A 56143-nucleotide genomic window follows, 5' to 3' on the forward strand; every position below is an offset into this window, starting at 1 on the left:
GCGGGACGGCGATCGTCCAGAACGCGCGCCATGGCGACGCCCGCAGCGTGGCGGCTGCTTCCAGGGGCTTCTCGCCCATCGCTTCGAAGGCGTTGCGGATCGGCTGCACGACAAACGGCATCGAGAACAGCACCGAGCCGATCACGAGGCCCGGAAAAGTGAAGGCCAGGGTGCGCGCGCCCCACAAGGAAGCGAGCGCCCCGCCCGGACCGCTCGGGCCGAGCGCGACCAGCAGGTAGAAGCCGAGCACGGTCGGCGGAAGCACCAGCGGAATCGCCACCAGCGCTGCGACCGCCTCCTTCCACCACGCCTGCGACCGCGCCAGCCACCATGCGATCGGTGTTCCCAAGATCATCAGAATGACGGTCGTGATCGCCGCCAATTCGAGGGTCAGGCTGACCGGTTGCCAGATGTCGGCTGGGACGTGGAGGTTCATTCCTGGAGGTTCGTCGATAAGGGCTCAGCTGCCGGATTTCGGATCCAGAGCATAGCCGAACTTCTCGATGACCGCACGGGCTTCCGGAGTCCTAAGAAAGGTCAGGAACGCGGTCGCCGCCTCGTTGCCGGCGGATGACTTCAACAGCACGGCATCCTGACGGATCTCGCTGTAGAGGGTCTGCGGCACCAGCCAGCGCGAGCCGCCCGCATTCGGCATCAGCTGCGACAGCGCGACGAAGCCGACCTCGGCATTGCCGGTATCGACGAACTGGAACGCCTGCGAGATCGTGTTGCCCTGGACGATCTTGGGCTGGATCGTCTCATAGAGCTTGAGCGCCTTCAGCGTCTCGATCGCGGCGGCGCCATAGGGCGCGGCCGTGGGATTGGCGATCGACAGCTTGTTGAACGCGTTCGCCTTCAGCGTTTCCTCGCCTTTCACCGCGTTCGGGTCCTTGCTCCACAGCACGAGCTTGCCGATCGCATAGGTGAAGCGGCTCTCGGCGACGCCGAGGCCCTCGTCGACAAGCTTCTTCGGCCGTTCGTCGTCGGCGGAGAGCAGGATCGCGAACGGCGCGTTCTCCTTGATCTGGGTGTAGAACTGCCCGGACGAGCCGAAGCTCAGCACCAGCTCGTGGCCCGTCTTGGCCTTGAACAGGCCCGCGATCTCCTTGGCCGGCTCGGTGAAATTGGCGGCGACGGCGATGTTGGCGCTGCCGGCAAAGGCGTTCGCGCCGGTCAAGAGGGCAACGACGGCGCAGAGGGCGGCGGTAGCGAAGCGCATCGATCTCATCACAATTGTCCCTTTGTATTCACCGAACCGGGGTCGTGTCGGTGAATTGCAAGTCCCGTTCCGTCGCACCGGGCGGATCCGATGCCATGCTATATCCATTCGTATATATCAGAATAGACAGCTCGGCCGGTTCCCGTCAACACGAGGGCTGCCTCGTGCCGGCGCGATGCGCGTCAATGTTCGGGTTTCGACAATGGATGCGGGCGCCGTGTCGCAAACACGACCGGCCCGGGGATCACGATCCCCGGGCCCTTGGCAGGACTAGGCCATCCGGTCCCAGAGCTGCCGCACCAGCATGCCCGCGCGCTTCTCGATTGCCGCAGCGGCATCGAGGGCGAGGTCCTCGCGATAGCGGCCGGCGATCAGCTGCACGCCGATCGGCTGGCCATTGTCGACCGTGACCGGCACCACTGCGCCGGGCAGACCGAGCACGTTGATCGCCGAGATGAAGCGGATCTCGTTGAAGAAGATCTCGCGCACGCGCTCCGGGCTGACGGTGTCGTCGCGCGGACCGGGCGTCGGCTTCACCGTGGTCGGTGCCAGGACCACCGGATAATCCTCGAAGAACATCTGCCAGGCCCGGATATGAGTCGAGCGTTGCGCCGTCGCATTCATCCATCCTGCGAGGTCGAGGATCTCGGCCTTGGCCCGCATTCCGCCCCACGCCTTGTGGAAGTCCTCCGAGGTGACGGCAAGCATCTTGGCTTCCTGCATCACCACCACCTCGGTGGTGATGACGTCGCACCAGGTCTGCCAGACACCAGAGATGTCGGGGACCTCGACCTCGCTGACCCGGTAGCCGGACCGCTCCAGATGATCCGCGGCCTGCCGGAGCGCGGCCTGCACCGACGGATCGACGTCCATGTCATCAGGGATCTTGGCGAGCGCGACCTTGATCGGCCGCTTGGGCTTCTCGCCCTCGAGCGGGGCCGGCACCCACCACGGATCGCGCGGATCGCGCCGGCTCATCACGTCGAGCGCCAGTCTCACATCGGCGACGCTGCGCGCCAGCGGACCCTGCGACGACATCAGATGCGACAGCATCGGCCGCTCGGACGCGGCGCTCTCGTTGTAGGCCGGGATGCGGCCCTGCGTCGGCTTGATCGTGACCACGCCGTTGCAATGCGCCGGCCAGCGTAGCGAGCCACCGATGTCGTTGCCATGCGCGATGGTGCCGATGCCGGCGGCGACCGCAGCTCCGGCGCCGCCCGAGGAGCCGCCGCAGGTGATCTCTGGATCCCACGGATTGAGCGTCAGGCCATGCAGCGGATTGTCGGTGAAGCCGCGGAACGAGAATTCCGGCGTGTTGGTGAGGCCGAGCACGATCGCGCCGGCCTTCTTGAGGTTGCGCACGACCGGCGCATCCGACGGCGCAATGATGCCCATCTGCGCCGGAACGCCGTTCGGATTTGGCCGCCCCTCGTAGTCGACGTTCTCCTTGATCGTGACCGGCACGCCGTGCAGCAGGCCGCTCTTGTCGCGCGCCTTGTCGGCCGCACGCGCAGCCTTCAGGGCGTCTTCCGACAGATCCACGACGACCGCATTGAGCCTCGGGTTGACCTCGTGCATCCGCGCGATGTGCGCCTCGGTCACCTCGACCGAGGAGACGGCCCCGGATCGGATCGCGGCGACGGTGTCGACCGCCGACCACTGCCAGACCGGCCCCTTCGGCAGCCGCGGCTTCGGCGCGGCGGCCTTCGCCGGCGGCTTGGGTGGTGTCTTGGCCTTGGTTGTGGTCTTGGCCTTGGCCGCAGGCTTCGTCTTGGTCGCGGCGCGCGCGGCCGCGCGTTTCGGCGCCGGCCGGACGGTCTTCGCCGCCGGCTTCTTTGCTGTCTTTGCCATGCTATTCCCCCCAGTTCTGGCTTCAGGCCACCGACATCGTCAGCGGCGGCTCGACATCGGCAGGCAGCGGGCTGACATAGGGCGTGCGCGTCGTCCGCTTCGTGAGATCGGCCTTGGCGGCGGCGATCAGAGCGGGCTCATTGAGCGCCTTGATGCCGAGCCCGGCCATCGCCTTGGCGGCCTGCACCATCGCCTTGTGGGCGGCCGGCGTCTTGCCTTGCGCGACCACCTGCCAGGTGTGGAACGGCGTACCGATCGCCACCGTCGGCGCATGCACCTGCACGGTCGGCACCACCCAGCTGACGTCGCCGACATCGGTCGAGCCGATCTGCGGATTGCGCTTCGTGTTGAGCGGCACGAGGAAGTCGGCCAGCGGCTTGTCGGCCGGTTCCATGCCGATGCTGTAATAGACCGACTCGATGTCCTTGTCGGTCAAGGTCGCCTGGATCTGCCCGGCGAAGTCGCGGTCGCTGTCGTCGAAATGCGGCGGCCCGAGCTCCTGCATGACCTCGTACAGCGCCTCTTCGAGCGGCGTGTTCGGCAGGATGTTGGAGACCGCGGAGATGATCTTCATCTCGACCTTGGTCTCGGTCATCATCGCCGCGCCCTGCGCGATCTTGTGGACGCGCCCGACCAACTCGTTCATGCCGGGCAGGTCACGGGCGCGAATCGAATAGCGCACGCGCGCATGTGCCTGCACGACGTTGGGAGCGATGCCGCCGGTGTCGAGCAGCGCGTAGTGCACGCGAGCGTCGCTCGGCATGTGCTCGCGCATGTAGTTGACGCCGACATTCATCAGCTCCACCGCGTCGAGCGCGCTGCGGCCGAGATGCGGCGAGGCTGCCGCATGCGAGGTGCGCCCGGTGAAGATGAAGTCCGCCCGCGTATTGGCGAGCGATGGCGTCATTACCACCTCCCAGAAGCTCGACGGATGCCAGGTGATGGCAATGTCGGCATCCTCGAACGCGCCCGAGCGCACCATGAACGCCTTCGCCGCTCCACCTTCCTCGGCGGGGCAGCCATAATAACGGACGCGGCCCGGAACCTTGTTGGCCGCCAGCCAGTCCTTCACCGCGGTGGCCGCGAGCAGCGCGGCGGAGCCGAGCAGATTGTGGCCGCAGCCGTGCCCATGGCCTCCGGTCTCGACCGGACGGTGCTCGGCGACTCCCGCCTCCTGGCTGAGCCCGGGCAGGGCGTCGTATTCGCCCATGAAGGCGATGACCGGACCGCCTTCGCCCCATTCGCCCATCAGCGCGGTCGGAATGCCCGCCACCTTTTCGGTGATGCGAAAACCCTGGTGCTTCAGCTCGGCGAGATGTTCGGCAGACGAGCGGGCCTCGGTGTAGCAGACCTCGGGCATGCTCCACACCCGGTCGCTGAGCTCAATGAAACGGGTCTTGATCGCGTCGACGCCGCGCCAGATCTCGCTGCGGTTGTCCATCTCCGGTCTTGTCCTCTTTAGCCGATACGAAGCAGGTATGGTTATCAGCTAAGTTCCCGGACGCCTAGCGATCCACCGCGAGAGCAGCCATGCGGCACGCGCCAACGCGCGGACGAGCGCGTCATCCCATGAGCAGATGATGCTGCGATTGGATGCAGCGCGATGCTTTCGGCAGCGCAGCGTGACGACGCCGGGGCGCGGCGTTCCCACATTTCGGAACTGCCGCTGTGCGCCGTTACCGCAACCGTCCAGGAACGATCGTGGTCGCTTCCTGTTCTCGTGACAGGAGTCGACCGCCATGCGTGCAGGACCGATCGCCATTATCGTCGCATTGCTACTGATTCTCGCAGCCGCCAGCGTATTCGCCTATCAGGGAATGACCCTGCCCGGCGATCCGATGCCGACCGAGGGCTGGATCGCACTCACGCTCGGCGTGGTGTTTTCGCTCATCGTGGGGATCGGGCTGATGGTTCTGTTGTTCTACAGCAGCCGCAAGGGATACGACGAGCCATCACAGTTCGGGGCTGATGATCATCGCGACTGAGACCGCTCAAGCCGGATGCGGCGGATGCTGTGTCCGCGGATGCCGGTCGTGAAGCAGCTTGGCGAGTTCGTGCCTCAGATCGTCGTGACCGCGCATCGCCGTCTCGAACAGCGCTTCCTGGATGTCGCGCGGCATGTCGCCCCAGACGCCGATGGCGGCGTTGCCGAGCAGCTCTGCGAACCGGTTGTCGTCCATGCGGCACCTCCGGACGATCTGACGCCCGAGGCCGGCAAAGGTTCCAGGCCAGGTTATTGGGTGGTGAACAGGACAACCGCAATCGCAACGGAGAGCGCGATCGCGGACACGGTCCCCGTGGTCGACAACACGCCCATGCGCCGCAGCGCTGCTGCAAACACGATGATGATCGGGGTGGCGGTGACGAGGCCGAACTGCGCTTCGGTCATGGACGTGCTCCTGATGGCGCCGATCCCGTAGCGCGTCCCGGCGCCGCGCTGTTTGTGCGCCGACAAAGAGCATGTCTGCTGCCCCGATTAGCTTCGCCGACATCTGATCGGAGATGACCGTGTCGGCACTCGCATATGAACCGGAAACGACGGAGCGCTGGGGCCTGCTCGACGGGCTGCCGGGCGACCCCATGATGTGGGTCCTGATCCTCAGCGAGCTTGTTGCCTTCGGCCTGCTGCTCGGCGCCTTCGTCGTGGCGCGAACGGTCAATCCAGTCGTGTTTGCAGCCGGGCAGGCCATGCTGGACGGCCCTCTCGCGGCATTGAACACGGTCGTGCTGGTCACGAGCGGGTGGGCTGCGGCGCGCGGGGCGGCCGCCGCCAGAGGCGCGTCACCCGCTGTCGCACGGCGCTGGATCGCGCTGGCGATCCTGCTCGGCGCGGCCTTCATTGCCGTCAAGCTGACCGAGTATGGCAGGGAGATTGCCGCCGGCGCAGGCCTGGAGACGTCGCCGTTCTTCACGCTCTATTTTCTGCTCACGGGCTTCCATCTGCTTCACGTCGTGCTCGGGATGGTCATCCTCGGAATCGTCGGTCGTCATTCCGCGCCCACCAGCGTCGAGACCGGGACGGCGTTCTGGCACATGGTCGACCTGGTCTGGATCGTGATGTTCCCGATCCTCTATCTGGTGGGATGAGCCATGGTCCGCGATCGCCTCACGCTCGCTTGGCTCAACCTGCTGAGCCTCGCCATCGCCACGCTCGCGGCCTCGCTGCTGCCGAATCGCTGGCTCGCCGATGCGCTGGTGCTCTCGCTGGCATTGGCCAAGGGCAGGGTGATCGTGCTGGATTTTCTCGGCCTGCGCCATGCGCCCGCATTGTGGCGTGGCCTGCTCACATCGTGGCTTGCGGGTCTTGTCGCGCTCGCCGGGCTCGCAGTGGCGCTCCGCGCGCTGGTCTGACGGGCGATCGCCGTGCTGCTTGCGCCGCGACAAAGAGAGCCCCGGCAGTGTCGTTAGATTGCTTTCACCATCGACCTTCACCAACCGGAAAGGACGTGTCATGGCGGAACGCCTGACCAAGTCGGCCGCACGGAACGTCTTCTACGGCGGTTCGGCCTTCTTCTTTGCGATCTTCCTCGGGCTGACCGCGCACAGCCACTACTACATGGTCACGACCTCGACCAACGCCGCCACGCTCTCGGACGGCGTCGCGCGCGGCAAGCATGTCTGGGAGAAGAACTCCTGCATCAACTGCCACACGCTACTCGGCGAGGGCGCCTATTTCGCGCCGGAGGTCGGCAATGTGTGGGACCGCTGGGGCGGCAGGCAGGATCCGGCCGCGGCCCGCGAGATGCTGAAATCCTGGATGCAGTCGCAGCCCTCGGGCGCGCCGGGACGGCGGCAGATGCCGCAGTTCAATCTGTCCGACCAGGAGCTCAACGACCTCGCCGACTTCCTGCAATGGACCGACACCATCAAGCGCCAGGACTGGCCGCCGAACAAGGCCGGCTGAGCCGGCATCCCGTCCCCGTCATGAGAGAGATCCGCGATGAGATATGAGACCCAGAAGGTCGCGATGCTGTATTTCTACGGCGCGCTGACGCTCTTCCTCGCCCAGGTCATCTTCGGCCTGCTCGCCGGCACGATCTATGTGCTGCCGAACACGCTGTCGGTCCTGCTGCCCTTCAACATCGTCCGCATGATCCACACCAACGCGCTGATCGTGTGGTCGCTGATCGGCTTCATGGGCGCGACCTACTTTCTGCTCCCGGAGGAGACCGAGACCGAGCTCTACAGCCCGCTGCTCGCCAAGGTCCAGTTCTGGATGTTCTTTGGTGCGGCAGGCGCGGCCGTGGTCGGCTATCTCTTCCACTATCATGAAGGGCGCGAATTCCTCGAGCAACCCTTCATCATCAAGGTCGGCATCGTCGTGGTCTGCCTGATGTTCCTGTTCAACGTCACGATGACGGCGCTCAAAGGCCGCAAGACCACGGTGACCAACATCCTGCTGTTCGGGCTGTGGGGCGTCGCGATCTTCTTCCTGTTCGCCTTCTACAATCCGGCCAACCTCGCCGTGGACAAGATGTACTGGTGGTACATCGTCCATCTCTGGGTCGAGGGTGTCTGGGAGCTGATCATGGCCTCCATCCTGGCCTTCCTGATGATCAAGCTCAATGGCATCGACCGAGAGGTGGTCGAGAAGTGGCTCTACGTGATCATCGGCCTCGCGCTGTTCTCCGGCATCCTCGGCACCGGCCACCACTTCTACTGGATCGGCGCTCCCGGCTACTGGCAGTGGATCGGCTCGCTGTTCTCGACGCTGGAGGTCGCGCCGTTTTTCACCATGGTGATCTTCACGGTGCAGATGACCTTGAAGGCCGGCCGCAAGCATCCGAACCGTGCCGCGCTGCTGTGGTCCGTCGGCTGCTCGGTGATGGCGTTCCTCGGTGCCGGCGTGTGGGGCTTCCTGCATACGCTGTCGAGCGTGAATTACTACACCCACGGCACCCAGGTGACAGCCGCACACGGCCATCTCGCTTTCTTCGGCGCCTATGTGATGCTGAACCTCGCCGTGATGGCTTACGCGGTGCCGCAGCTGCGCCAGCGCGCGCCCTACAATCAGTGGCTCTCGATGGCGAGCTTCTGGATCATGTGCACGGCGATGATGGTGATGACCTTCGCGCTGACCTTCGCGGGGGTCCTTCAGGTGCACCTGCAGCGCGTGCTCGGCCAGAGCTACATGGACGTTCAAGACCAGCTCGCGATGTTCTACTGGGTGCGGCTCGGCTCCGGTGTGTTCGTTGCGATCTCGGCGCTGATGTTCGTCTGGGCCGTGCTGGTGCCCGGCCGCGCGAAGCAGGCCGTGATCCCCGGCGCCCTGCAGCCCGCGGAGTGAATGCCGGCAGGCGGCGGCCCGGCGGTCGCCGCCTGCATTCCCCGATTTTGGAGAGAGATCATGAAAGCCGCCGCGCTGCACGCGATCGACACCGTTTCCTCGTTTCCGCCGTACACGCCGACCGCCAACGAGTGCGCGTTGTTCGAGCATGCCTTTCGGCATCGCCTGCCGGTGCTGCTGAAAGGTCCGACCGGCTGCGGCAAGACCCGCTTCGTGGCGCACATGGCAGCGCGACTCGGCCTGCCGCTGCACACGGTCGCCTGTCACGACGATCTCACCGCCGCCGATCTCACCGGGCGCTATCTGCTCAAGGGCGGCGACACCATATGGACCGACGGTCCGCTGACCCGCGCGGTGCGTGACGGCGGCATCTGCTATCTCGATGAAGTGGTCGAGGCACGCAAGGACGTGACCGTCGTGCTGCATCCTCTCACGGACGACCGGCGCATTCTGCCGCTGGAGCGCACCGGAGAGGAACTGGTCGCGCCCGACGACTTCATGCTGGTCGTGTCCTACAACCCCGGCTACCAGTCGCTGCACAAGGCGCTGAAGCCATCGACACGTCAGCGCTTCATCGCCATCGAGTTCGGCTTCCTGCCGGTCGAGCAGGAGATCGCGGTGGTCGCGGCCGAGAGCGGGCTGTCGCCCGAGCGGGTGCGGCCGCTGGTGGGGCTGGCGCATCGCCTGCGCGCGCTGCAGGGCCACGACCTCGAGGAGGGGGTCTCGACACGGCTCCTGGTCTATTGCGCGACGCTGGTTGCGGCCGGCACGCCGGTCGCCGATGCCGTGCTCGCCGCCATGATCGAGCCGCTCACCGACGATGCCGACGTCAAGGACGCGTTGCGCGAGGTCGCGCACATCGTGATCGGGTGAGCCATGCTCGACTTCCTGGAACTGGAGGAGACCGTTGGCCGCGCCTGGCATCGCCTGGTCGGCACGACGTCGAGCTACCCGGTCCATCCGGATCATGCCGTCGCCATGACCGAGATCAGCGGGCGCATTGCCGTGATGTTCCGTGCGCTCGGTGGCGAGACCTGTGTGCAGATCGCGAGTAGCAAGGCGCGCAAGTCGGGCCACCGGCTCGGCTGGCGCCAGCGCATCGGGCTCGGAGACGAATGCCTCGACCAAGCCGGGCGCGATGGTGCCACATTGTTCCTTCCCGAGACCATCGCGCTGTTGCCGGATCGCGCGCTCAACGCGCAGCTCTACCGATGGCTTGCCGCGTGGTTTGCGACCATGTCGGTCGAGCCGGTCGCGGAGGCGGATCCGCTGCGCCGGGATCTCCTGACGCTGCGGCGTGCCGGCGAGACGACGGCGCTGGTGCTCGCGCGCTTTCCCGGGCTCACCGCTCCTCATGCACAACTCGCCCAAGCGCTTGCCGCGGCTCGGCCGCGACGGCCGCTGCCGCGGCTGGAGCAGCAGGTCGAGTCCGTCGTCATGGCGCTGCTGGGCGCTGGAGCGCCCCTCCGGAATGGGTTGTGGGCCGCCGTCGCCGCCGAGGGCGCTCTCCCGGACACGGCGCCGCCTGGCTACCGGCCGATGCTGCCATGCCCCTTGTGGGGGGATTGCTGGAGCCGCGACGCCATCGCCGCCGGCTGTGATGACGAGGAGAGTGAGACGCCGGCGCAGGACGCAACCGCGCCCGACAGCCGCAAGCGCTTCGCGCAACGCGAGCGTGACGAGAGAACCCAGCGCGATCCGTTCATCCTCAACCGCTTCGAGAAGATTCTCGCCATGGCGGAGATGGTGAACGTCGATCGGCCCTCTGACGACACGGATGATGACGACGCCCGCAAGGCGGCCGATGATCTCGACGATCTCGCGATCAGCAGGCGCAAGGGCAGGCCGGCGAGCAAGCTGAAGTTCGATCTCGATCTGCCCCCCGAGGCGGTCGACAGTGCGCGCCTCGACAGTGGTCGGCTCTACCCCGAATGGAATTATCGCAGCAGCGCTTATCTGCCCGACCATTGCCGCGTGGTGACGAGCGTCGCCACCGAGACCGGGGAGAGCTGGGCTCCGGATGACGCGATGCGCCGTCGCATCCGCGGCGTGCGGCGCCGCTTCGAGACCCTGCGGCCACGCCACGACGTGATGCGCGCGCAGGCCGACGGCCACGACCTCGACATCGACGCGCTGGTCCGCCGGCGCAGCGACCTCAACGCCGGTCACGGCGGGCTCGATCGCGTGCACCTCGCGATGCGTCCGCTCGCGCATGATCTAGCGGTGACCCTGCTGGTCGATGTCTCGCTGTCGACGGACGCGTGGGTCGACGGCGTGCGCGTCCTCGACGTCGAGAAGGAGGCGCTGCTGGTGCTGGCGCACGGCTTGTCCGCCTGCGGCGACAGCCACAGCATTCTCACCTTCACGTCGCGACGCAATTCCTGGGTTCGCCTGGAGACCGTGAAGGCGTTCGGCGAGCCGATGAGCGGGCAGGTCGAGCGACGCATTGGTGCGCTCAGGCCGGGCTACTACACGCGCATCGGCACGGCCGTCCGTCATGCGGCCGGCGAGCTTGCGGAGCGTCCGGAGCGCAAGCGCCTCTTGCTGGTGCTGACCGACGGCAAGCCGAACGACGTCGATCACTATGAGGGACGGTTCGCGATCGAGGACACCCGCAAGGCCGTGCAGGAGTCCAGGCGTGCAGGCGTTGCGGTGTTCGGAGTCACCATCGATGGCTCAGCGCAATCCTACTTTCCAACCTTGTTCGGCCGCGGCGGCTACGCCATCGTCGGCAATATCCGTCGCCTGCCCGCGGCGCTGCCGGCGCTGTACCGGCAGCTGGCGCATTGAATTTGGGAAGCGGGCGCACGCCTCACGTCGCCGGCTCGCGCAGGTTTCGCAGCGGCACCGGCAGGTGCCCCATCAGCTTGTCGAACTCGCCCGGGTCCAGCTTCTCCCAGAGGATTTCGAAGATGCCGCGCGCGGCCTTGAGTGGATCGATCGGGAACTGCGGCGGCAGCTGGCGGAAGATGTCGTCGACGAATTCCTCCAGATGCCGGTCTTTCGTCGGTGTGGCCGCGTGCTGCCAGCTTTCATAGTAGATGCCGCGGATGAGCAGGGGCAGCTGGGCGCCGAAGTTCGCAGCGGTGGCCAGCGGCAGACGGTCGCGCAACACGTGCAACACGGCTCGCAGCGCGTTGTAGGCCTGCTGGCGGCTCGCCAGCCCGAGCCTCTGCTCGATCGCCTTCAGCCAGATGTTGGTTTCCTGGACGGTATGGTCGAGTGCGGTCACGCCGATCTCGCTCATGTGATTCTCCATGACGATGCATAGGGATCGTTGGCGGAACGCCGAACGAGGGAACCGCAACGAGTGATTCGCTTGGACGCCGTGCCAGTAGGCGGCGTGTTCGAAGCGAGAATGTTGACATGCATCAATCTCACGATGTCGTGGTCGATCCTGAGGTAAACGAAGGGTCAACCGGCCCCTGCGGCCACGACGATTGCGCGACGAGCAGGGAGCCGGTTGCTGGAGAATACCAGCCTGTCGCGGCCGCCTATCCAGCATCCCGAGGTCGGCGCCGACCCTCGGTGCGCCATCAGGTTGAACCGTAATCGTCCTGCTTGTGCAGAACGCGTCTTCGCTTGCTCATCGCGACAGACTCACCTTACATCGAGGTCGTTCGAGGCGCGGCCATCTGCGCACTCGACGCCCCCTCAACTCACGAAACGACGTCGGCTCGCAATGCTCAAGTCTGCCCAAGAGAAGTCTGTTTCCAACAAGCCTGCTCAAGACAAATCCGGCAAAGACCTGCCGCTGAGCGGTTATGCCGTCGTGGTCGATGGTCAGATCAAGACGGAGTTCAAGACCAAGGAGGGTGCGCATAACGGTGCACATGATCTGAAGCGTCGGTTCCCGATGTTGCAGATCAAGGTGTACGACGCCGAGACGAAGCAGACGCACGATATCGAGCTGGCGCGCGCGTGATATGCTGGGTCGTGGATGGGTCGGCGATGCCCTCGCCTGCAAGCGGCGAGGGCGTGGTATCCTCCAGTTTTGCTGCTAATCCCATTGCGTCGTGACCATCCGCGAGACGACGGCTCGCATTTCTGACCTCGCTGCGAAACGTCTTTGCCAGATTCGACAGCGGCCTTGCCTCCGACCACAGCACGTAAGCCGAGACGGTCGTGCTCGGCGTAAATGGCCGTACCACGAGATCGTGGCCGCCCTGGTGTGGTGAGAACGGATCGACCACGGCGATACCGACGCCGGCCGCCGCGAGCACGCAGGCCGTGTTGCAATAGCGTACCTCGACGGTCGGCTGGAAATCCGCATCGAGCTGCCGAAAGCTCTCGCGCACGGCCTCGCCGAGGCGGGTGCCGCGCTCCAGCCCGATGAGCGGAAAACCGCCAAGATCCCGCGCGGAAACCACATCGCGCTCCGCAAGCGGATGCTCCGGCGGCATCACGCAGACCATCTCGCCGGTGTGCACGATCTCATGAGCGATGCCGGGATGATCCGACAGGCCGAGCGCGAAGCCGAGTTCGGCGACGTTGCCGAGCACGCCCTCGATGACGCCCTCATAGCGCCGGACGTCGAAGAACATCCGCGTCTGTGGCCTGCGTCGCAGGAAGCCCGACAAGGTCGGAGGGATGATGCTGTAGGCGAGCGGCGGCGTGGCGACGATCGAGAGATGACCCGTCCGCTGCTCGCGCAGGTCGCGCACGCGATTTTCCAGCCGCGCATGCAACATGAAGATCGCTTCGCTCTCCTCAAACAGGGTCATCGCCTCCGGTGTCGGAAACAACCGGTTGTTGACGCGCTCGAACAGCGTGAAGCCGGCCTGCGCCTCCATCGCCTTGAGCGCATTGCTGATCGCCGGCTGTGACAGCGCCAGCTCCTCGGCCGCGGCGACGGTGGTGCGATGGCGGATGACGGCCCGCAGGATTTCCAGCTGACGCAGGTTCATGTGAACGCCCTATAAGCCCGGGTGATGGTCTCGGCCAAAATATCATAGCGTGCGGCCGCATCGGCGGATTGCAAATCCCGCGCCGCTTTCGCCAAATGATCCCTTCTTTCGGTGCGCGCATACAGGCGGCCCTTCGCCTGATCGTTCGGCATGGCGCACAGATCGGAGGCACTCTTGAGCCGTATCTTCCGCGCCGCCGCCGCCCAGATGGGGCCGACCCCGCGCGCCGACAGCCGGGCGCACACGCTGTCCCGCCTGATAGAACTCTTGGAGCAGGCCGCCGCCCAGGGCGCGAAGCTGGTGGTGTTTCCCGAGCTTGCCTTCACGACCTTCTTTCCGCGCTGGATCCTGGAGGGCGACGCACTCGATCAGTATTTCGAGCGCAGCATGCCGAATCCGTCGGTCGCGGCGCTGTTCGAGCGTGCGCGGGTGCTTCGTGTCGGCTTCTATGTCGGCTATGCCGAGCTGACGCCCGACGGCCGGCGCTTCAACAGCTCCATCCTCGTCGATCCCGACGGCGAGGTCATCAGCAAGTACCGCAAGGTCCATCTGCCTGGCTCGGTCGAGCCGCGCGAGGGCGCCAAGTACCAGCAGCTTGAGAAGCGCTATTTCGGTTATGGCGATCTCGGTTTTCCCGCGGTGCGCGCCGGCTCCGAGTGGGGCGGGGCGATCATGGGCATGATGATCTGCAACGACCGCCGCTGGCCGGAATCCTGGCGCGTACTGGGGATGCAGGGAGTCGAGCTGGTCTGCGTCGGCTACAACTCCGCGGCCTACGATCCGAACGGCGGCAACACCGAGGATGCCTCCCTGCGCACGTTCCATTCCACGCTGGTGGCGCAGGCGAACGCCTACATGAACGCGACCTGGGCGATCGCGGTCGCCAAGGCCGGCGACGAGGACGGCAGCGGCCTGATCGGCGGGTCCTGCATCGTCGATCCCAATGGCTGCATCGTCGCGCAGGCCAAGACGCTCGGTGACGAGGTTCTCGTCGCCGACATCGATCTCGATCTGTGCCGGCAGGGCAAGGACAAGATGTTCAACTTCGCGGCGCACCGCCGGCCCGATCAGTACAAGCTCATCACCGAGCGTGCCGGCGTGGTCGAGCCGGTCGCCGTCGATTAGCCATTTTGCCCGGAGGAGTCTTGCACGATGAGCCGATCGTTGTTCGCAGGTTTCGTCACCTTCGCGCTGCTCGGCGCGGCCGGCGCGGCAGAGCTTCCTGCCGACATCAAGCAGGCGGGGGCGCTCAAGCTCACGGTCAACTCGACCTACGCTCCGATGGAATATCATGACCCCGCTACCAACGAGCTGAAGGGGCTGGACATCGATCTCGCCAACGAGCTGGCGAAGCGTCTGGGCGTGAAGATCGTCTGGAGCGAGACGCCGTTCGCCGAACTGATCCCCTCTCTCCAGACCAAGCGCGCCGACTTCATCATCTCCGGCATCTCCGACCGCGCATCGCGGCGCGAGACGGCCGATTTCGTGGACTACCTCGTCACCGGCCCGCAATTCTTCGTGCTCGCCGAGAGCGATGCGAAGTCCGCGATCGATCTCTGCGGCAGGAAGATCGGTACGACCCGCTCGACCAGCTTCCCGCAGGAGATCGAGAAGTGGAGCAAGGCCAATTGCGAGGCTGCCGGAAAGCCCGCCGCGCAATATGTGCCGGGGGAGAACTCGATCGACGTCCGCAATCAGCTGAAGCAGGGCCGCATCGACGCCGCGGTGCAGGGCAGCGAGACCTTGCCCTATGCGCAATCGCAGGAGGCCGGCAAGTATCGCATCATCGGGGAGCCCATTGCGTTCGGCTATCAAGGCATCATGTTCCGCAAGGATGATTCGGGATTGCGCGAGGTTGTCACCGATCAGCTCAAGGCGATGATCGCTGACGGCAGCTACAAGGCGATCCTCGACAAATGGGGCCTCGGCGCCAATGCGGTGCGCGAGCCGATGCTGAACGCGGCGCCGCAATGAGCCGCAGCGAAGCGCTCGCCGACGGTTTTCCGGATCTCTCCGGCCACAGAATCGCGCGGCAGGCGCATTGGGGGCGTTGGCTGACAGCCGCCATCATCGTCGTCATCCTCCTTGCGATCGGCCGCGCCTTTGCGCGTGGGCAGATCGAATGGTCCTTCGTCGAGCGCTTCATCGCTGCGCCGGTGATCCTGCGCGGCATCGTCAACACCATGGTCATGGCGGTCGCTGCGATGACGCTCGGCATCGCGCTCGGCGTTGTCGTCGCGATCATGCGGCTGTCGCCGAATCCGGTGCTGCGCACGGTCGCCGCCGGATATACGTGGCTGTTTCGCGGCACGCCGCTGATCCTACAATTGCTGCTGTGGTTCAATCTCGCGCTGGTGTTTCCGACCATCGGCATCCCCGGCCTGTGGAGCGCGCGCGCCGTCGACGTGATGACGCCGTTCCTCGCGGCGCTGCTCGGGCTCGGCATCAACCAGGGTGCGTACACCTCGGAGGTGATGCGGGCCGGCCTGCTGTCGGTCGACATCGGCCAGTACGAGGCGGCGCAGGCGATCGGCATGGGCCGCTTGCAGGCGCTGCGCCGGATCATTCTGCCGCAGGCCATGCGCGTCGTGATCCCGCCGCTCGGCAACGAGTTCATCGGCCTGGTCAAGGCCACCTCGCTCGCGAGCGTGATCCAGTATCCGGAAGTGCTGCATTCGGCCGAGAACATCTATTACGCCAACTCCCGTGTCATCGAGCTCTTGATCGTCGCCGGTCTCTGGTATCTGCTCGTGGTCTCGATCCTCACGCCGTTGCAGATGCTGCTCGAACGCCGCTTTGCGCGCGGCATCGCGCGGAGCCGCTGATGAAGCCGCTGGTCGCGATCCGCCAGGTCAGCAAGCACTTCGGCGAGTTCCAGGCGCTGAAGCAGGTCTCGCTCGACGTGTTCGAAGGCGAGGTGGTCTGCCTGATCGGGCAGTCCGGCTCCGGCAAGACCACGTTGCTCCGCTGCGTCAACCAGCTCACCAGCGCCGACAGCGGCGGCATCTGGCTCGACGGCGAGCTGCTCGGCTTTCGCGAGCAGGACGGCCGGCTGCATCGGCTGTCCGAGCGCGAGATCGCGCGGCAGCGGCTCGCCTGCGGCATGGTGTTCCAGCGCTTCAATCTGTTCCCGCACATGACGGCGCTGGAGAACATCATCGAGGGCCCCGTGCAGGTGCAGAAGCGCAAGCCGGCCGAGGCCAGGGATGCGGCGATGGCGCTGCTTCGCCGCGTCGGGCTGGCTGACAAGGCCGGCTCCTATCCGTCGCAACTGTCCGGCGGCCAGCAGCAGCGCGTCGCGATCGCACGCGCGCTCGCGATGACGCCGCGGCTGGTGCTGTTCGACGAGCCGACCTCGGCGCTCGATCCGGAATTGGTCGGCGAGGTGCTCGGCGTGATGAAGCAGCTCGCGACCTCCGGCATGACCATGCTGGTCGTCACCCATGAGCTCGGCTTCGCGCGCGAGGTCGCCGACCGCGTGGTCTACATGGACCAGGGCGTGATCGTGGAGAGCGGTCCGGCCGGCGAGGTGCTGCGCGCGCCGCGCGAGGCGAGGACCAGGGCATTTCTGGCAGCTGAAGTGGGGTGAGATCATGAAGTTCAAGTCGATCCTATTGGCCGCCGTCGCAAGCGCGGCGATGGTGGTGGCAAGTGCTGCGGCCGAGCTTCCGGCCGAGATCAAGCAGAACGGCCTGCGCATCGCGGTGGTGCCGAACTATCCGCCGATGGAGTTCAAGGATCCGGCCACCGCGACCCTGACCGGCTTCGACGTCGAGCTCGGCGAGGCGCTGGCCAAGAAGCTCGGCGTCAAGGCGGTGTGGCAGGAGACCAGCTTCGACCAGCTGATGCCGGGCCTCGCCACCCAGCGCTTCGACATCATCCTGACCGGCATGACCGACCTCAAGAGCCGGCAGGAGACCGCGAGCTTCATCGACTATCTGCGTAGCGGCCCGCGCTTCTTCGTGCAGGCCTCGCGCGCCGCCGAGTTCAAGGAGCCGGCGGCGCTGTGCGGCAAGAAGGTCGGCGCCTCCAGGCGCACGATGTTCCCGAAGGACATCGCGGCCTGGAGCGACAAGAACTGCGGCGCGACTCCGATCGAATTCGTCGGCACCGAAGGGTCGGCCGATGCGCGCACGCAGCTCAAGCAGGGCCGGATCGATGCCGCCGTGCAGGGCAACGAGACCTTGCCCTACATCATGGACCTCGAGCCCAACACCTATGTGCCGGTCGGCACGCCGATCGCCTTTCAGTATACCGGGCTCGCGACGCCGGTGAAGGCGGAGGACCTGCGCGAGGCGCTGCGCGCCGCGCTGGAGGCGCTGATCGCCGACGGCAGCTACAAGGCGCTGCTGGCGAAGTGGAAGCTCAGCGACAACGCGATCGGGAAGGTGACGATCAATGCCGGACAGTAAGGCGCTCGCAGGCATCCCGCTCATTCCCTCCAACACGGCGCCGCCGGCGCCCGACTATCCGTGGCCCGCGCCCTACAAGGCGGCCATGTTCCTGTCGTTCGACATCGACGCCGAGAGCGCCTGGACGTCGAAGGACCCTGCGCATGCCGCGCGCCTGGTCACGATGAGCTTCGGCGGCTTCGAGGCCCGCGTCGGCACGCCGAAGCTGCTCGAGCTGCTCGCCGACCTCGATCTCAAGGCGACGTTCTTCATCACCGGATGGGCGGTCGATGCGCATCCGGCGATGGCGGAGGCCGTGCTGAAGGCCGGCCATGAGATCGGTCATCACGGCTATCACCATCTGCTGCCCGATCCCGGCGATCCCTTCATCATCGAGGAGATCGAACGGGGCTTCGATGCGCTTCAGCGCCGGCTCGGCGTCCGTCCGATCGGCTATCGTGCGCCGTTCGGCGAGTTCTGCGAGGAGCTGCGCGTCGCGCTCGTCCGCCAGGGCATCGTCTACACCTCCTCGTTCCGCGACGACGTCAGGCCCTATCGCCACCGCTTGGCCTCCGGCTCGCCCGGCACGATCGAGATCCCGGTGACGTCGAGCTATGACGACTGGATGCACGGCCTGTCGGCGCGGTTCTCGCCGCGCTCGATCTTCCCCAAGGAGCACGTGCTGTCGATGTGGAAGGACGAGCTTGACGAGGTCCGCGACTGGGGCGCCATGGTCACGACCGTCCTGCATCCGCAGGTCTCGGGGCGGCCGATGCGCTTCCGCCTGCTGCGCGAATTCCTCAACTACACCAAATCGTGCCAGGACGTCTGGATCACCACCGGCGCGGAGATTGCAGCGAACTACCAGCGTCATGAGGCAGCGGAAACCAAGGGCGCATGAGCACCACAGCGATCTTCGGCAGCTACGTGCTGACGCATAGTGATGGCGTGCAGGGCGTGCTGCGCGACCATTGGGTGCTGGTGGAGGGCAAGCGCATCGCGGCGGTGACGCGCGATCGTCCCTCGGCCGACGAGGTGTTCGACCGGCCCGGCCGCTTCGTGCTGCCCGGTCTGCTGAACCTGCACAACCACATCTTCAGCGAAGCGATTGCGCGCACGCTGACGGAGGACGGCAACGGCCGACGCAACAACAAGAGCATCGTTTACACGGTGCTGCTGCCGCTCTCCAAGCGCGGCGCCGAAATTCTCTCCGCCGAAGAGCGGCTGGCGATCGGCCGCACGGGCGTGTTGCAGCTCCTGAAGGGCGGCGCGACCACGGTGATGGAGCCGTTTCGGAACACGATCCCCGAGCTGTTCGATGCGGCGCTCGAGATGGGCCTGCGCTTCTACGGCGCGCCCTATCTGTTCTCGACGTCGGACGCCAAGGCGGACGCCTCCGGCGTCGTGCATTATGCCGGCGATGACGGCGAGGCCGACATGGCGGCCTGGAACGCGCTGCATCAGCGCTGGCACGGGCAGGGGGACGGTCGCATCCGTCTGGCGATGAGCCCGCATGCGACCGACACCTGCGGACCTGATCTGTTGCGCGCTGCTGCGAGGCGAGCGCGCGAGCTCGACGTTCCCGTCACGACGCACATGGCGCAGAGCGCCGGCGAGGTGGCCACCATCGGGCAGCGCTATGGCGGGCGCACGCCGGCCGAATATCTCGACTGGCTCGGCCTGCTCGGGCCCGATCTTCTCGCCGCGCATTGCCATGCCTCGACCGATGCGGATCTGAAGCTGATGGCCGCGCGCGGCGCCGGCGTCCTGAACTGCCCGCGCGTGTTCGCCCGCGCCGGCGTCACCGCGGCGTTCGGCCGCTTCGCCGCGCATGGCGTGCGCACCGCCGTCGGCACCGACGGATACAACATGGACCTGCTCGGCGAGCTCAATGCGGCGTCGCTGATCTCGAAGGTCGCGCTCGGAAATGCCGAGACCGCGAGCGCGCCGGAACTGATCGACGCGGTCACCGCGGCCGCGGCCGCGATGATCAAGCGCGACGATCTCGGCGTGATCGCGTCGGGCGCGACCGCCGATCTCACCGTCGTCGACATGACGCATCCGCATCTCCAGCCGCTGCATGATCCACGTCGCGGCCTGATCGCGCTCGCCAACCGCGCCAATATCGACCAGGTGATGGTCGATGGCCGGCTGCTGATTTGCGAAGGCCGTTATCTGCATGGCGACGAGGTGGCGATCACAGCCACTGGTGCTGCGGCGATCGAGAAGATCTGGGCGCTGCCCGAGGCACAGGCCGCGTTCGCGGGCTGACAGCGCGTCAGCGCATCGTCTCAAACAACCGGGCAGGCTGCATCGTTGCCGCGGCGCAGATCGCGCCCGGATGATGCCGCAGTCGTCGCCCTCGTGAATGATGAGGGCGCAGGGAAGGCCGGGTGCCGGTCGCACCCATGGTCCGCGTGCAACAAAAAGCACGCGGCAGAACCACAGGTACGGACCGGAGCATCCGGCCTTCCCTGCGCGATGGTTTACGGCTTATACGCGATCTTCCCGGTGCCCGGCTCGTTGGCCACCGTCATCGTCCGATGCGTCACACCGGCCGACTTGATACCAGCTTCGGGGTATCAGAACCACGCGACTTCGCCGTCCGCAGAGCACCGCTCGTCCGCGCAAGCGCTTTACGATGCTGCCACGTCCACCGCATTGCCGATCCAACGTCTCGTGACGACGCGTACGCCCCTCATCCGGACCGGAACGGAGGGAGCATAAATCAGAAAATCCGAAATTGGGAAGAGATTTATTTCTGCGCGAGGTCTTGAAGTCGAGCTTGTTGTTGGATCCGCAGCGGAATATCGCGTTTTCGCGCGAGGCGGAGCGACGGCCGCGACGAAAAAAATCGGCAGTGAGGACGTGTAGTGAGTGCCCGACGGGCGGATCAAGCCGCTGCGGCGTTGCCGGACGCTGTTGGTGCGGCTCGCAGCTCGGGCCTCATGGTTCGAGACGGCGCGCGCTTGTTCGTCGATTGCTCTCATGCGCAGATCGGCGCGCGCCTCCTCACCATGAGGGTCCGGCACCGACGTCGGGTGCTGGATCCCGTGCCATGAACACGCCGACAGTCGTGTTCCTGGAGACCTGCCTCTCACGAGGCTTCGGCGCAGAGAACTTGGCCGACGCCGAATCCTGCCACTCCTCACCCTGAGGAGCGCGCCGAAAGGCGCGCGTCTCGAAGGGCGAGGCCCGGATTACCGCGTCCTCTTGGTCGAGTCGATGCGAGCCTTACCGCGTCCCATACGCCCGGTCGCCGGCGTCGCCGAGGCCGGGGACGATGAAGGCGTCGTCGTCCAGGCCCTCGTCGATCGCCGCGGTCCACAGCGTGACGTCGGGATGCAGGCCGCGCACGCGCTCGACGCCTTCGGGAGCGGCGATCATGCAGACCATGCGGATGTCCTTGGCGCCGCGCTCCTTCAGCCGGTCGACGGCGGCGACCGCGCTGTTGCCGGTCGCCAGCACCGGCGTCACCACGACGGCGAGACGCTCGTGCAGGTCGGACGGCGCCTTGAAGAAGTACTCGACGGCAGTGAAGGTCTGCGGTTCGCGGTACAGGCCGATATGGGCAACGCGCGCGGTCGGCACCAGGTCGAGCATGCCGTCGACGAAGGTGACGCCGGCGCGCAGCACCGGCACGAACACCAGCTTCTTGCCGGCGATCTTCGCTGACTGCATCCGCGCCAGCGGCGTCTCGATCTCGACCTCCGTGAGCGGCAGGTCGCGCGTGACCTCGTAGCAGAGGAGCATGCCGATCTCCTTCAAGAGCTCGCGAAACGACTTGGTCGAGATCGACTTGTCGCGGATCAGGGTCAGCTTGTGCTGCACCAGCGGATGATCGACGACCGTGACGCCTTCCATGGCTTTCATCTCCGAATAATGCGGCACGGGAGGTGCACCCTCTCCCCTTGTGGGAGAGGGTGGTATGAGCGCGCGTAGCGCGATCATACCGGGTGAGGGGTCTGTTTCCGCGGAGAGAACCCCTCACCCGGCTCGAACTCGCTCCGCTCGTTCGATGCACCCTCTCCCACAAGGGGAGAGGGTGCACCTCCCGTGTCGGGCATGACGAATCTCTATCAAACCCCTTAAAACACCGTGCCGTCGCTGATGATGGTGAGCGGCGGTGAACCATCGGGCCGCCGCTCGAAGGCGAGCTTGCGGCCGGCGGCCCAGGTGCCGCCCTCTAGGATGCGGGCGAGCGGCAGTTGCTCGGGCGTCTGACCGGTACGCACGCGGATCAGCGCGGCCAGCCGGTCGAGCAGGGCGACGGTGAGCGCGCGCCATTCCACCACCAGCGGCGAGTCCACGGCATGCGCTCGCGCGGCATCGGCGGGATCGCGCAGGCTCAGCACACCGCCGTCCACGAACAGGCCGCCATTGCGGTATTCGGCGAGGCCGGTGAGGCCGTCGATGTTGTCCACCACGAGGCCCGCGCGCTGCAGCGGTTCGATCAGCGAATAGCTCAGCCATTGTGACAGCTTGTGCAGGGGAACGAGGCCGGTGGTCGCATCGGCCGTCACCAGCGATGCATGCCTCCAGCAGTCGCCGAGCGCGACGCCTTGCAGCGTCAGACGTGACGGCCAGATCGGGCCGAGCTGCTGCAGCACCTGCTGCAGGATGTCAGCCGCATCGATGTGGCCATCCACGGCGCCGGCGACGAGCTGATCGAAAAGCCCGCCGGGACGCGGAGCATCCTTGGTTCCGAAAATCTCCGGCTTCGCGGCGACTACTTCGCCCAACCGCCGCAGCAGCGCGACGCGGCCTTCCAATCCGACCAGCGGATTGTCAGCGCCAACCTGAAAGCCGCGTTCGAGATCGGCGACGGTCAGCTGTTGCAGCTTCGCCGCGTCTGCGCGCAGCGGATCTGCCGGGTCGGCGGAAAACGCGCCGCGGGAAAACATGTCGAGGCTCGCCAGCGCCAGTCCCTCGGAGCGGCCGATCCGCGCGCCGGTGACGGCATCCAGATAGCGCCAAGCGGCACCGGCGCCGGCGTCGAGCAGCACGCTGGTGATGGCGAGATCGAACTCGGCGCGCGCGCGCGCCGCCGCATCCGGCCACTCCACCCTCTCAGCGATTGCAGCCCAGCGATCGACGCTGCCGACCACGAAGTGCCGCCAGCGTGAATGGAACGGCACCTCGCCGTTCGGATACGCCTTGCTCGTGACGTCGCGTACGAGATCGGCGATCGCATCCAGTTTGCCGAGATCGATACGAAAATGCGGCAGCTTGTCGTCGAGGCCGAGGGCAAGCAGTTGATGCGCCCGCTCGCGGACGGCGCGGGCGGACAGGAGATATGAGACGTCTGTCATGATCGGCCGCTGCGCTCAGTACTTCTCGAGCGGGCGGCCGACGGTGTCGCCGAGCTCTTGCGGTTTTTGCGGCTCCAGCGAGAAATAGCCGGCGGCCTTCTTGGCTGCGATCTCGACATGGGCGTCGGCCGGGATCAGCTCGTCGGGGATCGGCACGCGCTCGACGATGTCGACGCCTTGTCCGACCAGCGCATCGTGCTTCATGTCGCTCATCGAGATGAAGCGGTCGATGCGCGTGATGCCGAGCCAGTGGATCACGTCGGGCATCAGCTGCTGGAAGCGCGCGTCCTGCACACCGGCGACGCATTCGGTGCGCTCGAAATAGGCCGCGGCGGCGTCGCCGTCCTCCTGGCGCTTGCGCGCATTGTAGACCAGGAATTTGGTCACCTCGCCGAGCGCGCGGCCTTCCTTGCGGTTGTAGACGATGATGCCGAGCCCGCCATTCTGGCCGGCGGCGACGCATTCCTCGATGCCGTGGATCAGATAGGGCCGGCAGGTGCAGATGTCGGAGCCGAACACGTCGGAGCCGTTGCATTCGTCATGCACGCGACAGGTGATCTTCGTCCTCGCGTCATTCAGCTTGGTGACGTCGCCGAACAGATAGACGGTCGTACCGCCGATCGGCGGCAGGAACACCTGCAGGTCGGGTCGCGTCACCAGCTCCGGATACATGCCGCCGGTCTGCTCGAACAGGCCGCGGCGCAGATTGGTCTCGCTGGTGCCGAAGCGTGCGGCCACGCCGGGCAGGTACCACACGGGGTCGATCGCGATCTTCACCACCGACACGCTGCCATTGGCATGCACGACCTCGCCGTCGTGAACGAGGCGCTTGGCGGCCATCGCCGCATGCAGCTCCGGCAGTTCGATGCGCGCCTTGGTCACCGCGATGGTCGGCCGGATGTCGATGCCCTCGGCGATCTCGCCGCCGAAGTTCTCGGCGACCAGATGGCCCCAGGGATCGAGCGCGACGATCTTGGCGGGATCGCGCCATTGGCCGAACGGGCCGATGGTGGCGGCGGGATGGGTGTTGGTGAGATCGGGGCGACGGATCGGATCCAGCGCGCCGGAGGAGACCGCGAGCGCGCGGTACACCGTGTAGGAGCCGCCATGGCTGCCGATGACGTTGCGGTCCTGCGGACGCGACACCGTGCCGATGATCGGCCCGCGCTCGCGCGCGCTCGCCGCGCCCCAGTGGAGCGGGAAATTGTGCTTGGCGCCTGGCACCGGGTGCGAGGTCAGGCGGATGTGATCCGTGCGGTTGGAGCGAGTCATCGGACAGCTACCCCCAAAACGGCAACGGCCCGCCTTGACGACGGGCCTGAGCAGAACGCGTTCACGTTATCCATGCACCAATATAGCAGTTTTTCCACAGCAAACAAGTGGCCCGGATCGGCCGTCTGTTTGTAAACGAATGGTGACGAAGCGGCTTGCAACGCAGCGCGGCGTCCATCCCTGGCATGGCGCTTGCCTTTTGAGCGCCGCGCCGCCAGCGTGGCGCGCAGGGAATCTTCGACGGCAAAGGCGGCATGGACCTGATCATTCGCAACGCGGTGCTGGCGCAGCAGGGCGAGCTGCGCCGCGCCGATATCGGAATTTCGAAAGGCCGGATCGTGGCGATCGAGGCCGCGCTGCGGGCCGACGGCGAGGAACGCGACGCGGAGAACTGCCTCGTCGTTCCCGGCTTCATCGAGACCCACATCCATCTCGACAAGACCTGCATCCTGGATCGCTGCACGATCCGGGAAGGTACGGTGGCCGAGGCGGTGCGCGAGACGGCGGCCGCCAAGCGTCACTTCACGGCCGAGGATGTCTACAACAGGGCGAAGCAGACCGTGGAGCGCTGCGTCAGCCACGGCACGATGCGGATGCGCACCCATGTCGAGCTCGATCCCGGCATCGGCTTCATTGCGTTCGAGGCCATCCAACAACTCGCCCGCGATCATGCCTGGGCGCTCGATCTCGAAATCTGCGTGTTCCCGCAGGAAGGCCTGACCAACTATCCCGGCACCGAGGAGCTGCTGATCGAGGGCCTGCGCCGCGGCGCGCGCACCATCGGCGCGGCGCCGTATTTCGACACCGATCCCCCGGCACAGATCGACCGCATCTTCGCGATCGCGCGCGAGCACGACGTCGACATCGACATGCATCTCGATCTCGCCGAGACGCTCGATCACATGCAGATTGAATATGTCTGCCGCAAGACGGAGGAATATGGCTGGGGCGGTCGCGTCGCGGTCGGGCATGTCACGCAGCTGTCGCTGCTGCCGCCGGAGCGCTTCAATGCGATCGCTGTGCAACTCGCCAAGGCCGGCGTCGCCGTCACCGTGCTGCCCTCGACGGATCTGCATCTGATGGGCCGGCGCCACGATCATGCGATCCCGCGCGGCGTGGTGCCGCTCGAGCCGCTGCGCGACAAGGGCGTGACCTGTTCGCTGTCGACCAACAACGTGCTCAATCCGTTCACGCCCTATGGCGACGGCTCGCTGATCCGCATGGCCAACCTCTACGCCAATGTCTGCCACGTCTCGCGCCCCGACCATCTCGCCGGCTGCCTCGACATGGTGACGCATGATGCGGCCAAGCTGATGCGGCTTTCGGATTACGGCGTGACGGTCGGCGCGCCGGCCGATCTCGTCTGCATCGATGCGCGCGATCCGACCGAAGCGGTGGCCACATTGGCCCAGCCGCTGTGGGGCCTGAAGCGCGGCCGCCCGTCCTTCTCGCGCACGCGGCCGGTGCTGCATCGGCCGGTGTGATCGTAGGAATGGGGTGGGTGAGTAAGGCGGCAACCATTGTTCTCTCGACATTTGCCGAGTGCCGTCTGTCGGCCCCGCGCTGTGCGATACAGCGCCCTCTCCCCTTGTGGGAGAGGGCATCACCGGCCCCTCCATGTCCTCGTTCGGGTGAGGGGTATCTCTCCGCGAATGATGCTCGTGGAGAAATACCCCTCACCCTGCCGAGCTTGCCGACCCGTCCTACATGCCCTCTCCCACAAGGGGAGAGGGCGCATATATGGACACGGCGTTTGATCGGTCGATCTTCAAGTTTCGCAATGCCGATTCCAAACAAGATGTCGCTACGAACTAACCGTGGAGCTCCACCATGCGTGTGATCAACGTCGCCGCGGCCCAGATGGGGCCGATCCAGCGGGCCGAGAGCCGCGAGGCCGTCGTCGCGCGCATGACCGCGCTGCTGGACGAAGCCAAGCAAAAGGGGGCCGACCTCATCGTCTATCCGGAGCTGGCGCTGACGACGTTCTTTCCGCGCTGGTACATCGAGGACCAGACTGAGGTCGATACCTGGTTCGAGCGCGACATGCCGAACGCCGCGGTGCAGCCGCTGTTCGACCGCGCCGCGCAGCACGGCATCGCGATGTATCTCGGCTATGCCGAGCTGACGCCGGACGGGCACCACTACAACACCGCCATCCTGACCGACCGCGAGAGCCGCATCGTCGGCAAGTACCGCAAGGTGCATCTGCCCGGCCACGAGGAGTTCGAGCCGGAGCGCAGCCACCAGCATCTGGAGAAGCGCTATTTCGAGCCGGGCGACCTCGGCTTTCCGGTCTGGCGCAATCTCGGCGGGATCATGGGCATGGCCATCTGCAACGATCGCCGCTGGCCGGAGACTTATCGCGTGATGGGGCTGCAGGACGTCGAGCTGGTGCTGATCGGCTACAACACGCCGTCGGTGAACTCGCTGAAATCTGCGGAGGGACTGCAGCAGCGCCTGTTCCACAATCGTCTCTCCGCGCAGGCTGGCGCCTACCAGAACTCGTGCTGGGTGGTGGCTGTGGCCAAGGCCGGTATGGAAGACGGCCATCATCTGATCGGCGGCAGCCTGATCGTCAATCCCGACGGCGAGATCGTCGCGGAAGCTGTGACGGAAGGCGACGAGGTGCTGGTCGCGCCTTGCGATATGGATGCGACGCGCTTCGGCAAGCAGACGATCTTCGATTTCGCGAGGCATCGAAGGGTGGAGCATTACGGGCTGATCACCAGCCGCACCGGTGCGGTGCCGCCGGAGTGAGGCGGCTAGTTTTCAACTGGTGAGCTGAGCAGAGGGCCGTTGTTGGACCCCAGCGTCCATCAACGGTGTCGTCCCGGCGAACGCCGGGACCCATACCGCGGAATCTATCGAGGAGCGGAACTGGCAGTTGCATGCCTCACGTCGAGGCTCAGCGAGCCTTCACTCACCTCGCAAACGCCACCGCGCCGAGCGCCATCGTCACCGCGGCCTGCGTGGGATCGATCACCGGAATGCCCAGCGCATCCTCCAGATTCTTGCGATGCCGCGCCATGCCGGCGCAGCCCATCACGATGGCGCCGGCGCCATCCTCCTCCTTCAAGGCGCGGCCGACCGCGATCATCTTCGCCAGCGTGCCTTCGCCCGACGCCGTCTCCGCCACGGTCATGTCGAGCGGCCGCTCGGCGGCGAGCCGGTCCATCAGCCCCATCTGACGCAGATAACGGATATGGCGGCGGATCGAGCGCTGCGCGATCGCGAGGACGCCGAACGTGTCGGCGCGGGTCAGCGCGGTCAGCACGCCGCATTCGGCGATGCCCAGCACCGGGCGCGTCGTAGCCTCGCGGCACACGTGCAAGCCCGGATCGCTGTAGCAGGCGATGACGAACGCGCTGGATGCATTGTCGCCCTCGACGAAGCGCCGTAGCGGCAGCGCTACGCTGTCGGCGTCCTTCTGGCTCTCGACGCCGTAGGGTCCTTCCTTCAAGGTCTCGCACACGATCTCCGGTCCTTCCGCGAACATCAGCGGCTTCAGCGCCGCCGCGAGGCCGTCGGTCACCACCTGGTTGGAGTTCGGGTTGATCACGGTGATGCGCGGGCGGGACATGGGTGTTACCTGCTTCTTCGGAGTTGACGTCGCCCGACAGGCAACCACTATGCCACGGCGGACGCAAGCAGGCCGACGCGGCTTCGTAGCGTCCACGCCGTTCCATCTGGCAGAACTAGGAGATCGCGATGACCGAGCCGGCCTATGACCTGATCATCCGGGGAGGGCGCGTCGCCACCACCACCGATACGTTCGAGGCCGACGTCGCCATCTCCGGCGAGACCATCGCGGCGATCGGCCGCGGCCTGGGGCCTGCGAGGCGCGAAATCGATGCGCGCGGCAAATACGTGCTGCCCGGCGGCGTCGACAGCCACTGCCACATCGAGCAGCTCTCGGCCGCCGGCATCGTCAACGCCGATACGTTCGAGAGCGCAACGACCTCGGCGGCGTTTGGCGGCACCACCTCAGTGATCTCGTTCGCCGCGCAGCATGTCGGTATGCAGCTGCCGCAGGTGCTGGAGGACTATCACGCGCTGGCGCGCAAGGGCGCAGTGATCGACTACGCGTTCCACATGATCATCGCCGATCCCACCAAGGAGACCTTGGAGCGCGACCTGCCGGCGCTGATCCGGCAGGGCCACGGCTCGATCAAGATCTTCATGACCTATGATCGGCTCAAGATCGACGACGAGCCGCTGCTCGACATCCTCGTCGCCGCGCGCGAGGGTGGCGCGATGCTGTGCGCGCATGCCGAGAACCACGGCATCATCTCCTGGATGGTGAAGCGGCTGCTGGCGCGCGGCTACACCGCGCCGAAGTACCACGCCATCAGCCACGCGCGCTTCTCGGAAGCCGAGGCGTTCAATCGTCTCATCGGCATGGCGGCGCTGGTCGATCAGCCGATCATGATCTTCCACGTCTCGACCGCCGAAGGCGCCAAGGTGATCCGCGACGCGCGCGGGCAGGGGCTGAAGGTGTTCGCGGAAACCTGTCCGCAATACCTGTTCATGACGGCCGAGGATCTCGACAAGCCGGGCATCGAGGGCGCGAAATGGATGTGCAGCCCGCCGCCGCGCCGGGCGCCGGACCAGGAGGCGCTGTGGCAGGCGCTGTCGCTCGGCGATCTCCAGACGATCTCGTCGGACCACGCGCCGTACCGCTTCGACGAGACCGGCAAGCTGCGCGCCGGCCCCAACCCGAATTTCAAGCAGATCGCCAACGGCCTGCCGGGACTGGAACTGCGGCTGCCGCTGCTGTTCGACGCGATGGTGTCGAAGGGCCGGCTCGGCCTCAACAAGTTCGTCGAGCTGACGTCGACGGCGCCGGCGAAGATCTACAGTCTGCATCCGCGCAAGGGCGCGATCGCGATCGGCGCCGATGCCGACATCGCGCTGTGGGATCCGGACAAGCGCGTCACCATTGCTGATGAGAGCATGCACGACCTCGCCGGCTACACGCCATTCGCGGGGCGCAGCGTCCAGGGCTGGCCGGTGACGGTGCTGTCGCGCGGCCGGGTGATTGTCGATGACGGAAAAGTCTCGGCGAAGCCCGGCTCCGGCCAGTTCCTCGCCCGCAGCGGCGGCGAGGCGGCAAAGCCGACGGGGCGTCTGGTGGCGGACATGGATCCCGAGAAGAATTTCGGGGCGAAGCTGCTGTGAAGGGAATGGGGATAGCATGGCCTCGTGCTTCGAGACGGGCGCTTCTCGCCCTCCTCAGCATGAGGGGAGAGAGTAAGGCACGCGGCCTTGTAGCTGCTGACCCTCATGGTGAGGAGGCCGCGCCAGCAGCCGTCTCGAACCATGAGGCCCCGATGGAGAGGCTTCTCGCATGCATGTCCTGATCTTCGGCGGCGCCGGCTTCGTCGGGCTCAACATCGCGCAAGGACTGCTCGAGCGTGGGCATGTCGTGACGGTGTTCGACGCGGCGCCTCTGCCGAGCGCGGCGCAACGTGCCTTCGCGCCGTTTGGTGAGCGGCTGCGTGTGATCAAATGCGACGTGACCGACGCGACTGCCGTCGTAACGGCGGTCGGCAGCGGCTGCGACGCCGTGGTCATGGGCGCCGCGATCACCGCCGGCCCCGAGCGCGACGCAGCCGATCCCGAGCGCATCCTCGCGGTCAACCTGCTGGCGCAAGTGCCGATCCTGCAGGCGGCGCGGCGCAGCGGTATCCGGCGCGTGATCAATCTGTCGTCCGCTGCATCCTATGGCGCCAGCGGCCAGCGCTTTGCCGTGCTGGAGGAGACCACGCCGTGCGAACCGGTGTCGCTCTACGCGATCACCAAGTTCACCTCCGAACGCGTCGCGGCCCGGCTGTCCGACCTGTGGAAGACCGACGTCATCAGCGTGCGGCTGTCGGCGGTGTTCGGCCCGTTCGAGCGCGGCGGCGGCGTGCGCGACACGCCGTCGCCGCAGGCTCTGATCGCGGCCTGCTGTGCACGCAATGAGCCGGCGCTGCTGAACGAGCCGGGCGACAAGGACTGGGTCTACGCGGTCGACGTCGCCGATGCGGTCTGCCTGCTGCTCGAGACCGAAAAGCCGCAACAGACGCTCTACAACATCTCCAACGAGGCAACGTTCACGGCCGAGGCCTGGGGTCGCGCCTTCGCGAGCGGTCGGGCCGGTTTCACCTGCCGGCTCGCGGAGCAGGGTGAGACGCCGACGGTGCCGGTGTTCGCGCCGGTTCGCGGCCGGCTGTCGACGACGCGGCTGGCCGACGAGTTCGGCTGGCGCGCGCGGTTCGACTGCGCTGGTTCGGCCGAGCATTTCGGCCGCTGGTTCGATCAGTACGGGAGAGAGTGAGATGAGGCTGAAGGACAAGGTCGCCGTCGTCACCGGGGGCGGCTCGGGCATCGGCCGCGCCAGCGCCGCGATGTTCGCGCGCGAGGGCGCGTATCTCGCACTGGTCGACCGTGATGCTGCTGGGGCCGAACGGACGCTGGCGCTGGTGCGTGAAGCGGGCGGCGACGGCAGCGTCCATGTCGGCGATGTCGGGGATGCCAACTTCGCCAGGTCGACCATTGAAGGCGTGGCGGCGTCGCGCGGCCGGCTCGACGTGCTGATGACCGCGGCGGGATTTTCCTGCGGCGGCACCGTCGTCACGACCGATCCGGCAGATTGGGACGCGGTGTTCCGCGCCAATGTCGGCGGCACCTGGCTGTGGGCGAAGGTTGCGGTGCCGGTCATGCAGACGAAGAAAGCAGGCTCGATCATCACTGTCGCTTCGCAACTCGCGGTCGCCGGCGGCAAGGGCAACAGCGCCTATATCGCGGCCAAGGGCGCGATCATCAGCCTGACCCGCACCATGGCGGTGGACTTCGCCACCGACGGCATCCGCGTCAACGCGCTGGCGCCGGGTGCCATCGACACGCCGCTGCTGCGTCGCAGCTTTGCGCGCCATGCCGATCCCGAGCCGGTCCGCGACGCATCGCGACAGCGCCACGCGATGAAGCGGTTTGGAGAGGCGGACGAGGTTGCGGCGGCGGCGCTGTTTCTGGCCAGCGACGAGGCGTCGTTCACGACCGGCATCGTGCTGCCGGTGGATGGTGGGTGGCTGGCGGCTTAGAAATAGGCGGCAGAGTTCGAGATCTGCCCGTCTGCTTTTTCGATTGAGCGCGGACATCACTCCGGCGGCGGTCGGCTCCCCTCCCCGCAAGGGGGAGGGGAGCCCACCGGTTGCGCGGAGAGAGATCGGATCCCAACAGACAAGCAATTACCTCTTCCCCGCTGTCCCCTTCCGATCCCGCCCGCGCAAGATATCCGCCAGCGCCGCGGCATTCCGTGACAGCGGCTCGAACCGCGGCGTCAGCAGATACGCGCGCATCGGTGTCTTCGGCGCGAGCGGCCGCGCAACAAGATCCGGCCAGGCGCGGCCGCGGAGGACGAATTCGTCGACGACCGCAAGGCCCCCGCCGGCGCGGACCATGGCGCAGGCGTCGGGCGTGTAGCGCACGATCGTCGTGGGCTCCGGGCCGCCGGCGAGCGCTGATGTCACGATGTGGCCGTAGGGTGTCTGCGGGCCGAAGCCGACCAGCGGGTAAGGCAGCATGTCCTTCGGCCGGATGCTGCGCAGCTTCGCCAGCGCATGATCCGCCGGCATGATGACGTGCAGCGCGCCTTCCGCGATCGTCTCCACCGCCACCGTCGGCTCGTCGACCGGCAACACGGTGACGCCGACATCGGCCCGGGCGGTGCCGACCCGATTGACGATCTCCAGAAGCGTCAGCGACTCGAATTCGACCCGCAGGTCGGGAAAGCGGCTGCGCAGCCGCGCCAAGGCGTCCGGCACCATGCCGTATCCCGCGCTCGGGCTGGCCACGACCCGGATGGTGCCGGTGCCGCCGGCGCGCAGCTCATCGGCGAGATCGTTGATGCGCGCGACGCCGCGATGGATGTGCTCGACCTCGGCGAACAGTCGCTTGGCCTCCGGCGTCGGCTGCACACGGCCGCTGATGCGCTCGAACAGTTTCAGCTTGAGGCCGTCCTCGGTGTAGGCGAGCAGCCGGCTGACGGCGGGCTGCGAGACCGACAGCAGCCGCGCGGCGCCGCTGATCGAGCCGGTGATCATGATGGCGCGGAAGACCTCGATCTGGCGCAGGTTGAGCGGCATGCGACCTCTTGTCTCGATGCAAGTCCTACTGGACTGTACGCGCGGGACCCAGCCCATAACAAGCCGTTATGGGCAGCGGACAAATCGGTATGGAAGGCTCAGGGCCCGCTTTGCTAAGCTTCACCGGCCGGGTGACATGACTGATGGAGAGAGCGTGAGCGACAGCAAGCGTGTCGACCGCGATGACGCGTGTTTCATCCGGTGGCCAGCATGAGCGACGGTCTCGCCAGGCTGACGGCCCAGGTTCGCAGCGATCTTGCCAAGATCGCCCATCCCACCATGCCATGGCTGACGCCTGTCAGTGGCGCCGATGGCCGGGCGGCCTTCGATGTGCTGATCGTCGGCGGCGGTCAATCGGGTCTTGCGACCGCGTTCGCTTTGCTGCGCTCCCGCGTCAGCAACATTCTCGTGCTCGACAAGGCCGAGGAAGGGCGCGAAGGACCGTGGCTCACCTATGCGCGCATGCCGACCTTGCGCAGCCCGAAGGATTTCACCGGACCCGATCTCGACATTCCCTGCCTCACCTATCAGGCGTGGCACGAAGCGAAGTTCGGCGAAACGAGCTGGCGCGATCTTAACCTGATCCCGCGCGAATATTGGGCAGACTATCTTGCCTGGTATCGCGAGGTGCTCGACCTTCCCGTGCGCAACGGCTGCGAGGTCGTCGACATCGCGCCGGCCGCTGATGGACTGCTCAAGGCGACAGTGCGCAGCAAGGACGGCGAGACCACGCTCTACGCGCGCAAGATCGTGCTCGCGACCGGCCAGGAGGGCATGGGCGACTGGAGCATTCCGGAACCGCTGCGCCATTTGCCGGCGACGCGTTGCGCCCATTCCGGTGCCGAGATCGACTTCGAGAGCTTGCGCGGCCGCCGCGTCGCTGTCGTCGGCGCCGGCGCCTCCGCCTTCGACAACGCGGCCGTCGCACTCGAAGCAGGCGCGGCGCGCGTCGATCTGTTGTGCCGTCGCGCGGAAATCCAGCTCATCCAGCCCTATCGCTGGCTGACGTTCCGCGGCTTCCTGCGGCACTTCTCCGAGCTCGACGATGCCTGGCGCTGGCGTTTCATGCGCGCCGTGCTCGAACTGCGCGAAGGCTTTCCGCAGCATACCTATGACCGCTGTGCCGTTCATTCCGCCTTCCGGCTGCATGAGAGCGCCGCCGTGTCGGCCGCGCGCGACACGCCCGATGGAGTCGTGCTGAAGACGCCGCAAGGCGAGGTCACGGCCGACTTCGTCATCAGCGCGACCGGCATTGCGATGGATTTCACCAAGCGGCCGGAGCTGCAGCGCTTCGCCGCCAACATCGCACGCTGGTGTGACCGCTACACGCCCGATCCAGGCGAGCGCAACGACCGGCTCGGCGCATTTCCCTACCTGGCCGACGACTACGCGCTGTGCGAACGGACTCCCGGCGAGACGCCGTGGATCCGCGACATCCATGTGTTCGCCATTGCCTCGACGATGAGCTTCGGCGCATCGGGATCATCTATCAACGCGATGACGACCGCGGTGCCGAAGCTCGTGCACGGCCTGACGCGCGGGCTGTTCACCGCCGATATCGACAAGCATTGGGCCAACTTCCAGGCCTATGATGTGAGACAGGCCGAGGTGCGCCGTGGCACGTGATTTGCTGCTGCGCGTGCATCAGATGAGCCGGCAGGTGTTTTTAGTCCCGGATTTTGAGACCAATGAGGGAACAGGGGCGATGAGTTTCGAAATGTCCAAACGTTCGTTGTTTGCGGCGGCCGCATTGCTCGCGGTGACACTGGCAGCGCCTTCGGCGCATGCGCAGAGCCGCGCGGAGACGTTGCGTTATGTCACCGGCGCCACGGTCAACACGCTCGATCCGAATATTCCGGGCTCGACGCGCGAAGCCTTCGCGCTGTCGATGTCGAGCTACGACCGGCTGGTGTCGTTCGGCCGCAAGCAGCTCAATGGTAAGTGGGTGTTCGATCTCGACACGATCACCGGCGAGCTCGCCGAATCCTATGCGGTCAGCGCCGACGGCTTGAAGATCACCTTCAAGCTGCGCCCCGACGCCAAGTTCCAGGACGGCTCGCCGGTCACGGCCGAGGACGTCAAATGGTCGCTCGACCGCTGCGTCAGCGCGCCGATCCTCGGCAAGGCGCAGCTGCTGACGGGCTCGCTGACGTCGCCCGATCAGTTCAAGGTCATCGATCCCCTGACCTTCGAAGTCACCTTGCCGAAGCCGGACAAGCTGGCGCTGCCGAATCTGGCGACCGTCTACCCGATCATCATCAACTCCAAGCTCGCCAAGTCGCATGCGACCGCTGACGATCCGTGGGCGCTGAACTGGACCAAGGAGAATGCGGCCGGCAGCGGCGCCTACATCGTCGAGACGTTCAAGCCCGGCGAGCAGGTGATCGCCAAGCGCAACGAGGCCTGGAACCGCGGTACGCCGGACAAGCCGGCAGCGTTCAAGCGGCTGATCATCCAGTCGGTGCCGGAGCCGGCGACGCGCGCCAACCTCGTCGAGCGCGGCGACGCCGATCTCGTGATCGACCTGCAGGCCAGCGACGTGCAGTCGCTCGAAGGCAAGGGCAAGCTGAAGGTGATCTCGACGCCGCAATACAATGCGGTGACCTTCATCTCGATGAACAACACCATTCCGCCGTTCGACAACGTCAATGTGCGCCGCGCCATTGCCTATGCGCTGCCGTACGACGACATGTTCAAGGCCGCCTTGTTCGGCCGCGGCGCGCCGCTCTACGGCGCGACCTGGGCCGACGGCAAGCCGCCGAGCGGCGGTTATCCGATCCCGCAGCCGATCAAGCTCGATCTGGAGAAGGCGAAGTCGTACCTGAAGGACGCCGGCATGCCGGACGGGTTCTCCACGACGTTCAGCTTTAACGTCGGTCAAGCGGCGACCGCCGAGCCGATGGCGGCGCTGGTGAAGGAGTCGTTGGCCAAGATCGGCATCAAGGTCGACATCCAGAAGCTGCCGGATGCCCAGATGTCGACGGCGATCAACGAGAAGAAGCTGCCGTTCTTCATCGAGGGCATCGTGGCCTGGCTGCCGTCGACCGACTATTTCTACCGCAACTTCTACACCGGCAAGCAGCGCTGGAACTACTCGTCCACCGACAATGCCGAGCTGGAGAAGATCGCGCAGGAAGCGCGTTTCGAGGCCGACAAGGCGAAGTACGAGGCGCAGGGCAAGGCGCTCAACGCCATCCATTTCGACCAGATGTTCCAGATCCCGATCTGGCAGGCGGCGCAGGACGCGGTGATGCAGCCGACGGTGGACGGCTACGTCTACCAGTTCACGCGGCAGGTCGATTATCGTAACCTGAGCCGGAAGTAAGGCGACTGGCTCTGCTCCGGATCGTCATGGCCGGGCTTGTCCCGGCCATCCACGCGGTTCGGCACGCTTGGAAGGACGTGGATGCCCGGGACGAGCCCGGGCATGACGGAGTAACAAAGCACGACGGGATCGGTGTGGTGAGAAGTTTGGATCGCGGCGGGCGCTGCGATTCAATCGACAATTGATCGAGTGAGGAGAACCAGGAGACATGAACACGATCGGCGCGACTCTGCTGCGGGCGGGACGACGCTTCGTCTCGTCGCTGCCGGCGCTGTTCGGCGTCCTGGTTTTCACCTTCCTGCTGATGCGCGTGCTGCCGGGGGACCCGGCCGTGTTCTTCGCCTCCGGCCCGAACGCCGGCAAGGAGGAGATCGAGGTCATCCGCCGGCAGCTCGGGCTCGACAAGCCGCTACCGAACCAGCTCGTAATCTATCTCGCCGATGTCGGCCGCGGCAATCTCGGCCGCTCGATGATGACGGGGCAGGCCGTCGCCAAGGATCTCAGGGAGCGCCTGCCGGCCTCGCTGGAGCTGACCTTGACGGCGCTGCTGATCGCGCTGGTCTCGGCCGTGCCGCTCGGCGTCATCGCCGCGCTCCGACCTGGATCGCTGGTCGATCACGGCGTGCGGCTGTTCTGCTCGCTCGGCGTCTGCGTGCCGACCTTCGTCTCCGGACTGTTGTTGATCTACGTGTTCTATTATCTGCTCGGCTTCGCGCCGGATCCCACCGGGCGTATCGACATCTTCACCACGATGCCGCCGCAGCGCACCAGCTTCCTGATCATCGACTTCCTGCTCGCCGGCGATTTCGAGGGCTGGTCGGCGGCGGCACGGCAGCTGATGCTGCCGGCCTTCACGATGGCGCTGTTCGTGATCGCGCCGCTGGCGCGCATCACCCGCGCCTCGATGCTGGTGTCGCTCGGCAGTGATTTCGTCCGCACCGCGCGCTCGGTCGGGCTGTCGTGGTGGCGCATCGTCGTCACCTATGCCTTGAGGAACGCGATTCTGCCGGTGATCACCATCGCCGGCATCGTGTTCTCGACCATGCTCGGCGCCAACGTTCTGGTCGAAAAGGTGTTCTCCTGGCCGGGTGTTGCGTCCTACGCGCTCGATGCGCTGCTGGTCTCCGACTACGCGCCGGTGCAGGGCTTCGTGCTGCTGATGGCGACGATCTTCGTGATCGTCAATCTGCTGGTCGATCTGCTCTACGGCATCGCCGATCCCCGCGCGACGGTGGCATGAGCATGACCACGATCGAGACCTCATCGACCCTGCGCCACACCGCCTTCGTGCTGCGCGGCAACCCAGTCACGGCGATCGCAGCCGGCGGCGCCGTTCTGCTGGCGCTGATGGCGATCTTGGCGCCGTGGCTCGCGCCCTACGATCCCATTGCCTCCGACGTGCCGGCCGCCTTGCAGCCGCCGAGCGCGGCGCACTGGTTCGGCACCGACCAGCTCGGCCGTGACGTGCTCAGCCGCCTCGTCGTGGCAAGCCGGCTCGATCTCACCATCGCCGTGACCGCGGTCGCGGTGTCGTTCGCGATCGGCTCCGTGATCGGCGCGCTCTGCGGCTATGCCGGGGGGCGGCTCGACAAGGCCGTCGGCCGCTTCGTCGACGTGCTGATGGCGTTCCCGCTGTTCGTGCTGGCGATGGCCATGGTTGCGGCGCTCGGCAACCGCGTCGAGAACATCGTGATCGCGACCGCGATCATCAATCTGCCGTTCTATATCCGCTTTGCGCGCGCCGAGGTGAACATCCGCCGCAACCTCGGCTGGGTCGAGGCCGCGCGGGCCTGCGGCGAGAGCCATGTCGCCGTGGTGCTGCGCTTCCTGCTGCCGAACGTGCTGCCGGCGATGGCGGTGCAGATGTCGCTCAATCTCGGCTGGGCGATTCTCAATGCTGCCGGACTTTCCTTCATCGGTCTCGGCGTCAAGCCGCCGACGCCGGAATGGGGCATCATGGTCGCCGAGGGCGCGCGCTTCATCTCCACCGGGCGGTGGTGGCTGGTGGCGTTCCCAGGCCTCGCACTGATGAGCGCGGTGCTGTGCTTCAACCTGCTCGGCGATGGTCTGCGTGACATCCTCGATCCGAGGATGCGCACATGACCGGATCTGATAGCACCAAGGCGTTGCTCGAGGTTGAGAACCTCAAGGTCACCTTCTCGACCCGCCGCGGCCTCGTCGAGGCGGTGCGGGGCGTGTCGTTGTCGCTGGCACCGGGCGAGATGCTGGGTCTCGTTGGCGAGAGCGGCTCCGGCAAGTCGGTGACCGGTTTTGCCGTCACTCATCTGCTCGACAAGGCCGGCCGCATCACCGACGGCCGGATCCGCTTCAAGGGCCAGGACATCACGCGCGCCGGTGGAGCCGATTTGCGCAGCCTGCACGGCGCGGCGATGTCGATGATCTTCCAGAACCCGCGTGCCGCGCTGAATCCGATCCGTACCGTCGGCCAGCAGATCGCGGATGCGATCCTCGCGCATCGGCGGCTGTCGCGGCAAGAGGCGCTGGCCGAGGCGCTGCAACTCCTGAAGGCCGTGCAGATCCGCGATCCCGAGCGGCGCATGTCGGCCTATCCGCACGAACTCTCCGGCGGCATGTGCCAGCGGGTGATGATCGCGATCGCGATCTCGTGCAGCCCGCAACTGCTGATCGCCGACGAGCCGACCACCGGCCTCGACGTCACCACGCAGAAGGTTGTGATGGACCTGCTCGCCCACATCGCCGCCGAGCGCGGCATGGCGACGATCCTGATCACCCATGACCTGGGCCTGGCCGCGCGCTATTGCGCGCGCGTGGTGGTGATGGAGCAGGGCCGGCTGGTCGAGGAGGCGGCGCCGCTGACCTTGTTCCACCGGCCGCAGCACCCCTACACCAAGCGGCTGGTCGCAGCATCGCCGACGGCGACCTCGCGCATCGAGGACCTCGTGCCCGATGGCGACGGGATTCCGCTGGTCGAGGTGACCGAACTGCCGCCTCCGCCGCACGGCACGCCGCTGCTGCTCGACGTCAAGAACATCGTCAAGCGCTTCGACGACGGCACCATCGGCGTCGCCGATTTCTCGATGACGATGCGCGGCGGCGAGAGCGTCGGCCTGGTCGGCGAGAGCGGCTCGGGCAAGAGCACGACCTCGCGCATGATCTGTCGGCTGATCGATGCCAGCGAAGGCGAAATCCTGTTCGACGGCCAGGCGATCGGCCAGATCCCCGCGCGTGACTTCCATCGATCGGAGCTGCGCAAGGACATCCAGATCGTCTTCCAGGATCCGAACGACAGCCTCAATCCGCGCTACACGGCGTTCGACTGCATCGCGCATCCGTTGTTCCGGCTGATGAACATGCGCTCGGGCGACAAGATGCGCCGGCGGGTCGAGGAATGCGCCGAGCGCGTTGGCCTGCCGCGCGAGCTGCTGTCGCGCTTCCCGCATCAGCTCTCCGGCGGCCAGAAGGCGCGCGTCGGCATCGCCCGCGCGATCGCCTGCAAGCCGCGGCTGCTGGTGCTGGACGAGCCGACCGCGGCGCTCGACGTCTCCGTGCAGGCGGTGGTGCTGCAGCTTCTCAACAAGCTCCGGCGGGAGGACAATCTCGCCTTCCTGTTCGTCAGCCACGATCTCAACGTCGTGCGCATGATGTGCGACCGCACCATCGTGCTGCGCACCGGCGCCATCGTCGAGCAGGGCGAGAGCCGGGCGCTGTTCGCCAATCCGCAGACCGATTACACCCGCGAGCTGGTCGACGCGGTCCCGCACATCGCCCCGCCGGTGGCGCTTCAGGCTTGTCCTGTGTAAATGAGCGTGCCGCCCTGCCGTCCTTCGAGACGCCCGCCTTCGGCGGGCTCCTCAGGACGAGGCCGGTTTTTGCCGTAAGAGTCCAACTCTTCATGGTGAGGAGCGCCGCCTGCGGCGCGTCTCGAACCATGAGGCCCGGCCCTCGCCACCCATAACAATCGATTATGGACGCCGGACAACTTGGTATTGGGGCCGCGCGCGGCCGCGCTGTTAGTTTGCGGCCGTCGCGAAACATCAGGGAACTAGATCGCTGATCATGACGGAGCTGATCGAAAGGCTGCAGAACGCCGTTGGGGCCGCGCATGTCCTCGTTGCGCCCGAGGATCAGGCGACCTATCTGCGCGACTGGCTCGGCAAATATCACGGCACTGCCATCGCCGTGGTGCGGCCCGGATCGACGGCGGAGGTCGCGGCCGTGATGGCGGCCTGCGCCGAGGCGCGCGTCGCCGTGGTACCGCAAGGCGGCCACACCAGCCTGTCCGGCGGCGCGACGCCGGATGCCAGCAGCCATGCGATCGTGCTGTCGCTGTCGCGCCTGAACCGCATCCGCGCGGTCGATCCGATCGGTCAGACCATCGTGGTCGATGCCGGCGTCGTGCTGGCGAAAGTGCAGGATGCCGCGCGCGAGGCCGGCCTGCTGTTTCCGCTGAGTCTGGGCTCCGAAGGCAGCTGCACCGTGGGCGGCAATCTCGCGGCCAATGCCGGCGGCGTCGCTGTGCTGCGCTATGGCGTGATGCGCGAGCTGACGCTTGGTCTCGAAGTGGTGCTGCCGGATGGCCGCATCTGGGACGGCCTGCGCGCCTTGCGCAAGGACAACACCGGCTACGCGTTGCGTGATCTCTTCATCGGCTCGGAAGGCACGCTCGGCATCATCACCGGCGCGGTGCTGAAACTGTTTCCGCAGCCGGCCGCCCGCGCCACTGCCTTCGTCGCGGTCGCCGATGCGGCCGCGGCACTGAAGCTCTTGCAACTGTCGCGCGCGCAGTGCGGTGACCGCCTGACGGCGTTCGAATTCCTGACCGCGGCGACGCTGGAGATGATCCTGCGCCAGATGCCGGATACGCGACTGCCCTTCGGCGCACTGCCGGATGCGGCCGTGCTGATCGAGCTCAGCGATATCGGCGACGAAGCCGCGCTGACGGCGCGCCTCGAAGACACGCTGACCGATGCGATGGCGCAGGGGCTCGCGTCCGACGCTGCCGTCGCGCAGGACGGCACCCAGACCAAGGCGTTCTGGCGCGTGCGCGAGAGCGTGTCTGAAGCGCTGGTGCGCGAGGGCAAGGCGCTGAAGCACGACATCGCGGTGCCCGTCGCCGAGATCGCCGAGTTCGTCGACGTGATGGACGCCGCGGTCGGTGCGGCGCTGCCCGGCATCCGCCCCATGGTGTTCGGCCATCTCGGTGATGGCAATCTGCACTACAACCTGATGCGGCCGCTCGCCATGACCGAAGCCGAGTTCTACGAGCAGGGCCCGCGCATCACCCGCCTCGTCCACGACGAGATCACCTGCCGCCGCGGCTCGATCAGCGCCGAACACGGCATCGGCCAACTCCGCACCTCCGAGATGCCGCTGTGCAAGCCGCCACTCGAGCTCGAGCTGATGCGTCAACTCAAGCGCACGCTTGATCCCCACGGGCTGATGAACCCGGGCAAGCTGCTGCCGAACGTGTAGTTCAGCTCTCCGATCTCAATCCGCCTCGCAGCCATGCACCTGGCAGGATGAGGGTCGCGGCCGGCAGTCCAGGTCGGATCGAGGCTTGAGGCGTCTCTTGCAGACCTCGCGGGCGTCAGCCAATTTCATGACGCAAAGCCGTGAGATCGATAGGCCATGGGCGGCATGCGACAGGCAGGCGGCCTCGGGGCGGGGGGAATGACATGCAACAGACATGGCGCTGGTTCGGGCCTGACGATCCCATCACCCTGCCGCAGGTGCGCCAGACCGGCGCGACCGGGATCGTGACGGCGCTGCATCACATTCCCTATGGCGTGGTGTGGAGCACCGACGAGATCATCAAGCGCATCGGCCTGATCGAAGGCGATTCATCGCTGCGGCTGCGCTGGAGCGTGGTCGAGAGTCTGCCGGTGTCGGAAGCGATCAAGCTCGGTGAGGGCGATCTCACCGAGCTGTTCGACAATTACCGGCAGTCGCTGCGCAACCTCGCCGCCTGCGGCATCACCACCGTCTGCTACAATTTCATGCCCGTGCTGGACTGGACCCGCACCGAGCTTGCACATCGCCTGCCGGGAGGTGCGACGGCGCTGCGCTTCGACATGGATCGCCTCGCGGCGTTCGACTGCTACATTTTGCAGCGCCCCGGCGCGGAGGCCGATTTCTCTGCAGACGTGCTCGACCGCGCCAAGGCCTGGGCGGCGCAGGCTTCGGAATCCGACAAGGACCGGCTGCTCGCGACCATCATGGCCGGCCTGCCCGGCGCCTACGACCGCTACGACGTGCCCGGCCTGCGCTGCATGCTCGACAAATATCGCGGCATCGGCCATGCCGAGCTGCGCGCCAACTACGCGCGCTTCCTGCGCGAGGTGGTGCCCACGGCCGAGGAGTGCGGCGTCAGCCTGTGCGTGCACCCGGACGATCCGCCCCGGGATCTGTTCGGCCTGCCGCGCGTGGTGTCGTCGGCCGACGATCTCCAGTTCATCGTCGATGCCGCGCCCTCGAACGCCAACGGGATCACCTTCTGCACCGGCGCGCTCGGGGCAGGCGGCCAGAACAACGTTCCGGCGCTGGCCGAGCGCTTCGCCCCGCATATCCGCTTCGTGCATCTGCGCAACGTGACCAAGATGCTGGACGGTTCGTTCATGGAGGCGGAGCATCTGCGCGGCGATGTCGACATGGTTAACGTGGTCACGACGCTGCTCAAGGAGCAGGCGCGCCGCAAGGCGGAGGGCGAGCCGGATTGGCGCATACCGTTCCGGCCCGATCACGGCCATGAGCTGGCCGACGACATCGGCCGCGGCACTCATCCGGGCTATCCGCTAGTCGGGCGGCTGAAAGGCCTCGCCGAGATCCGCGGCGTCATGACCGCGGTTGCCGCCATCAACCGCTTGCCGGCCTGATCCTGTCGTGATCTAGGATCGGCGGATAAGACGAGACAGGGAGAACCGGCCCATGCGTGCCGTCGTGATTCACGCGCCCAAGGATCTGCGCATCGACAGCTTCCCCGATCCGGCGCCTGACGCGGGGCAGGTTCGGGTGAAGATCGAGGCTGGCGGCATCTGCGGCTCGGACCTGCATTATTACCACCATGGCGGCTTCGGCACGGTGCGGATCAAGCAGCCGATGGCGCTCGGCCATGAGATCGCCGGCGTGGTCGCCGCGGTCGGCGCCGGCGTGACCGGACTGTCCGAAGGCACCCGCGTCGCCGTGAATCCGAGCCTGCCGTGCGGCACGTGTTCGTATTGCCGCGAGGGACTGCGCAACCAGTGCCTGGACATGCGCTTCATGGGCAGCGCGATGCGCGATCCGCACGTGCAGGGCGGCTTCCGCGAATTCGTCACCGTCGATGCCTCGCAGGCGGTGCCGATCGCACCGTCGCTGTCATCAGGCGAGGCGGCGATGGCCGAGCCGCTGTCGGTGTGCCTGCATGCCGCGCATCAGGCCGGCTCCCTGCTCGGCAAGCGCGTGCTGGTGACCGGCTGCGGCCCGATCGGCGCGCTGTCCATCCTCGTTGCGCGTTATGGCGGCGCGGCCGAGATCGTCGCCACCGATGTCGCCGAGGCGCCGCTCGCGGTGGCCCGCAAGCTCGGCGCAAGCGATGCGTTCAACGTCGCTGCTGATCCAGCCGCGCTCGATCCCTGGCGCGCCGGCAAGGGCACGTTCGACGTGCTGTTCGAGGCCTCCGGCAACCAGGCCGCGCTGCGCGCGGCGCTCGATGTGATGAGGCCGGGCGGGGTCATCGTCCAGCTGGGGCTCGGCGGCGAAATGACGTTGCCGCTCAACACGCTGGTCACGAAGGAGCTGCAATTGCGCGGCACCTTCCGGTTCGACCGTGAATTCGATCTGGCGGTGCGGCTGATGGGCGAGGGTCTGCTCGACGTGAAGCCGCTGATCTCAGCCACGCTGCCGTTCCAGGAGGCAATTTCCGCCTTCGAGCTCGCCAGCGATCGAAGCCGCGCGATGAAGGTTCATTTGACGTTTTGACGAACGGATTATGCCGATGAGAGTCGCCTGCATCGGAGAGTGCATGGTGGAGTTCGCGCAGGAGGACGGCAGCCTGTTCAGGCGCGGCTTCGGCGGCGACACGCTCAACACGGCGCTCTATCTGTCGCGTCTCGGCGTGCCCACCTCCTACGTCACGGCCCTCGGCGACGATCCCTTGAGCGAGATGATGCTGTCGGCCTGGCAGGCCGAGAGCATCGACACGTCGGAGGTGCTTCGCGTCGAGGGCCGCGTGCCCGGCCTCTACATGATCGAGCGCGATGCCCGGGGGGAGCGCAGTTTCCTGTATTGGCGCGACCGCGCGCCGGCCCGCGAGCTGTTCGATCGCGCCGATCCCGCCATGCTCGACCGGCTCTCGCGCTTCGAGGTGATCTATCTCTCCGGGATCAGTCTGTCGCTGTATGGCGAGACCGGCAAGGCCAAGCTGCGCGAGTTGCTGACGGTGGCGCGCAAGCGCGGCGCCCGCGTGGTGTTCGACGGCAACTACCGGCCGCGCGGCTGGGCCAGTCGCGAGGTGGCGCAGCGCGCGTTTCGCGCCATCCTGCCGCTGGTCGACATCGCGCTGCCGACGCTCGAGGACGAGCAGATGCTGTTCGGCGACGCCGATGCCTCGGTCTGCCTGCGCCGCTTCAGGGATGCCGGCGTGGCCGAGGTCGTCATCAAGCGTGGACCGCGCGGCTGCTTGATCCATGCCGATGGCGTGCTGGTCGACATCGCGCCGCCGGCGGTGTTGCAGCCGATCGACACCACGGCGGCCGGAGATTCCTTCAATGCGGGTTATCTGGCCGCGCGGATCAAGGGCGCAGCGCCGCGCAAGGCGGCGTTGGTCGGCCACCGGTTGGCCGGCGCCGTGATCATGGCGCCGGGCGCGGTAATCCCGGCGAATGCGATGCCGCGGGACATTCTGACGTTGAGCGAGGCGTAATGAGCAGTTCGGACAAGCGCGCGAAGCTCGATGCGGTGTTTGCGCTGGCACCGGTGATCCCGGTGATCACGATCGACGACGCCGCACAGGCCGTGCCGCTGGCGCGCGCGCTCGTCAGCGGCGGCCTGCGTGTCATCGAGATCACCTTGCGCACGCAGGCGGGCTTCGATGCGGCGCGCGCGATCATCAGCGAGGTGCCGGAGGCGAGGGTCGGCATCGGCACGGTGCTGACGCCGGCGGACTACGAGCGCGCCGCCAGGCTCGGCGCCGCCTTCGCGATCAGTCCGGGCTTCTCAATCGAGCTGCTGGACGCCGCAAACGCCGGCGAGCTGCCGTTCGCGCCGGGCATCCAGACGCCATCGGACCTGATCGCCTGCGTGACGCGCGGCTATGAGCTGGTGAAGTTCTTCCCCGCGGTCCCGGCCGGCGGACTCGCGGCGCTCGATGCGCTGGCCGGGCCGTTCCCGAACGTGCGCTTCTGTCCGACCGGCGGCATCAATGCCGGCAATGCCGCGCAATGGCTTGCGCACAAGAAGGTGGTCGCCATCGGCGGCTCCTGGGTGGGGCCTGCGTCCGACATCAAGGCGGGCGCTTGGGCCACCATCGAGCAGCGCGCCCGCGAGGCGACGACGCTGCGCTGAGGTCTTCACCAACTCCAATCGATGTGAGGCCTGCAGCCGACTTGCTGCAGCGCACTCGCATGAGCCAGCAAACCCTGTACACAGCTCCCTCAAAAAGTATTACAGTAAAATAATATGACTAGTCAGGTCGGAGGTTCCGTGGAATAACGGAGCCGTCAGCCACCGGAGGCTGACGATAACGGTGCGAAGCACCGCTGTGAGCGGTCGTACCGAGAACAGATACTTTGTGGGAGAGAACGTCTGATGACCCTGAAAGCCCTCTTTGCGGCCTCGGCAACGGCCGCCCTGCTGCTTGCCACCTCCGCCAGTGCCGCTGAGCTGACCGTCGGCTTTTCGCAGATCGGATCCGAATCCGGGTGGCGCGCCGCCGAGACCTCGGTCTCGAAGTCGGAAGCCAGCAAGCGCAAGATCAACCTGAAGATCGCCGACGCGCAGCAGAAGCAGGAAAACCAGATCAAGGCGATCCGCTCCTTCATCGCGCAGGGCGTGGACGCCATCTTTCTCGCGCCGGTCGTGGCCTCGGGCTGGGACGCCGTGCTGAAGGAAGCCAAGGAAGCCAAGATCCCGGTCGTGCTGCTCGACCGCGACATCGATCCCGCGGGCAAGGACCTCTATCTGACCGCCGTCACCTCCGACAGCGTGCATGAAGGCGCGGTCGCCGGCGAGTGGCTCGCCAAGACCGTCGGCGGCAAGGACTGCAACGTCGTCGAGCTGCAGGGCACCGTCGGCGCCAGCGTCGCCACCAACCGCAAGAAGGGCTTCGACTCCGTCGTCGCCAAGAATGCCAACCTGAAGGTCGTGCGCAGCCAGACCGGCGAGTTCACCCGCGCCAAGGGCAAGGAAGTGATGGAGAGCTTCATCAAGGCCGAGAACGGCGGCAAGTCGATCTGCGCCGTCTACGCCCACAACGACGACATGATGGTCGGCGCGATCCAGGCGATGAAGGAAGCCGGCCTGAAGCCGGGCAAGGACATCCTGACCGTCTCGATCGACGCGGTGCCGGATATCTTCAAGGCGATCGCCGCCGGAGAGGCCAATGCGACCGTCGAGCTGACGCCGAACATGGCCGGCCCGGCCTTCGATGCGATCGTGGCCTTCAAGGAGAAGGGCACGGTGCCGCCGAAGTGGATCCAGACCGAGTCGAAGCTCTACACGTCGGCCGACGAGCCGATGAAGGTCTACGACAGCAAGAAGGGCCTGGGCTACTGAGCCTGAGAGTCCGATGAATGCCGTCGTCCTGGCCTAGTGCGCAATTGCGCACCTGGAGCCAGGACCCATAACCACCGGCTCTGATGAGGCCCACGGTATTGGCCAAGTGCCTCAATCAACCCATCCGCGTTATGGGTCCCGGCTTTCGCCGGGACGACAGAGATGGATCGCTGACGCCCGCACCTCTTGCGGACGTCAGCTTTCTGGATATTGGCCGGGTAACTCGTGTAGTTCGTCATGTCTGATCCTTCAGCTCCGCCGGCGACGCGTCCCTCGCTCCTGGACATCCGCGGCCTGTCGAAGAGCTTCGGTACGCTGAAAGCGCTCGATGGCGTCGACTTCACGCTGGGTGAGGGCGAGATCCACGCGCTGCTCGGCGAAAACGGTGCCGGCAAGTCGACCCTGATCAAGGTGGTCACCGGCGTGTTCGCGCGTGATGCGGGGACGGTGCGGCTCGCCGGCCGCGAGATCGCACCGCGCTCCGCCAAGGACGCCGTCGATGCGGGCATTGCCACCGTCTATCAGGAAGTGAACCTGTTGCCGAATCTGTCGGTGGCGCAGAATCTGTTTCTCGGCCGCCAGCCGACGCGTTTCGGCGTCGTCCGTGAGGGCGAGATGAAGCGGCGCGCGCGTGCGCTGCTGTTCGACTACGGTCTCGACATCGATGTCGGCGCGCCGCTTTCGAGCTACTCGGTTGCGGTCCAGCACATTACGGCCATCGCGCGCGCGGTCGATCTGTCGGCGCGCGTCCTCATTCTCGACGAGCCGACCGCGAGCCTCGATCGCCACGAGGTCGAGATCCTCTTCAGCGTGATGCGCAAGCTAGCTGAGCGCGGCATCGGTATCGTCTTCGTGAGCCATTTTCTCGATCAGGTCTACGAGATCTGCGACCGCGTCACCGTGCTGCGCAACGGCCGGCTGATCGGCGCGCGCGACATCGCCGACCTGCCGCGGATCGATCTGATCAGAATGATGCTGGGCCGTGAGCTTGCCGAGACCACGCATGAGCGCGCGGCGAGCCAGCCCGACACGGCGCGCGAAGTCTGCGTCAGCTTCAAGGGTTTCGGCAAGCAGGGCTATGTCGCGCCGTTCGACCTCGAGCTGCGCCGCGGGGAAGTCGTCGGGCTCGCCGGCCTGCTCGGATCGGGTCGGACCGAGACGGCGCGGCTGGTGTTCGGCGCCGAGCGCGCCGACAGCGGCGAAGCCAAGATCGGCGGCAAGGCGATCAGGCTGAATTCGCCCCGCGATGGCGCAGGATTCGGCTTCGGCTACTGCCCGGAGGAGCGCAAGACCGAGGGCATCGTCGCCGATCTCACCGTGCGCGAGAACATCGTGCTGGCGCTGCAGGCGCGGCGTGGGCTGCATCGTCCGCTGTCGCGGCGCGAGCAGGACGAGATCGCGATGCGCTACATCCGCATGCTCGACATCCGCCCGCCGGACCCGGAGCGGCCGATCGGGCTGTTGTCCGGCGGCAATCAGCAGAAGGCGCTGCTCGCGCGCTGGCTGGCGACATCGCCGAAGCTGCTGGTACTCGACGAGCCCACGCGCGGCATCGACGTCGGCGCACATGCCGAAATCATCCGTCTCGTCCGCGAGCTGTGCGAGCAGGGGTTGGCGCTGCTGGTGATTTCCTCCGAGCTCGACGAGATCGTGACCTACTCGAACCGCGTGGTCGTGCTGCGCGACCGCGCCCATGTCGAGGAGCTGAAGGGCGACGCCGTCGAGGTGTCCAGCATCCTCGCGGCGATTGCTGCGGATACCGCGCCGGCGCACGAGGCCGCATCATGACGCTCCGCATCCCCCGCCGCGGCATGGCACAGGCGCTGGCACTGATCATCATCCTGATGATCGATCGTCTGGTCTCGCCGCAGTTCTTCAACCTGCATCTGCAGGACGGCCGTCTCTTCGGCAGCGTCATCGACGTGCTCAACCGCGGCACGCCGGTGGCGCTGCTGTCGCTCGGCATGGTGCTGGTGATCGCCACCGGCGGCATCGATCTCTCGGTTGGCGCGGTCATGGCGATCGCTGGCGCCACCGCCGCGAGCCTCGCCGATACGCATTCGTTGCCGGTGGTCATCGCGTCGGCGCTCGCCGTGGGCCTGGCCTGCGGGCTGTGGAACGGCATCCTCGTCGCCGTGCTGCGGATCCAGCCGATCGTCGCGACGCTGATCCTGATGGTCGCGGGCCGCGGCATTGCGCAGCTGATCACCGAGGGCCGCATCGTCACCTTCACCTCGCCCGATCTCGTGTGGATGGGCAACGGCGCGGTGCTCGGCCTGCCGACCCCGGTCGTGATCGCCTTGGGGATGCTGCTGGTGACGGCGGCTGTCGTGCGCGGCACCGCGCTCGGGCTTCTGATCGAGGCGACCGGCGGCAACGCCCGCGCCAGCGAGCTGTCGGGCGTCGGCACCCGCGCCATGATCCTGTCGGTCTATGTCTGGTGCGGGCTCTGCGCCGCGCTGGCCGGCGTCATCGCTGCGGCCGACATCATGGGCGCGGATGCCAACAACGCCGGTCTTTGGCTCGAGCTCGACGCGATCCTCGCGGTCGTGATCGGCGGCACCTCGCTATTCGGCGGGCGCTTCAGCCTTGTGCTCGCGGTGGCCGGCGCGCTGATCATCCAGGCCATGAACACCGGCATTCTGCTGTCGGGCTATCCGCCGGAGCTCAATCTGCTGGTGAAGGCCGTCGTCGTGCTGGCCGTGCTGCTGGCGCAGTCGCCGCGGCTCGGCGATCTCTCGCGCTTCACCGCGCGCTGGCGGAGGACGAAGTGATGAAGGCCTCGACCTCGGTTGCGATCACCGCCTTCGTGCTCGTTGCCGGCTTCGCGCTGTGCGCGCTGCAATTCCCCAACATCGCCTCGACCCGCGTCGTTGCCAATCTGCTCACCGACAACGCCTTCCTCGGCATCGTCGCGGCCGGCATGACCTTCGTCATCATCTCCGGCGGCATCGACCTCTCGGTGGGCTCGGTGATCGGCTTCACCACGGTGTTCACGGCGCTCGCGATCGAGCGCTGGGGGATTCCGCCGCTCGCCGCCTTCGCGATGGTGCTCGTGCTGTGCGCGCTGTTCGGCGCCGCGATGGGCACCGTCATCCATGTGTTCGAGCTGCCGCCCTTCATCGTGACGCTCGCTGGCATGTTTTTGGCGCGCGGCGTCAGCTTCCTGCTGTCGACCGAGTCGATTCCGATCACCACGCCGATCTACAGCGCCGTTTCGGATTTTGCGATAAGGCTGCCGGGCGGCGGGCGGCTGACCGCGATAGCGATTGCGATGCTCGTGATCCTGGTGCTCTGCGCGCTTTTGCTGCACCTGACGCGGTTCGGCGCCAACGTCTATGCGCTTGGCGGCAGCCGTGCTGCGACGGCGCTGATGGGCATCCCGGTCGGGCCGATGACGATCCGCATCTATATGCTGTCCAGCGTGCTCGCGGGCCTCGCCGGCATCGTCTTCTCCTTCTATACGGCGGCCGGTTATTCGCTGTCGGCGGTCGGAGTCGAACTCGACACCATCGCGGCTGTCGTGATCGGCGGAACCTTGTTGACGGGCGGGCAGGGCTCCGTCATCGGCACCTTCCTTGGCGTCCTGATCCAGGGCATGATCCAGACCTACATCAACTTCGACGGCACGCTGTCGAGTTGGTGGACCAAGATCGCCACGGGGGTTCTGTTGTTCGTCTTCATTGCGCTGCAGCAAGGTCTGATGGCGCTCGCGCGCCGTTCATCGCTCAAACCGGCCGGCGCCAAGCTGGCTGGGGCCAAGTCTCCTGAAGTCAAGCCAGCGGGTGCGCTGACATGACGTCGTCGCATCTCGTCTCGATTCCGACCCGCCGGGCGCATTCCAACCACGCCGAGGTCGCCCGCAGCATCGGCATCGACATCATCTCGGGGCGGCTCAGCGAGGGCACGCGGCTGCCGGGCGATGCCGAACTGACGGCGACGTTTGGAGTCTCCAGGCCGGTACTGCGCGAGAGCGTCAAGACTCTGGTCGCCAAGGGTCTGCTCTCGACCAAGGCGCGCGTCGGCACCGTCGTGCGCGAGCGCTCCGCCTGGAACATGTTCGATCCGGACGTGCTGGCGTGGCATCTCGACGCCGGCATCGACAAGCGCTTCCTCGCCGATCTCGCCGAGATCCGGCTGGCGATCGAGCCGCGCGCGGCAGCGCTCGCGGCCGAACGCCGCAGCGAGGACGACGTCGCCGCCATGCGCACCGCGATGGCGCAGATGGAGCGCGAGCCGTCGACCTCGGTCGCCTTCGCCGACGCCGATCTCGCCCTGCACATCGCGATCGCCAATGCGTCGGGCAATCCCTTCATGCGCTCGATCGGCGCGGTCATCGAAGCGGCGCTGCGCGCCTCCTTCGTGCTGAGCGCTCCGGTCGAGACCGCCGATCGCGACACCGTGCTGGTCTGGCACCAACGCATCATCGATGCGATCGCCGACGGCAATCCCGAGGGCGCCTCGGAAGCCATGATCGAAGTCATCTACAACGGCCGGCGGCGTCATGCGCAATCGGCTGCACGAACGGACCAGGAATGAGCAACGACAAATCAGACAAGCAGCTGCGCAGCCAGGCGTGGTTCGGCCGCCAGGACAAGATGGGCTTCTATTATCGCTCATTCCTGAAGAACAGCGGCACGCCGCAGGACCGCTTCGAAGGCCGTCCAGTCATCGGCATCTGCAACACCTGGTCGGAGCTGACGCCCTGCAACGCGCATTTCCGCGTCATTGCCGAGCACGTCCGCCAGGGCGTGCTCGATGCCGGCGGCTATCCGCTCGAATTCCCGGTCTCCTCGCTCGGCGAGGTGACGATGCGCCCCACAGCGATGCTGTTCCGCAACCTCGCCTCGATGGACGTCGAGGAAGCGATCCGCGCGCATCCGCTCGACGGCGTGGTGCTGCTGATGGGCTGCGACAAGACCACCCCGGCGCTCCTGATGGGTGCGGCCTCGGCCGACCTGCCGGCGATCGGCGTGTCCGGCGGCCCGCAGCTGCGCGGCGTCTATCGCGGCCAGATCATCGGCTCCGGCACCAACATCATCTCGATGAGCGAGCAGCTGCGGGCCGGCGAGATCACCTTGAAGGAATTCCACGAGGCCGAAGCGGGAATGAACCGCTCCGCCGGCAGCTGCATGACCATGGGCACGGCTTCGACGATGGCTTCGATGGTCGAGGCGCTCGGCATCGGCCTGCCGGAGAACGCCGCGATCCCCGCCGCCGACGCGCGCCGCAATCTGCTGGCCCGCATGGCCGGGCGGCGCATCGTCGAGATGGTCAACGAGGACCTCAAGCCGTCGGATATCCTGACGCGCCAGGCGTTCGAGAACGCGATCCGCACCCTGGCCGCGATCGGCGGCTCGACCAATGCCGTGGTGCATCTGCTCGCCATCGCCGGCCGTGTTGGCGTCGAGCTCTCGCTCGAGGATTTCGACCGGCTGTGCCGCGACGTGCATTGCCTTGTCGACCTGATGCCGTCGGGCCGCTTCCTGATGGAGGATTTCTACTACGCGGGCGGCCTGCCGGCGGTGCTGCGCGCGCTCGGTGAGCGCGGCCTGCTGCACAAGGACGCACGCACCGTCAACGGCAAGACGCTGTGGGACAACGTCGCCGAGGCGCCGAACTACAATGCCGAGGTGATCACGCCGTTCGAGACCCCGTTTAAGACCGAAGCCGGCATCGCGATCCTCAATGGCAACCTCGCACCGAACGGCGCGGTCATCAAGCCGTCGGCGGCCTCGCCGGAGCTGATGAACCACACCGGGCGCGCGGTCGTGTTCGAGAGCGTCGAGGAGATGCACGACGCTGTTGACGACGACAATCTCGACATCGACGCGTCCTGCATCATGGTCCTCAAGAACTGCGGCCCGAAGGGTTATCCGGGCATGGCCGAGGTCGGCAACATGCCGCTGCCGGCAAAGGTGCTGCGCCAGGGCGTCCGCGACATGATCCGCATCTCGGATGCGCGCATGTCCGGCACCGCCTACGGCACGGTGGTGCTGCATGTCGCGCCCGAAGCCACCGTCGGCGGACCGCTGGCGCTGGTCAAGAACGGTGACATGATCACGCTCGACGTTCCCGGCCGCAGGCTGCATCTGCATGTCAGCGACGAGGAGCTGGCCGCGCGCCGCGCCGCTTGGACGCCGCCGAAGCCGCATGCGGATCGCGGCTATCAGAAGCTCTACATCGACCACGTGCTGCAGGCCGATCGCGGCGTGGATTTCGACTTCCTGGTCGGCCGCACCGGGTCGCCGGTGCCGCGTGACAATCACTAAGAGGGCCCCATGACCGCTTCCGCCAAAAAGCTCTACAAGGGCGTCTTCCCGGTCGCGCCGACCATCTTCGACGCCGATGGCCGCCTCGACCTCGAGGGCCAGAAGCGCGCGATCGACTTCATGATCGATGCCGGCTCGCACGGCATCTGCATCCTCGCCAATTTCTCCGAGCAGTTCGTGCTGACCGACGACGAGCGCGATCTGGTCATGACCACGGTGCTGGAGCATGTCGCGGGTCGCGTGCCGGTGATCGTCACGACCACGCATTTCTCGACCTTCGTCTGCGCCGAGCGCTCGCGCCGCGCGCAGGACAAGGGTGCCGCGATGGTCATGGTGATGCCGCCCTATCACGGTGCGACCTTCCGCGTCCCCGACAGCTCGATCTACGAGTTCTATCGCGGCGTGTCGGATGCGATCTCGATTCCGATCATGGTGCAGGACGCGCCGGTCGCAGGCACGCCGCTGTCGGTGCCGCTGCTGGCGCGCATGGCCAAGGAGATCGAGAACCTCGCTTACTTCAAGATCGAGGTGCCGCGCGCCGCCGACAAGCTGCGCGCGCTGATCGAGGCAGGCGGCGAGGCCATCGAAGGTCCGTGGGACGGCGAGGAGGCGATCACCCTGATGGCCGATCTCGATGCCGGCGCCACCGGCGCGATGACCGGCGGCGGTTATCCCGACGGCATCAGAAAGATCATCGATCCGTATTTCGCGGGAGATCGCGACGCTGCGGCTGCCGCCTATGAGCGCTGGCTGCCGCTGATCAACTACGAGAACCGGCAGTGCGGCCTTGCGACCTGCAAGATCCTGATGAAGGAGGGTGGCGTGATCAAGCACGACACCCTGCGAAGCCCCCAGCCGCCGATCCATCCGGCGACGCAAAAGGGCCTGATCGAGATCGCGCGCCGGCTCGACCCGCTCGTGCTGCGCTGGGGACGCTGAGCCATGAGCGAGCTTCGTGTCGCCATCGTCGGTTTCGGCAAGATCGCTAGGGATCAGCACGTGCCGGCGATCGCCGCCACCGACGGCGTGACCCTGACCGCCGTGGCGAGCCGCAACGCCTCGCTGCCCGGCCTGCCGCATTTCGGCTCGATCGAGGAGCTGCTGCGCGACGGGCCGGAGATCGATGCGGTCTCGCTGTGCACGCCGCCGCAGGTGCGCAGCGCGCAGGCGCTTGCTGCGCTCGACGCCGGCAAGCATGTCATGCTGGAAAAGCCGCCGGGCGCCGCCGTCACCGAGCTCGATCCGCTCATCGCGCTCGCGGCGGCCAAACAGCGCACACTGTTCGCCACCTGGCACTCGCGCTACGCGCCCGCCGTCGAGCCGGCGCGGGAGTGGCTGGCGTCGCGCCAGATCCGCAGCGTCCGCATCGACTGGAAGGAGGACGTCCGCGTCTGGCATCCCGGTCAGGCCTGGATCTGGGAGCCGGGCGGTCTCGGCGTGTTCGATCCCGGTATCAACGCGCTGTCGATCCTGACGCGCATCCTGCCCGAGCCGGTGTTCGTCACCGAGGCCGAGCTGTCGTTCCCGTCGAACTGCCAGGCGCCGATCGCAGCCAATCTCTCGATGTCCACGGCGAGCGACCTGCCGATCGCGGCCGAGTTCGATTTCCGCCAGACCGGGCCGCAGAGCTGGGACATCCGCATCGAGACCGATGCCGGACAGCTTAAGCTGTCGCTGGGCGGCGCGCGGATGACGGCGGATGATCAGGTGATGATCGACGAGAAGGAGCGGGAATATCCCGGCCTCTATCGTCGCTTCGTCGAGCTGACCAAGACTGGCGCCAGCGACGTCGATCTCGCGCCGCTGCGGCTGGTGGCCGATTCCTTTCTGCTCGGCCGCCGCACCATCGTCGAGCCGTTCGAGGATTAAAGCCATGGCAGAGACGCGGATCACCAGGGATGTGTTTGGCAGCCTGCCTGACGGCCGCGAGGTCGAGCGCGTCACCTTGCGTGGCGCCGACGGCTTCGAGGCGCGGATCATCACCTTCGGCGCCGCGTTGCAGGCGCTGCTGGTGCCGGATGCACATGGCGCCGTCGACGATGTCGTGCTCGGCCATGACGACCTGCTGAGCTACGTCAAGCTCCGGAAGTTCTTCGGCGCCACCGTCGGCCGTTACGCCAACCGCATCGCCGGCGCGCGCTTCACGCTCGACGGCGACGACGTGCGCCTGGAGGCCAATGACGGCGCACACGCGCTGCATGGCGGGCCCGATGGCTTCGACCGCAAGCTCTGGCAGATCGTTGCCACCGAGGACGGCGAACAACCCTCGGTGACGTTGCTCTACGTCAGCCCGGACGGCGAGGCGAACTACCCGGGGCGGCTCGACGTCCGCGTCACCTATCAGCTGACCGGCCCGATGGAATTGTCGGTGACCTTCGCGGCGCGGACGACGCGCACCACGATCGTCAATCTGACCAACCACAGCTTCTTCAATCTCGATGGCCTCGCGGCCGGCACCGGCATTCTCGATCATCGTCTCACGCTCGCGGCAGACCACTATCTCGCGATCGACGAGACCGCGGTCCCGCTGCCCGGGCCGCCGCACGACGTCGCCGCCACGCCGTTCGATTTCCGCGACGCGCAGGCGATCGGCGCGCGCATCCGCGCCGACGATGCGCAGATCAAATGCGGCCGTGGCTATGACCACAATTTCTGTCTGCGTGGCGGCGACGGCGTGCGCCTCGCAGCCCGGCTGGAGTCGCCGCGCTCGGGCCGCGTCATGGAGCTGCACACCGATCAGCCCGGCCTCCAGGTCTATTCCGGCAACTACATCGATGCGACCGTCAGCGGGAAGGGCAGGGTGTTCCGGCAGTCCGACGCGCTCTGCCTGGAGCCGCAGGTCTGGCCGGATACGCCGAACCGCCCGGATTTTCCGAGCGCGCGTCTCGCGCCTGACGAGGTCTACAAGCACGAGACCATCTATCGCTTCTCGACCACGGGAGCGTCCGCATGATGATGGAGAAGGTGCCGACGACGGTGCTCTGCGCCGAGCATTGTCATCTCGGCGAAGGGCCGACCTATGATCCGGCGACCGACACCGCCTGGTGGTTCGATATCCGCGAAGGCCTGCTGTTCGAAGCCAGCATCGCCAGCGGCGAGGTTCGCCGTCATGTTCTGGGAAAGATGGCGAGCGCGCTCGGCCGCATCGATGCCCAGCGGCAACTGATCGTCGCCGAGGACGGACTCTACATCCGCAGCATCGCCGACGGCGCGCTGGCGCTGTATCGGCCGCTCGAAGCCGACAATCCGGCGACGCGGTCGAACGACTCGCGCGTGCATCCCTCCGGCACGTTCTGGATCGGCACCATGGGCCGCAAGGCCGAGCGCGGGCTGGGCGCGATCTACGCGCTGCATCGGGGCGAGGTCGTCCGCCTGTTCCCGAACGTCACCATCCCCAACGCGATCTGCTTCTCGGCCGACGGCGCGACTGGCTATTTCGCCGATACCGAC

54 protein-coding genes (2 of these 54 running past the window's edge) are annotated in these 56143 nt (G+C 66.6%); 40 read left to right on the top strand and 14 right to left on the bottom strand.

Annotated elements, in window-relative coordinates; all coding sequences use genetic code 11:
- The 4 genes from modB to HL666_RS11900 form a co-directional block, all read right to left on the bottom strand.
- A protein-coding gene (gene modB / locus HL666_RS11885) for a molybdate ABC transporter permease subunit (protein WP_172133467.1) crosses the window boundary here: on the bottom strand, window positions 1–436 show its 5' portion. The gene continues 254 nt to the left of window position 1, outside the view; 436 of the gene's 690 nt are visible here — the first part of the coding sequence; it begins with the start codon at window positions 434–436; its stop codon lies off the left edge, out of view.
- 24 nt (window positions 437–460) lie between these two features.
- Window positions 461–1228, bottom strand: coding sequence for a molybdate ABC transporter substrate-binding protein (gene modA / locus HL666_RS11890; protein ID WP_172181551.1), 768 nt, complete (start codon window positions 1226–1228; stop codon window positions 461–463).
- Between the two features lie 261 nt (window positions 1229–1489).
- Window positions 1490–3070 (bottom strand): amidase family protein, encoded by a 1581-nt coding sequence (locus HL666_RS11895; protein WP_172181553.1) that lies wholly within the window; start codon window positions 3068–3070, stop codon window positions 1490–1492.
- A 22-nt stretch (window positions 3071–3092) separates the two neighbouring features.
- Entirely contained in the window at window positions 3093–4511 is a 1419-nt protein-coding gene (locus HL666_RS11900; protein WP_172181555.1) for a M20 family metallopeptidase, read from the bottom strand.
- 298 nt (window positions 4512–4809) lie between these two features.
- On the opposite strand from HL666_RS11900, the gene HL666_RS11905 reads away from it, so the two are divergent.
- Window positions 4810–5055, top strand: a complete 246-nt coding sequence (locus tag HL666_RS11905) for a hypothetical protein (protein ID WP_172112236.1) — start codon at window positions 4810–4812, stop codon at window positions 5053–5055.
- 6 nt (window positions 5056–5061) lie between these two features.
- Here the strand turns inward: HL666_RS11905 and HL666_RS11910 are convergent, their stop codons facing one another.
- Window positions 5062–5250, bottom strand: a complete 189-nt coding sequence (locus tag HL666_RS11910) for a hypothetical protein (RefSeq protein WP_172112235.1) — start codon at window positions 5248–5250, stop codon at window positions 5062–5064.
- Window positions 5251–5303: 53 nt separating this feature from the next.
- Entirely contained in the window at window positions 5304–5459 is a 156-nt protein-coding gene (locus tag HL666_RS11915; RefSeq protein ID WP_172112234.1) for a hypothetical protein, read from the bottom strand.
- Between the two features lie 119 nt (window positions 5460–5578).
- Between HL666_RS11915 and HL666_RS11920 the strand changes: the two genes are divergently transcribed.
- From HL666_RS11920 to HL666_RS11945, 6 genes are all read left to right on the top strand, one after another.
- Window positions 5579–6157, top strand: coding sequence for a cytochrome c oxidase subunit 3 family protein (locus HL666_RS11920; protein WP_172181557.1), 579 nt, complete (start codon window positions 5579–5581; stop codon window positions 6155–6157).
- 3 nt (window positions 6158–6160) lie between these two features.
- A complete protein-coding gene (locus HL666_RS11925; RefSeq protein WP_172181559.1) occupies window positions 6161–6421 on the top strand; it encodes a cytochrome C oxidase subunit IV family protein in 261 nt (86 codons plus the stop codon).
- A gap of 100 nt (window positions 6422–6521) precedes the next feature.
- The gene (locus HL666_RS11930) at window positions 6522–6974 is read left to right on the top strand and encodes a c-type cytochrome (RefSeq protein WP_172181561.1); all 453 of its coding nucleotides are present in this window, start codon (window positions 6522–6524) and stop codon (window positions 6972–6974) included.
- Window positions 6975–7010: 36 nt separating this feature from the next.
- Window positions 7011–8357 (top strand): cbb3-type cytochrome c oxidase subunit I, encoded by a 1347-nt coding sequence (locus HL666_RS11935; RefSeq protein ID WP_172181563.1) that lies wholly within the window; start codon window positions 7011–7013, stop codon window positions 8355–8357.
- A 60-nt stretch (window positions 8358–8417) separates the two neighbouring features.
- Window positions 8418–9230: a CbbQ/NirQ/NorQ/GpvN family protein gene (locus tag HL666_RS11940; protein WP_172181565.1), complete on the top strand. Its 813-nt coding sequence runs from the start codon at window positions 8418–8420 to the stop codon at window positions 9228–9230.
- Window positions 9231–9233: 3 nt separating this feature from the next.
- On the top strand, window positions 9234–11147 hold the full coding sequence (locus HL666_RS11945; protein ID WP_172181567.1) for a nitric oxide reductase activation protein NorD: 1914 nt from the start codon (window positions 9234–9236) through the stop codon (window positions 11145–11147).
- 22 nt (window positions 11148–11169) lie between these two features.
- On the opposite strand, the gene HL666_RS11950 is transcribed toward HL666_RS11945, so the two are convergent.
- Window positions 11170–11604, bottom strand: a complete 435-nt coding sequence (locus HL666_RS11950) for a DUF2267 domain-containing protein (protein ID WP_172181569.1) — start codon at window positions 11602–11604, stop codon at window positions 11170–11172.
- 435 nt (window positions 11605–12039) lie between these two features.
- Between HL666_RS11950 and HL666_RS11955 the strand changes: the two genes are divergently transcribed.
- Window positions 12040–12282, top strand: a complete 243-nt coding sequence (locus HL666_RS11955) for a hypothetical protein (RefSeq protein WP_172112226.1) — start codon at window positions 12040–12042, stop codon at window positions 12280–12282.
- On the opposite strand, the gene HL666_RS11960 is transcribed toward HL666_RS11955, so the two are convergent.
- On the bottom strand, window positions 12224–13264 hold the full coding sequence (locus tag HL666_RS11960; RefSeq protein ID WP_246741523.1) for a LysR family transcriptional regulator: 1041 nt from the start codon (window positions 13262–13264) through the stop codon (window positions 12224–12226). The two genes, HL666_RS11955 and HL666_RS11960, sit on opposite strands and share 59 nt — an antisense overlap.
- Window positions 13261–13416 (bottom strand): hypothetical protein, encoded by a 156-nt coding sequence (locus HL666_RS11965; protein ID WP_172112225.1) that lies wholly within the window; start codon window positions 13414–13416, stop codon window positions 13261–13263. The genes HL666_RS11960 and HL666_RS11965 overlap by 4 nt, the downstream gene beginning before the upstream one ends.
- Here HL666_RS11965 and HL666_RS11970 point away from each other — a divergent pair.
- Genes HL666_RS11970 through HL666_RS12000 form a run of 7 tightly spaced genes read left to right on the top strand, consistent with a single transcriptional unit; the run spans window position 13415 to window position 19926 of the window.
- A complete protein-coding gene (locus HL666_RS11970; RefSeq protein ID WP_172181571.1) occupies window positions 13415–14389 on the top strand; it encodes an N-carbamoyl-D-amino-acid hydrolase in 975 nt (324 codons plus the stop codon). The genes HL666_RS11965 and HL666_RS11970 overlap by 2 nt on opposite strands.
- A gap of 27 nt (window positions 14390–14416) precedes the next feature.
- Window positions 14417–15238 (top strand): ABC transporter substrate-binding protein, encoded by an 822-nt coding sequence (locus HL666_RS11975; protein ID WP_172133478.1) that lies wholly within the window; start codon window positions 14417–14419, stop codon window positions 15236–15238.
- Complete coding sequence (locus HL666_RS11980; RefSeq protein ID WP_172181572.1) at window positions 15235–16089, top strand: amino acid ABC transporter permease; 855 nt, start codon at window positions 15235–15237, stop codon at window positions 16087–16089. The genes HL666_RS11975 and HL666_RS11980 overlap by 4 nt, the downstream gene beginning before the upstream one ends.
- Window positions 16086–16853: an amino acid ABC transporter ATP-binding protein gene (locus HL666_RS11985; RefSeq protein ID WP_283814789.1), complete on the top strand. Its 768-nt coding sequence runs from the start codon at window positions 16086–16088 to the stop codon at window positions 16851–16853. The genes HL666_RS11980 and HL666_RS11985 overlap by 4 nt, the downstream gene beginning before the upstream one ends.
- 4 nt (window positions 16854–16857) lie before the next feature.
- Window positions 16858–17676 (top strand): ABC transporter substrate-binding protein, encoded by an 819-nt coding sequence (locus HL666_RS11990; protein ID WP_172181575.1) that lies wholly within the window; start codon window positions 16858–16860, stop codon window positions 17674–17676.
- Window positions 17663–18556 carry a polysaccharide deacetylase family protein gene (locus tag HL666_RS11995; protein WP_172181576.1) on the top strand — a complete coding sequence of 298 codons (894 nt, stop codon included), beginning with the start codon at window positions 17663–17665 and terminating at the stop codon, window positions 18554–18556. The genes HL666_RS11990 and HL666_RS11995 overlap by 14 nt, the downstream gene beginning before the upstream one ends.
- Window positions 18553–19926 (top strand): amidohydrolase family protein, encoded by a 1374-nt coding sequence (locus HL666_RS12000; protein ID WP_172181578.1) that lies wholly within the window; start codon window positions 18553–18555, stop codon window positions 19924–19926. Before HL666_RS11995 ends, HL666_RS12000 begins: the two co-directional genes overlap by 4 nt.
- A gap of 963 nt (window positions 19927–20889) precedes the next feature.
- On the opposite strand, the gene upp is transcribed toward HL666_RS12000, so the two are convergent.
- From upp to HL666_RS12015, 3 genes are all read right to left on the bottom strand, one after another.
- The gene (upp, locus tag HL666_RS12005) at window positions 20890–21519 is read right to left on the bottom strand and encodes a uracil phosphoribosyltransferase (RefSeq protein ID WP_172112217.1); all 630 of its coding nucleotides are present in this window, start codon (window positions 21517–21519) and stop codon (window positions 20890–20892) included.
- Between the two features lie 224 nt (window positions 21520–21743).
- A complete protein-coding gene (locus HL666_RS12010; RefSeq protein ID WP_172181580.1) occupies window positions 21744–22967 on the bottom strand; it encodes a URC4/urg3 family protein in 1224 nt (407 codons plus the stop codon).
- A gap of 15 nt (window positions 22968–22982) precedes the next feature.
- Window positions 22983–24239: a GTP cyclohydrolase II gene (locus HL666_RS12015; protein ID WP_172181581.1), complete on the bottom strand. Its 1257-nt coding sequence runs from the start codon at window positions 24237–24239 to the stop codon at window positions 22983–22985.
- Between the two features lie 254 nt (window positions 24240–24493).
- On the opposite strand from HL666_RS12015, the gene HL666_RS12020 reads away from it, so the two are divergent.
- A complete protein-coding gene (locus HL666_RS12020; protein WP_172181582.1) occupies window positions 24494–25723 on the top strand; it encodes an amidohydrolase family protein in 1230 nt (409 codons plus the stop codon).
- 346 nt (window positions 25724–26069) lie between these two features.
- On the top strand, window positions 26070–26996 hold the full coding sequence (locus tag HL666_RS12025; RefSeq protein WP_172181584.1) for an N-carbamoyl-D-amino-acid hydrolase: 927 nt from the start codon (window positions 26070–26072) through the stop codon (window positions 26994–26996).
- Between the two features lie 163 nt (window positions 26997–27159).
- Here the strand turns inward: HL666_RS12025 and HL666_RS12030 are convergent, their stop codons facing one another.
- Window positions 27160–27819, bottom strand: coding sequence for an aspartate/glutamate racemase family protein (locus HL666_RS12030; RefSeq protein ID WP_172181586.1), 660 nt, complete (start codon window positions 27817–27819; stop codon window positions 27160–27162).
- Window positions 27820–27947: 128 nt separating this feature from the next.
- Between HL666_RS12030 and hydA the strand changes: the two genes are divergently transcribed.
- From hydA to HL666_RS12045, 3 genes are all read left to right on the top strand, one after another.
- Window positions 27948–29417, top strand: coding sequence for a dihydropyrimidinase (gene hydA, locus HL666_RS12035; RefSeq protein WP_172181587.1), 1470 nt, complete (start codon window positions 27948–27950; stop codon window positions 29415–29417).
- Window positions 29418–29586: 169 nt separating this feature from the next.
- A complete protein-coding gene (locus tag HL666_RS12040; RefSeq protein WP_172181589.1) occupies window positions 29587–30558 on the top strand; it encodes an NAD-dependent epimerase/dehydratase family protein in 972 nt (323 codons plus the stop codon).
- 1 nt (window position 30559) lies between these two features.
- Window positions 30560–31321, top strand: coding sequence for an SDR family oxidoreductase (locus HL666_RS12045; protein WP_172181591.1), 762 nt, complete (start codon window positions 30560–30562; stop codon window positions 31319–31321).
- Between the two features lie 147 nt (window positions 31322–31468).
- Here HL666_RS12045 and HL666_RS12050 read toward each other — a convergent pair whose 3' ends face one another.
- Window positions 31469–32365 carry a LysR family transcriptional regulator gene (locus HL666_RS12050; RefSeq protein WP_172112208.1) on the bottom strand — a complete coding sequence of 299 codons (897 nt, stop codon included), beginning with the start codon at window positions 32363–32365 and terminating at the stop codon, window positions 31469–31471.
- A 210-nt stretch (window positions 32366–32575) separates the two neighbouring features.
- Between HL666_RS12050 and HL666_RS12055 the strand changes: the two genes are divergently transcribed.
- The 20 genes from HL666_RS12055 to HL666_RS12150 all read left to right on the top strand — a co-directional run.
- Window positions 32576–33991: an NAD(P)-binding domain-containing protein gene (locus tag HL666_RS12055; RefSeq protein ID WP_172181592.1), complete on the top strand. Its 1416-nt coding sequence runs from the start codon at window positions 32576–32578 to the stop codon at window positions 33989–33991.
- A gap of 79 nt (window positions 33992–34070) precedes the next feature.
- On the top strand, window positions 34071–35690 hold the full coding sequence (locus HL666_RS12060) for an ABC transporter substrate-binding protein (protein WP_172181594.1): 1620 nt from the start codon (window positions 34071–34073) through the stop codon (window positions 35688–35690).
- 208 nt (window positions 35691–35898) lie between these two features.
- Window positions 35899–36930, top strand: coding sequence for an ABC transporter permease (locus tag HL666_RS12065; RefSeq protein WP_172112205.1), 1032 nt, complete (start codon window positions 35899–35901; stop codon window positions 36928–36930).
- A 2-nt stretch (window positions 36931–36932) separates the two neighbouring features.
- Window positions 36933–37793: an ABC transporter permease gene (locus HL666_RS12070; RefSeq protein WP_172112500.1), complete on the top strand. Its 861-nt coding sequence runs from the start codon at window positions 36933–36935 to the stop codon at window positions 37791–37793.
- Window positions 37790–39472 carry a nickel ABC transporter ATP-binding protein NikE gene (gene nikE / locus HL666_RS12075; RefSeq protein WP_172181595.1) on the top strand — a complete coding sequence of 561 codons (1683 nt, stop codon included), beginning with the start codon at window positions 37790–37792 and terminating at the stop codon, window positions 39470–39472. Before HL666_RS12070 ends, nikE begins: the two co-directional genes overlap by 4 nt.
- Before the next feature lie 256 nt (window positions 39473–39728).
- Window positions 39729–41144 (top strand): FAD-binding oxidoreductase, encoded by a 1416-nt coding sequence (locus tag HL666_RS12080; protein ID WP_172181597.1) that lies wholly within the window; start codon window positions 39729–39731, stop codon window positions 41142–41144.
- 203 nt (window positions 41145–41347) lie between these two features.
- Window positions 41348–42544: a mannonate dehydratase gene (gene uxuA, locus HL666_RS12085; RefSeq protein ID WP_172181598.1), complete on the top strand. Its 1197-nt coding sequence runs from the start codon at window positions 41348–41350 to the stop codon at window positions 42542–42544.
- Between the two features lie 52 nt (window positions 42545–42596).
- Complete coding sequence (locus HL666_RS12090; protein ID WP_172181600.1) at window positions 42597–43628, top strand: L-idonate 5-dehydrogenase; 1032 nt, start codon at window positions 42597–42599, stop codon at window positions 43626–43628.
- A gap of 16 nt (window positions 43629–43644) precedes the next feature.
- A complete protein-coding gene (locus HL666_RS12095; RefSeq protein WP_210265606.1) occupies window positions 43645–44571 on the top strand; it encodes a sugar kinase in 927 nt (308 codons plus the stop codon).
- A complete protein-coding gene (gene eda / locus HL666_RS12100; protein ID WP_172181602.1) occupies window positions 44571–45212 on the top strand; it encodes a bifunctional 4-hydroxy-2-oxoglutarate aldolase/2-dehydro-3-deoxy-phosphogluconate aldolase in 642 nt (213 codons plus the stop codon). The genes HL666_RS12095 and eda overlap by 1 nt, the downstream gene beginning before the upstream one ends.
- A gap of 243 nt (window positions 45213–45455) precedes the next feature.
- On the top strand, window positions 45456–46421 hold the full coding sequence (gene ytfQ / locus HL666_RS12105) for a galactofuranose ABC transporter, galactofuranose-binding protein YtfQ (protein WP_172133499.1): 966 nt from the start codon (window positions 45456–45458) through the stop codon (window positions 46419–46421).
- A 237-nt stretch (window positions 46422–46658) separates the two neighbouring features.
- Window positions 46659–48209: a sugar ABC transporter ATP-binding protein gene (locus HL666_RS12110; protein ID WP_172181603.1), complete on the top strand. Its 1551-nt coding sequence runs from the start codon at window positions 46659–46661 to the stop codon at window positions 48207–48209.
- Window positions 48206–49195: an ABC transporter permease gene (locus HL666_RS12115; RefSeq protein WP_172181605.1), complete on the top strand. Its 990-nt coding sequence runs from the start codon at window positions 48206–48208 to the stop codon at window positions 49193–49195. The genes HL666_RS12110 and HL666_RS12115 overlap by 4 nt, the downstream gene beginning before the upstream one ends.
- Window positions 49195–50220, top strand: coding sequence for a galactofuranose ABC transporter, permease protein YjfF (gene yjfF / locus HL666_RS12120; protein WP_172112195.1), 1026 nt, complete (start codon window positions 49195–49197; stop codon window positions 50218–50220). Before HL666_RS12115 ends, yjfF begins: the two co-directional genes overlap by 1 nt.
- Entirely contained in the window at window positions 50217–50960 is a 744-nt protein-coding gene (locus HL666_RS12125; protein ID WP_172181607.1) for a FadR/GntR family transcriptional regulator, read from the top strand. The genes yjfF and HL666_RS12125 overlap by 4 nt, the downstream gene beginning before the upstream one ends.
- The gene (locus tag HL666_RS12130; protein WP_172181609.1) at window positions 50957–52693 is read left to right on the top strand and encodes an IlvD/Edd family dehydratase; all 1737 of its coding nucleotides are present in this window, start codon (window positions 50957–50959) and stop codon (window positions 52691–52693) included. Before HL666_RS12125 ends, HL666_RS12130 begins: the two co-directional genes overlap by 4 nt.
- 9 nt (window positions 52694–52702) lie before the next feature.
- A complete protein-coding gene (locus HL666_RS12135; protein WP_172133503.1) occupies window positions 52703–53632 on the top strand; it encodes a dihydrodipicolinate synthase family protein in 930 nt (309 codons plus the stop codon).
- Between the two features lie 3 nt (window positions 53633–53635).
- Window positions 53636–54562 (top strand): Gfo/Idh/MocA family protein, encoded by a 927-nt coding sequence (locus tag HL666_RS12140; protein WP_172181611.1) that lies wholly within the window; start codon window positions 53636–53638, stop codon window positions 54560–54562.
- Between the two features lie 4 nt (window positions 54563–54566).
- On the top strand, window positions 54567–55646 hold the full coding sequence (locus HL666_RS12145) for an aldose epimerase family protein (RefSeq protein ID WP_172181613.1): 1080 nt from the start codon (window positions 54567–54569) through the stop codon (window positions 55644–55646).
- A 2-nt stretch (window positions 55647–55648) separates the two neighbouring features.
- Window positions 55649–56143: the 5' portion of an SMP-30/gluconolactonase/LRE family protein gene (locus tag HL666_RS12150; protein WP_172181782.1), read on the top strand. The gene runs 387 nt beyond the window's last position; 495 of the gene's 882 nt are visible here — the first part of the coding sequence; the start codon lies at window positions 55649–55651; the stop codon falls past the right edge of the window.

The sequence above is a fragment of the Bradyrhizobium aeschynomenes genome, from assembly GCF_013178945.1.
In the GTDB taxonomy this organism is placed as follows: Bacteria; Pseudomonadota; Alphaproteobacteria; order Rhizobiales; family Xanthobacteraceae; genus Bradyrhizobium; species Bradyrhizobium aeschynomenes.

Coding starts and splice junctions, on each gene's coding strand:
- HL666_RS12130 (WP_172181609.1), top strand. CDS start 50,957: ATGAGCAACGACAAATCAGACAAGCAGCTGCGCAGCCAGGCGTGGTTC.
- HL666_RS12015 (WP_172181581.1), bottom strand. CDS start 24,239: ATGACTCGCTCCAACCGCACGGATCACATCCGCCTGACCTCGCACCCG.
- HL666_RS11960 (WP_246741523.1), bottom strand. CDS start 13,264: ATGAACCTGCGTCAGCTGGAAATCCTGCGGGCCGTCATCCGCCATCGC.
- HL666_RS12000 (WP_172181578.1), top strand. CDS start 18,553: ATGAGCACCACAGCGATCTTCGGCAGCTACGTGCTGACGCATAGTGAT.
- HL666_RS11895 (WP_172181553.1), bottom strand. CDS start 3,070: ATGGCAAAGACAGCAAAGAAGCCGGCGGCGAAGACCGTCCGGCCGGCG.
- HL666_RS11930 (WP_172181561.1), top strand. CDS start 6,522: ATGGCGGAACGCCTGACCAAGTCGGCCGCACGGAACGTCTTCTACGGC.
- HL666_RS12080 (WP_172181597.1), top strand. CDS start 39,729: ATGACGGAGCTGATCGAAAGGCTGCAGAACGCCGTTGGGGCCGCGCAT.
- ytfQ (WP_172133499.1), top strand. CDS start 45,456: ATGACCCTGAAAGCCCTCTTTGCGGCCTCGGCAACGGCCGCCCTGCTG.
- HL666_RS11980 (WP_172181572.1), top strand. CDS start 15,235: ATGAGCCGCAGCGAAGCGCTCGCCGACGGTTTTCCGGATCTCTCCGGC.
- HL666_RS11995 (WP_172181576.1), top strand. CDS start 17,663: ATGCCGGACAGTAAGGCGCTCGCAGGCATCCCGCTCATTCCCTCCAAC.
- HL666_RS12030 (WP_172181586.1), bottom strand. CDS start 27,819: ATGTCCCGCCCGCGCATCACCGTGATCAACCCGAACTCCAACCAGGTG.
- HL666_RS11910 (WP_172112235.1), bottom strand. CDS start 5,250: ATGGACGACAACCGGTTCGCAGAGCTGCTCGGCAACGCCGCCATCGGC.
- HL666_RS11940 (WP_172181565.1), top strand. CDS start 8,418: ATGAAAGCCGCCGCGCTGCACGCGATCGACACCGTTTCCTCGTTTCCG.
- yjfF (WP_172112195.1), top strand. CDS start 49,195: ATGAAGGCCTCGACCTCGGTTGCGATCACCGCCTTCGTGCTCGTTGCC.
- HL666_RS12090 (WP_172181600.1), top strand. CDS start 42,597: ATGCGTGCCGTCGTGATTCACGCGCCCAAGGATCTGCGCATCGACAGC.
- HL666_RS12135 (WP_172133503.1), top strand. CDS start 52,703: ATGACCGCTTCCGCCAAAAAGCTCTACAAGGGCGTCTTCCCGGTCGCG.
- HL666_RS12070 (WP_172112500.1), top strand. CDS start 36,933: ATGACCACGATCGAGACCTCATCGACCCTGCGCCACACCGCCTTCGTG.
- HL666_RS12125 (WP_172181607.1), top strand. CDS start 50,217: ATGACGTCGTCGCATCTCGTCTCGATTCCGACCCGCCGGGCGCATTCC.
- HL666_RS12060 (WP_172181594.1), top strand. CDS start 34,071: ATGAGTTTCGAAATGTCCAAACGTTCGTTGTTTGCGGCGGCCGCATTG.
- modA (WP_172181551.1), bottom strand. CDS start 1,228: ATGAGATCGATGCGCTTCGCTACCGCCGCCCTCTGCGCCGTCGTTGCC.
- hydA (WP_172181587.1), top strand. CDS start 27,948: ATGACCGAGCCGGCCTATGACCTGATCATCCGGGGAGGGCGCGTCGCC.
- HL666_RS11990 (WP_172181575.1), top strand. CDS start 16,858: ATGAAGTTCAAGTCGATCCTATTGGCCGCCGTCGCAAGCGCGGCGATG.
- uxuA (WP_172181598.1), top strand. CDS start 41,348: ATGCAACAGACATGGCGCTGGTTCGGGCCTGACGATCCCATCACCCTG.
- HL666_RS12115 (WP_172181605.1), top strand. CDS start 48,206: ATGACGCTCCGCATCCCCCGCCGCGGCATGGCACAGGCGCTGGCACTG.
- eda (WP_172181602.1), top strand. CDS start 44,571: ATGAGCAGTTCGGACAAGCGCGCGAAGCTCGATGCGGTGTTTGCGCTG.
- HL666_RS12025 (WP_172181584.1), top strand. CDS start 26,070: ATGCGTGTGATCAACGTCGCCGCGGCCCAGATGGGGCCGATCCAGCGG.
- HL666_RS12095 (WP_210265606.1), top strand. CDS start 43,645: ATGAGAGTCGCCTGCATCGGAGAGTGCATGGTGGAGTTCGCGCAGGAG.
- HL666_RS11925 (WP_172181559.1), top strand. CDS start 6,161: ATGGTCCGCGATCGCCTCACGCTCGCTTGGCTCAACCTGCTGAGCCTC.
- upp (WP_172112217.1), bottom strand. CDS start 21,519: ATGGAAGGCGTCACGGTCGTCGATCATCCGCTGGTGCAGCACAAGCTG.
- HL666_RS11935 (WP_172181563.1), top strand. CDS start 7,011: ATGAGATATGAGACCCAGAAGGTCGCGATGCTGTATTTCTACGGCGCG.
- HL666_RS12045 (WP_172181591.1), top strand. CDS start 30,560: ATGAGGCTGAAGGACAAGGTCGCCGTCGTCACCGGGGGCGGCTCGGGC.
- HL666_RS11970 (WP_172181571.1), top strand. CDS start 13,415: ATGGCGCACAGATCGGAGGCACTCTTGAGCCGTATCTTCCGCGCCGCC.
- HL666_RS12065 (WP_172112205.1), top strand. CDS start 35,899: ATGAACACGATCGGCGCGACTCTGCTGCGGGCGGGACGACGCTTCGTC.
- HL666_RS12140 (WP_172181611.1), top strand. CDS start 53,636: ATGAGCGAGCTTCGTGTCGCCATCGTCGGTTTCGGCAAGATCGCTAGG.
- HL666_RS11965 (WP_172112225.1), bottom strand. CDS start 13,416: ATGCCGAACGATCAGGCGAAGGGCCGCCTGTATGCGCGCACCGAAAGA.
- HL666_RS12110 (WP_172181603.1), top strand. CDS start 46,659: ATGTCTGATCCTTCAGCTCCGCCGGCGACGCGTCCCTCGCTCCTGGAC.
- HL666_RS12050 (WP_172112208.1), bottom strand. CDS start 32,365: ATGCCGCTCAACCTGCGCCAGATCGAGGTCTTCCGCGCCATCATGATC.
- HL666_RS11955 (WP_172112226.1), top strand. CDS start 12,040: ATGCTCAAGTCTGCCCAAGAGAAGTCTGTTTCCAACAAGCCTGCTCAA.
- HL666_RS12010 (WP_172181580.1), bottom strand. CDS start 22,967: ATGACAGACGTCTCATATCTCCTGTCCGCCCGCGCCGTCCGCGAGCGG.
- HL666_RS11900 (WP_172181555.1), bottom strand. CDS start 4,511: ATGGACAACCGCAGCGAGATCTGGCGCGGCGTCGACGCGATCAAGACC.
- HL666_RS11950 (WP_172181569.1), bottom strand. CDS start 11,604: ATGAGCGAGATCGGCGTGACCGCACTCGACCATACCGTCCAGGAAACC.
- HL666_RS12040 (WP_172181589.1), top strand. CDS start 29,587: ATGCATGTCCTGATCTTCGGCGGCGCCGGCTTCGTCGGGCTCAACATC.
- HL666_RS11975 (WP_172133478.1), top strand. CDS start 14,417: ATGAGCCGATCGTTGTTCGCAGGTTTCGTCACCTTCGCGCTGCTCGGC.
- HL666_RS12145 (WP_172181613.1), top strand. CDS start 54,567: ATGGCAGAGACGCGGATCACCAGGGATGTGTTTGGCAGCCTGCCTGAC.
- HL666_RS11905 (WP_172112236.1), top strand. CDS start 4,810: ATGCGTGCAGGACCGATCGCCATTATCGTCGCATTGCTACTGATTCTC.
- HL666_RS12020 (WP_172181582.1), top strand. CDS start 24,494: ATGGACCTGATCATTCGCAACGCGGTGCTGGCGCAGCAGGGCGAGCTG.
- HL666_RS11915 (WP_172112234.1), bottom strand. CDS start 5,459: ATGACCGAAGCGCAGTTCGGCCTCGTCACCGCCACCCCGATCATCATC.
- HL666_RS12055 (WP_172181592.1), top strand. CDS start 32,576: ATGAGCGACGGTCTCGCCAGGCTGACGGCCCAGGTTCGCAGCGATCTT.
- nikE (WP_172181595.1), top strand. CDS start 37,790: ATGACCGGATCTGATAGCACCAAGGCGTTGCTCGAGGTTGAGAACCTC.
- HL666_RS11945 (WP_172181567.1), top strand. CDS start 9,234: ATGCTCGACTTCCTGGAACTGGAGGAGACCGTTGGCCGCGCCTGGCAT.